62 protein-coding genes and 1 tRNA gene (1 of these 63 cut by a window edge) are annotated in these 55,411 nt (G+C 58.4%); 50 read left to right on the top strand and 13 right to left on the bottom strand.

Translation table 11 applies throughout. The annotated features are described in order from the left end of the window. Both ACR0BT_RS19740 and ACR0BT_RS19735 read left to right on the top strand, forming a co-directional pair. Positions 1-318, top strand: partial view of an FMN-dependent NADH-azoreductase gene (locus tag ACR0BT_RS19740; RefSeq protein WP_170392654.1) — the 3' portion only. Its footprint begins 264 nt before the window's first position; the window shows 318 of its 582 coding nt (coding positions 265-582); its start codon lies off the left edge, out of view; the stop codon is at positions 316-318. Positions 319-382: 64 nt separating this feature from the next. Further along, on the top strand, positions 383-1,123 hold the full coding sequence (locus ACR0BT_RS19735) for an aspartate/glutamate racemase family protein (protein ID WP_480763901.1): 741 nt from the start codon (positions 383-385) through the stop codon (positions 1,121-1,123). Here ACR0BT_RS19735 and ACR0BT_RS19730 read toward each other — a convergent pair whose 3' ends face one another. Continuing rightward, entirely contained in the window at positions 1,124-1,654 is a 531-nt protein-coding gene (locus ACR0BT_RS19730) for a prolyl-tRNA synthetase associated domain-containing protein (RefSeq protein ID WP_480752256.1), read from the bottom strand. It lies immediately after the preceding gene. A gap of 89 nt (positions 1,655-1,743) precedes the next feature. Here ACR0BT_RS19730 and ACR0BT_RS19725 point away from each other — a divergent pair, with 89 nt between their 5' ends. From ACR0BT_RS19725 to trmD, 12 genes are all read left to right on the top strand, one after another. Next, complete coding sequence (locus tag ACR0BT_RS19725; protein WP_170565122.1) at positions 1,744-2,262, top strand: hypothetical protein; 519 nt, start codon at positions 1,744-1,746, stop codon at positions 2,260-2,262. A gap of 160 nt (positions 2,263-2,422) precedes the next feature. Then, complete coding sequence (gene ffh / locus ACR0BT_RS19720; protein ID WP_170402391.1) at positions 2,423-3,931, top strand: signal recognition particle protein; 1,509 nt, start codon at positions 2,423-2,425, stop codon at positions 3,929-3,931. Positions 3,932-3,972: 41 nt separating this feature from the next. Beyond that, positions 3,973-4,485, top strand: a complete 513-nt coding sequence (locus ACR0BT_RS19715) for a GNAT family N-acetyltransferase (RefSeq protein WP_170818882.1) — start codon at positions 3,973-3,975, stop codon at positions 4,483-4,485. Next, entirely contained in the window at positions 4,482-5,033 is a 552-nt protein-coding gene (locus ACR0BT_RS19710; protein ID WP_170402397.1) for a GNAT family N-acetyltransferase, read from the top strand. The genes ACR0BT_RS19715 and ACR0BT_RS19710 overlap by 4 nt, the downstream gene beginning before the upstream one ends. Then, entirely contained in the window at positions 5,030-5,569 is a 540-nt protein-coding gene (locus ACR0BT_RS19705) for a GNAT family N-acetyltransferase (protein WP_480763900.1), read from the top strand. The genes ACR0BT_RS19710 and ACR0BT_RS19705 overlap by 4 nt, the downstream gene beginning before the upstream one ends. Next, positions 5,566-5,862, top strand: coding sequence for a chorismate mutase (locus tag ACR0BT_RS19700; RefSeq protein WP_170392662.1), 297 nt, complete (start codon positions 5,566-5,568; stop codon positions 5,860-5,862). The genes ACR0BT_RS19705 and ACR0BT_RS19700 overlap by 4 nt, the downstream gene beginning before the upstream one ends. Positions 5,863-5,904: 42 nt before the next feature. Further along, positions 5,905-6,294, top strand: a complete 390-nt coding sequence (gene rpsP / locus ACR0BT_RS19695) for a 30S ribosomal protein S16 (RefSeq protein ID WP_010437590.1) — start codon at positions 5,905-5,907, stop codon at positions 6,292-6,294. Between the two features lie 12 nt (positions 6,295-6,306). Further along, complete coding sequence (bluB, locus tag ACR0BT_RS19690) at positions 6,307-6,942, top strand: 5,6-dimethylbenzimidazole synthase (RefSeq protein ID WP_480707373.1); 636 nt, start codon at positions 6,307-6,309, stop codon at positions 6,940-6,942. Positions 6,943-6,944: 2 nt separating this feature from the next. Continuing rightward, entirely contained in the window at positions 6,945-7,091 is a 147-nt protein-coding gene (locus ACR0BT_RS19685) for a hypothetical protein (RefSeq protein ID WP_170392664.1), read from the top strand. Beyond that, complete coding sequence (gene rimM, locus ACR0BT_RS19680) at positions 7,084-7,587, top strand: ribosome maturation factor RimM (protein ID WP_480763899.1); 504 nt, start codon at positions 7,084-7,086, stop codon at positions 7,585-7,587. The genes ACR0BT_RS19685 and rimM overlap by 8 nt, the downstream gene beginning before the upstream one ends. Further along, complete coding sequence (locus ACR0BT_RS19675) at positions 7,587-8,402, top strand: hypothetical protein (RefSeq protein WP_170425117.1); 816 nt, start codon at positions 7,587-7,589, stop codon at positions 8,400-8,402. The genes rimM and ACR0BT_RS19675 overlap by 1 nt, the downstream gene beginning before the upstream one ends. After that, positions 8,399-9,202: a tRNA (guanosine(37)-N1)-methyltransferase TrmD gene (gene trmD, locus ACR0BT_RS19670; protein ID WP_170392667.1), complete on the top strand. Its 804-nt coding sequence runs from the start codon at positions 8,399-8,401 to the stop codon at positions 9,200-9,202. The genes ACR0BT_RS19675 and trmD overlap by 4 nt, the downstream gene beginning before the upstream one ends. A gap of 2 nt (positions 9,203-9,204) precedes the next feature. Here the strand turns inward: trmD and ACR0BT_RS19665 are convergent, their stop codons facing one another. Further along, positions 9,205-10,005: a glycoside hydrolase family 25 protein gene (locus ACR0BT_RS19665; protein WP_480763898.1), complete on the bottom strand. Its 801-nt coding sequence runs from the start codon at positions 10,003-10,005 to the stop codon at positions 9,205-9,207. A 370-nt stretch (positions 10,006-10,375) separates the two neighbouring features. On the opposite strand from ACR0BT_RS19665, the gene rplS reads away from it, so the two are divergent. Further along, positions 10,376-10,759 carry a 50S ribosomal protein L19 gene (gene rplS, locus ACR0BT_RS19660; RefSeq protein WP_170328369.1) on the top strand — a complete coding sequence of 128 codons (384 nt, stop codon included), beginning with the start codon at positions 10,376-10,378 and terminating at the stop codon, positions 10,757-10,759. An 11-nt stretch (positions 10,760-10,770) separates the two neighbouring features. After that, on the top strand, positions 10,771-10,992 hold the full coding sequence (rpmE, locus tag ACR0BT_RS19655; RefSeq protein ID WP_170392669.1) for a 50S ribosomal protein L31: 222 nt from the start codon (positions 10,771-10,773) through the stop codon (positions 10,990-10,992). Between the two features lie 76 nt (positions 10,993-11,068). Here rpmE and ACR0BT_RS19650 read toward each other — a convergent pair whose 3' ends face one another. The 3 genes from ACR0BT_RS19650 to ACR0BT_RS19640 all read right to left on the bottom strand — a co-directional run bounded on the left by ACR0BT_RS19650 (position 11,069) and on the right by ACR0BT_RS19640 (position 14,393). Then, positions 11,069-11,746 (bottom strand): SOS response-associated peptidase, encoded by a 678-nt coding sequence (locus ACR0BT_RS19650; protein ID WP_480763897.1) that lies wholly within the window; start codon positions 11,744-11,746, stop codon positions 11,069-11,071. A 51-nt stretch (positions 11,747-11,797) separates the two neighbouring features. Further along, positions 11,798-13,387, bottom strand: coding sequence for an MFS transporter (locus ACR0BT_RS19645; protein WP_480567469.1), 1,590 nt, complete (start codon positions 13,385-13,387; stop codon positions 11,798-11,800). 118 nt (positions 13,388-13,505) lie between these two features. Further along, on the bottom strand, positions 13,506-14,393 hold the full coding sequence (locus tag ACR0BT_RS19640; RefSeq protein WP_480763896.1) for an AEC family transporter: 888 nt from the start codon (positions 14,391-14,393) through the stop codon (positions 13,506-13,508). Between the two features lie 218 nt (positions 14,394-14,611). Here ACR0BT_RS19640 and ACR0BT_RS19635 point away from each other — a divergent pair, with 218 nt between their 5' ends. Beyond that, positions 14,612-15,421 (top strand): division plane positioning ATPase MipZ, encoded by an 810-nt coding sequence (locus ACR0BT_RS19635; protein ID WP_170402416.1) that lies wholly within the window; start codon positions 14,612-14,614, stop codon positions 15,419-15,421. A gap of 46 nt (positions 15,422-15,467) precedes the next feature. Here the strand turns inward: ACR0BT_RS19635 and ACR0BT_RS19630 are convergent, their stop codons facing one another. After that, on the bottom strand, positions 15,468-16,154 hold the full coding sequence (locus ACR0BT_RS19630) for a GNAT family N-acetyltransferase (RefSeq protein ID WP_480763895.1): 687 nt from the start codon (positions 16,152-16,154) through the stop codon (positions 15,468-15,470). Positions 16,155-16,276: 122 nt separating this feature from the next. On the opposite strand from ACR0BT_RS19630, the gene ACR0BT_RS19625 reads away from it, so the two are divergent. Then, positions 16,277-17,215, top strand: a complete 939-nt coding sequence (locus ACR0BT_RS19625; RefSeq protein ID WP_480763894.1) for a hydrogen peroxide-inducible genes activator — start codon at positions 16,277-16,279, stop codon at positions 17,213-17,215. A gap of 56 nt (positions 17,216-17,271) precedes the next feature. Here ACR0BT_RS19625 and ACR0BT_RS19620 read toward each other — a convergent pair whose 3' ends face one another. Further along, positions 17,272-18,507 (bottom strand): adenylate/guanylate cyclase domain-containing protein, encoded by a 1,236-nt coding sequence (locus ACR0BT_RS19620; protein ID WP_170392675.1) that lies wholly within the window; start codon positions 18,505-18,507, stop codon positions 17,272-17,274. 62 nt (positions 18,508-18,569) lie between these two features. Further along, positions 18,570-19,022: a MarR family winged helix-turn-helix transcriptional regulator gene (locus ACR0BT_RS19615; protein WP_170392676.1), complete on the bottom strand. Its 453-nt coding sequence runs from the start codon at positions 19,020-19,022 to the stop codon at positions 18,570-18,572. 65 nt (positions 19,023-19,087) lie between these two features. Between ACR0BT_RS19615 and ACR0BT_RS19610 the strand changes: the two genes are divergently transcribed. Both ACR0BT_RS19610 and fahA read left to right on the top strand, forming a co-directional pair. Then, positions 19,088-19,711 carry a LysE family translocator gene (locus ACR0BT_RS19610; RefSeq protein WP_170597474.1) on the top strand — a complete coding sequence of 208 codons (624 nt, stop codon included), beginning with the start codon at positions 19,088-19,090 and terminating at the stop codon, positions 19,709-19,711. A gap of 22 nt (positions 19,712-19,733) precedes the next feature. Further along, positions 19,734-20,993: a fumarylacetoacetase gene (gene fahA / locus ACR0BT_RS19605; RefSeq protein WP_170662935.1), complete on the top strand. Its 1,260-nt coding sequence runs from the start codon at positions 19,734-19,736 to the stop codon at positions 20,991-20,993. Positions 20,994-21,013: 20 nt separating this feature from the next. On the opposite strand, the gene ACR0BT_RS19600 is transcribed toward fahA, so the two are convergent. Beyond that, positions 21,014-21,577, bottom strand: coding sequence for a DUF2585 domain-containing protein (locus ACR0BT_RS19600; protein ID WP_480763893.1), 564 nt, complete (start codon positions 21,575-21,577; stop codon positions 21,014-21,016). 52 nt (positions 21,578-21,629) lie between these two features. Here ACR0BT_RS19600 and ACR0BT_RS19595 point away from each other — a divergent pair, with 52 nt between their 5' ends. From ACR0BT_RS19595 to ACR0BT_RS19570, 6 genes are all read left to right on the top strand, one after another. Continuing rightward, positions 21,630-22,580: an MBL fold metallo-hydrolase gene (locus ACR0BT_RS19595; RefSeq protein WP_039541551.1), complete on the top strand. Its 951-nt coding sequence runs from the start codon at positions 21,630-21,632 to the stop codon at positions 22,578-22,580. 134 nt (positions 22,581-22,714) lie between these two features. After that, positions 22,715-24,325 (top strand): FAD-dependent oxidoreductase, encoded by a 1,611-nt coding sequence (locus ACR0BT_RS19590; RefSeq protein ID WP_170662939.1) that lies wholly within the window; start codon positions 22,715-22,717, stop codon positions 24,323-24,325. Between the two features lie 5 nt (positions 24,326-24,330). Beyond that, entirely contained in the window at positions 24,331-24,528 is a 198-nt protein-coding gene (locus ACR0BT_RS19585) for a DUF2783 domain-containing protein (protein WP_480763892.1), read from the top strand. A gap of 4 nt (positions 24,529-24,532) precedes the next feature. Continuing rightward, the gene (locus tag ACR0BT_RS19580; RefSeq protein ID WP_480562532.1) at positions 24,533-25,075 is read left to right on the top strand and encodes a VOC family protein; all 543 of its coding nucleotides are present in this window, start codon (positions 24,533-24,535) and stop codon (positions 25,073-25,075) included. A gap of 7 nt (positions 25,076-25,082) precedes the next feature. Further along, positions 25,083-25,721 carry a maleylacetoacetate isomerase gene (gene maiA / locus ACR0BT_RS19575; protein WP_170402426.1) on the top strand — a complete coding sequence of 213 codons (639 nt, stop codon included), beginning with the start codon at positions 25,083-25,085 and terminating at the stop codon, positions 25,719-25,721. A gap of 88 nt (positions 25,722-25,809) precedes the next feature. Beyond that, a complete protein-coding gene (locus ACR0BT_RS19570) occupies positions 25,810-26,142 on the top strand; it encodes a DOPA 4,5-dioxygenase family protein (protein WP_170508552.1) in 333 nt (110 codons plus the stop codon). On the opposite strand, the gene ACR0BT_RS19565 is transcribed toward ACR0BT_RS19570, so the two are convergent. Next, entirely contained in the window at positions 26,139-27,767 is a 1,629-nt protein-coding gene (locus tag ACR0BT_RS19565; RefSeq protein ID WP_480763891.1) for an acyl-CoA synthetase, read from the bottom strand. The two genes, ACR0BT_RS19570 and ACR0BT_RS19565, sit on opposite strands and share 4 nt — an antisense overlap. Before the next feature lie 221 nt (positions 27,768-27,988). Between ACR0BT_RS19565 and ACR0BT_RS19560 the strand changes: the two genes are divergently transcribed. Both ACR0BT_RS19560 and ACR0BT_RS19555 read left to right on the top strand, forming a co-directional pair. Then, positions 27,989-29,380, top strand: coding sequence for an aminotransferase family protein (locus ACR0BT_RS19560; RefSeq protein WP_480707365.1), 1,392 nt, complete (start codon positions 27,989-27,991; stop codon positions 29,378-29,380). 241 nt (positions 29,381-29,621) lie between these two features. After that, entirely contained in the window at positions 29,622-30,047 is a 426-nt protein-coding gene (locus ACR0BT_RS19555) for a GFA family protein (RefSeq protein WP_223116959.1), read from the top strand. Positions 30,048-30,217: 170 nt separating this feature from the next. On the opposite strand, the gene ACR0BT_RS19550 is transcribed toward ACR0BT_RS19555, so the two are convergent. Next, on the bottom strand, positions 30,218-30,778 hold the full coding sequence (locus tag ACR0BT_RS19550; protein ID WP_170392689.1) for a CHAP domain-containing protein: 561 nt from the start codon (positions 30,776-30,778) through the stop codon (positions 30,218-30,220). Between the two features lie 322 nt (positions 30,779-31,100). Between ACR0BT_RS19550 and ACR0BT_RS19545 the strand changes: the two genes are divergently transcribed. From ACR0BT_RS19545 to ACR0BT_RS19455, 19 genes are all read left to right on the top strand, one after another. Next, entirely contained in the window at positions 31,101-31,916 is an 816-nt protein-coding gene (locus tag ACR0BT_RS19545; protein ID WP_170402438.1) for an ABC transporter substrate-binding protein, read from the top strand. Position 31,917: 1 nt separating this feature from the next. Next, entirely contained in the window at positions 31,918-32,751 is an 834-nt protein-coding gene (locus ACR0BT_RS19540) for an amino acid ABC transporter permease (RefSeq protein ID WP_010437538.1), read from the top strand. Then, positions 32,751-33,482 carry an amino acid ABC transporter ATP-binding protein gene (locus tag ACR0BT_RS19535; RefSeq protein WP_170662949.1) on the top strand — a complete coding sequence of 244 codons (732 nt, stop codon included), beginning with the start codon at positions 32,751-32,753 and terminating at the stop codon, positions 33,480-33,482. Before ACR0BT_RS19540 ends, ACR0BT_RS19535 begins: the two co-directional genes overlap by 1 nt. Positions 33,483-33,583: 101 nt before the next feature. After that, complete coding sequence (locus tag ACR0BT_RS19530) at positions 33,584-35,059, top strand: Y-family DNA polymerase (protein ID WP_480763889.1); 1,476 nt, start codon at positions 33,584-33,586, stop codon at positions 35,057-35,059. Then, positions 35,056-38,403: an error-prone DNA polymerase gene (locus tag ACR0BT_RS19525; protein WP_480763888.1), complete on the top strand. Its 3,348-nt coding sequence runs from the start codon at positions 35,056-35,058 to the stop codon at positions 38,401-38,403. The genes ACR0BT_RS19530 and ACR0BT_RS19525 overlap by 4 nt, the downstream gene beginning before the upstream one ends. A 145-nt stretch (positions 38,404-38,548) precedes the next feature. Beyond that, the gene (gene cobS, locus ACR0BT_RS19520; RefSeq protein WP_010437533.1) at positions 38,549-39,535 is read left to right on the top strand and encodes a cobaltochelatase subunit CobS; all 987 of its coding nucleotides are present in this window, start codon (positions 38,549-38,551) and stop codon (positions 39,533-39,535) included. Between the two features lie 121 nt (positions 39,536-39,656). Further along, complete coding sequence (gene cobT / locus ACR0BT_RS19515; RefSeq protein ID WP_170513326.1) at positions 39,657-41,534, top strand: cobaltochelatase subunit CobT; 1,878 nt, start codon at positions 39,657-39,659, stop codon at positions 41,532-41,534. 265 nt (positions 41,535-41,799) lie between these two features. Then, a complete protein-coding gene (locus ACR0BT_RS19510; protein ID WP_170733710.1) occupies positions 41,800-42,966 on the top strand; it encodes an alpha/beta hydrolase in 1,167 nt (388 codons plus the stop codon). A 77-nt stretch (positions 42,967-43,043) separates the two neighbouring features. Further along, positions 43,044-44,834, top strand: a complete 1,791-nt coding sequence (locus ACR0BT_RS19505) for an aminopeptidase P family protein (RefSeq protein ID WP_480763887.1) — start codon at positions 43,044-43,046, stop codon at positions 44,832-44,834. A 63-nt stretch (positions 44,835-44,897) separates the two neighbouring features. Next, positions 44,898-45,242 (top strand): DUF427 domain-containing protein, encoded by a 345-nt coding sequence (locus ACR0BT_RS19500; protein WP_480763886.1) that lies wholly within the window; start codon positions 44,898-44,900, stop codon positions 45,240-45,242. Positions 45,243-45,328: 86 nt separating this feature from the next. Continuing rightward, positions 45,329-45,883, top strand: coding sequence for a DUF333 domain-containing protein (locus ACR0BT_RS19495; RefSeq protein WP_480763885.1), 555 nt, complete (start codon positions 45,329-45,331; stop codon positions 45,881-45,883). Positions 45,884-46,017: 134 nt separating this feature from the next. Next, a complete protein-coding gene (locus ACR0BT_RS19490; protein ID WP_170648561.1) occupies positions 46,018-46,254 on the top strand; it encodes a hypothetical protein in 237 nt (78 codons plus the stop codon). Positions 46,255-46,587: 333 nt separating this feature from the next. Further along, positions 46,588-47,463 (top strand): carbon-nitrogen hydrolase family protein, encoded by an 876-nt coding sequence (locus tag ACR0BT_RS19485; protein ID WP_480763884.1) that lies wholly within the window; start codon positions 46,588-46,590, stop codon positions 47,461-47,463. Between the two features lie 90 nt (positions 47,464-47,553). After that, a complete protein-coding gene (infA, locus tag ACR0BT_RS19480; RefSeq protein WP_005978431.1) occupies positions 47,554-47,772 on the top strand; it encodes a translation initiation factor IF-1 in 219 nt (72 codons plus the stop codon). A gap of 10 nt (positions 47,773-47,782) precedes the next feature. Then, a complete protein-coding gene (locus ACR0BT_RS19475) occupies positions 47,783-48,361 on the top strand; it encodes a Maf family protein (RefSeq protein WP_170513311.1) in 579 nt (192 codons plus the stop codon). After that, entirely contained in the window at positions 48,358-49,380 is a 1,023-nt protein-coding gene (locus ACR0BT_RS19470; RefSeq protein ID WP_480763883.1) for a ribonuclease E/G, read from the top strand. Before ACR0BT_RS19475 ends, ACR0BT_RS19470 begins: the two co-directional genes overlap by 4 nt. After that, positions 49,377-49,559 carry a DNA gyrase inhibitor YacG gene (locus ACR0BT_RS19465; RefSeq protein WP_170402469.1) on the top strand — a complete coding sequence of 61 codons (183 nt, stop codon included), beginning with the start codon at positions 49,377-49,379 and terminating at the stop codon, positions 49,557-49,559. The genes ACR0BT_RS19470 and ACR0BT_RS19465 overlap by 4 nt, the downstream gene beginning before the upstream one ends. 79 nt (positions 49,560-49,638) lie before the next feature. After that, positions 49,639-49,713 (top strand) — tRNA-Phe (locus tag ACR0BT_RS19460). Positions 49,714-49,916: 203 nt separating this feature from the next. Next, positions 49,917-50,051, top strand: coding sequence for a hypothetical protein (locus tag ACR0BT_RS19455; protein ID WP_480537039.1), 135 nt, complete (start codon positions 49,917-49,919; stop codon positions 50,049-50,051). A 489-nt stretch (positions 50,052-50,540) separates the two neighbouring features. On the opposite strand, the gene ACR0BT_RS19450 is transcribed toward ACR0BT_RS19455, so the two are convergent. Together ACR0BT_RS19450 and ACR0BT_RS19445 are read right to left on the bottom strand one after the other, a co-directional pair. Further along, entirely contained in the window at positions 50,541-51,197 is a 657-nt protein-coding gene (locus ACR0BT_RS19450) for a xylulokinase (protein ID WP_480763882.1), read from the bottom strand. Between the two features lie 6 nt (positions 51,198-51,203). Continuing rightward, positions 51,204-51,977 (bottom strand): FGGY family carbohydrate kinase, encoded by a 774-nt coding sequence (locus tag ACR0BT_RS19445; protein ID WP_480763881.1) that lies wholly within the window; start codon positions 51,975-51,977, stop codon positions 51,204-51,206. Between the two features lie 121 nt (positions 51,978-52,098). Between ACR0BT_RS19445 and ACR0BT_RS19440 the strand changes: the two genes are divergently transcribed. The 3 genes from ACR0BT_RS19440 to ACR0BT_RS19430 form a co-directional block, all read left to right on the top strand. Continuing rightward, positions 52,099-53,124 (top strand): LacI family DNA-binding transcriptional regulator, encoded by a 1,026-nt coding sequence (locus ACR0BT_RS19440; protein WP_170565216.1) that lies wholly within the window; start codon positions 52,099-52,101, stop codon positions 53,122-53,124. Between the two features lie 95 nt (positions 53,125-53,219). Next, positions 53,220-54,524 (top strand): ABC transporter substrate-binding protein, encoded by a 1,305-nt coding sequence (locus ACR0BT_RS19435; RefSeq protein ID WP_170392705.1) that lies wholly within the window; start codon positions 53,220-53,222, stop codon positions 54,522-54,524. 109 nt (positions 54,525-54,633) lie between these two features. After that, a partial coding sequence (locus ACR0BT_RS19430; RefSeq protein ID WP_480763880.1) for a carbohydrate ABC transporter permease occupies positions 54,634-55,411 on the top strand: 778 nt, incomplete at its 3' end.

Here is a 55,411-nt window from a genome sequence, read left to right as displayed (position 1 = left end):
GGCCTGCCAATCTACAACTTCTCAGTTCCCGCCGCGTTCAAGGCCTGGATTGATCTGGTCGCCCGTGCCGGTCTGACATTCTCCTATTCCGAAGAAGGACCGAAAGGTCTGCTGGAAGGCAAACGCGCCATCCTTGCTGTTGCATCGGGCGGTACGGCGGTGGGCTCCGAGATCGACTTTGCCACCACCTATGCGCGGCATGTTCTGGGCTTCATCGGCATCCATGATGTCGAGGTCATCGCCGCAGATCGCATGGCACTGGACCCCGAAACAACCCTGTCCAATGCGCAGAAAGCTGTCACCAAGCTGGCAGCCTGATTGACCTGACCCCCTTGAACCGTCCAGTCTGCGCCAAGGCAAATCGGCAGACTGGGCGTTTCACATGAAGAAGATTGGAATATTGGGCGGTGTTGGCTGGGCCTCAACTGTCGACTACTACCGGGCGATCGCTGAAGGCGCGGGTCGGTATTTTGCTGAACGCGGCCACGGATCGCCGCTGCCCATCCCACCCATGACCATCGAATCCGTCACCCAAGCCAAAACCCGCGCCTTGCGCGGCGTGGCCGGTGACGAAGACAGCTGGGCCGCTTTCGACGCGGTGTTCCGCGAAGCACTGCTGACTTTGGAACACGCAGGCTGCGATTTCGGCATCATCGCCTCCAATACGCCACACGCGCGGCTTCACGCGATCCGCGAAGGCGTCTCCATGCCTATTCTCAGCATTTTTGACGCAACCGCCGACGCGACCGCCTCGACCGGCGCCACCAATGCTTTGGTCCTTGGAACCGCAGTCACCATGCAGGCCACAAACTATGCCGACCGGCTGGCCGCCGAGGGTATCACGGCAAACACACGCCTGCCCGAGCCTGAGATCGCCGAGATGCAGGCGATGATCGACAGTGATTTCTACGGCGGCGCATCCGACACCGCACTTGCGCGCCTGCTGGCCTTCTGCAACAAACACGCCGCACCCGGAACCGCGATCTTGCTGGCCTGTACCGAGTTGCCTCTGGCCTTCCCCGATCATCTGGATGACCCGGTGTTCGAGGCGGATGGTCACATGTTCATCAACCCCTCTGCCGCCCATGTCGCTGCCGCATTGAACGAAGCGCTTGAGGGGTGATCACGGCAGCCAGTTTATCTCGCACCCGATCTTATCAAAGAACACCATCAGGTCTTCGCGCGACAAAACGACGGTTCGGTCGTTGACCAAAGGGTGCATGTTGATGACATCGGCCTGTTGCGCGGCGGCGTCCATGAAGAACTTAACGTTGTTCTCAACGCCGTTGATCATCGCCAGCGGACTGACCGCGCCAGGGCGGATGCCGAGGTTCTGGAACAGCCGATCCGCCGAGCCGAAGGACAGGTTGCCAACCCCCAACTCCGCGCCCAGCGCCTTGAGGTCGATCTCGCGGCTCTGTTCCAGCGTCACCAGATAATTCCGCTTTTTCTTGTCGCGCAGATACAGGTTCTTGAGCCGCAGTGTGTTTTCACCCGGCACCATGAACTGGCCCTCGACCCCTTTGGCATCCTCAACGGTGCGCAGCGGGATATGAGTATGCAACCGATAGGGCAGCCCCCATTCATCCAACTGCGCCAAAAGCGCATCCGAGCTGAGCGGCAACGTATCCTGAAAGACAGATGATGCGTCCATGGGAACCTCCTCGTATGGCGCGCTCATCGCCCAACCGACAGGTAAATTCAAGCCACGACAGGCGCGGCATTCGGTGCTAGCGTGCCGCCATGAAAGTCACGCGCAACACTCCGAGCCAACTGATCCTGTCCAATACGCCATGGTTCATCGGCATCACGCTGGTTTTCTTCATTCTTGCATTTGTCGGCGCGGGCGTCTTCTTGGCCAGTGAAGGTGGCGAGGGTATCTTGTTCGGCATTTTCTTCGCACTATTCGGCGGAGGCATGGGTTTTGGTGCATTTTGCGCCTTTGTCCGCCGCGTGCAGGTCATACTGGATCGCAATAAAAACAGCATCCTGATCCGCAGACAGTCAGTCTTTGGATATGATGCGGTGGAACATGAGCTCTCGCACCTCTCGCACGCGGAAACTGAAAGCACGACCTCACGTAGCGACAATGGCACATCGACCCTCTATCGCCCTGTCCTGATACTGGATGAAGGCATGAGCGCCGGGCGGCATCCCATTGTCGAGGCTTATTCCAGCGGGCGCGGTGCGCATCGGCTGGTGGATGCGGTCAACGATTGGCTTCCGGCACGCAAGGTTGACTCTGCCAGCCAATCGGCCTAAATCGCCGCCAACATCCGGAAGCGTTTGATCTTCCGGTCCCTTGAGTCGTTCAGGGATCGCCCCCCACCAGCGAGTTTCGCCCGTGGGGGCGTTTGTGCATTTAACCGACGCGTCCTATCTAGGGCACGCCACCAGATAACCGGCTAAGGAGGCCGAAGGCATGTTTGAAAATCTATCCGAACGCCTTTCCGGCGTCTTTGACCGGCTGACCAAACAGGGTGCCCTGTCTGAAGAAGACGTGAAAACTGCCCTGCGCGAAGTCCGCGTTGCCCTGCTTGAGGCCGACGTCTCGCTGCCGGTGGCGCGCGAGTTCGTCAAGAAAGTACAGGAACAAGCGACCGGTCAAGCTGTCACCAAATCGATCACGCCCGGCCAGCAGGTCGTTAAGATCGTGCACGACGCGTTGGTCGATACACTGCGCGGCGAAGAAGACCCCGGTGCGCTGAAGATCGACAACCCGCCTGCCCCGATCCTGATGGTCGGCCTGCAGGGTTCCGGTAAGACAACCACCACCGGTAAGCTGGCGAAACGCCTGAAAGAGAAAGAGGGCAAGAAGGTCCTGATGGCCTCGCTCGACGTCTATCGCCCAGCGGCGATGGATCAGCTTGCGGTTCTGGGCACGCAGGTTGGTGTAGATACGCTGCCGATCGTACCCGGTCAGACGCCGGTTGATATCGCCAAGCGCGCCAAGCAACAGGCAACGCTGGGCGGCTATGACGTCTATATGCTCGACACCGCGGGCCGTCTGCATATCGACGAAGTCCTGATGGACGAGGTCGAGCAGGTTCGTAACGTGGTCGACCCGCGCGAGACGCTGCTAGTGGTCGACGGCCTGACCGGTCAGGTCGCTGTTGAAGTGGCCGAAGAGTTTGATGCCAAGGTCGGCATCTCGGGCGTGGTCCTGACCCGTATGGACGGTGACGGGCGCGGCGGTGCGGCGCTGTCGATGCGCGCGGTCACCGGCAAGCCGATCCGCTTTGTTGGTCTGGGCGAGAAGATGGACGCGCTCGAAACCTTCGAGCCGGACCGGATAGCCGGTCGTATTCTGGGCATGGGCGACATCGTTGCTCTGGTCGAAAAGGCCCAGGAAACGATGGAGATGGAACAGACCGAGCGCATGATGAAGCGCATGGTCAAAGGTCAGTTCAACATGAACGACCTGAAAATGCAGCTGGAGCAGATGATCCAGATGGGCGGCATGCAGGGCATGATGGGCATGATGCCGGGCATGAACAAGATGGCCAAGCAGATGGATCAGGCCGGTCTGGACGATAAAATCCTGCGCCAGCAAATCGCGCTGATCCAGTCGATGACCAAACGCGAACGCGCCAACCCGCAACTGCTTCAAGCCAGCCGCAAGAAACGCATCGCCGCCGGTTCGGGTATGGAGGTCAGCGACCTCAACAAGCTGCTCAAGATGCACCGGCAGATGTCCGACATGATGAAAAAGATGGGCAAGATGGGCAAAGGCAAGATGCTGAAACAGGCCATGAAAGGCATGTTCGGCAAAGGTGGCCCAAGCCCCGAGGAAATGGCTGCGGGCATGGACCCCAAGGCGCTGGAACAAGCCGCCAAAGCGATGGGCGGTAAGATGCCCGGCGGTCTGCCCGGACTGGGTGGCGGCATGGGCCTGCCCCCGGGGTTGAGCGGTTTTGGAAAGAAAAAGTGACGTCAGCACGCTGCACCCAGCCCCCGTCCGGAAAGGCGGCGATGGCAGCAGCGCAGTATCGCGCGGCCCTGCCGGTCATTGAGACCCGGCGGCTGGTTCTGCGTGCACCCACTCTGGACGACCTGCCGGTGTGGACATCGATCTGCAAGGACAGCTTTGGCGATACCGAGCAAGACGCCTGGACTGAGTTTTCCTACTACACATCAGGCTGGCTTTTGCATGGTCACGGCTTGTTCACCGTCACGTTTAAAGACGATGATCAGGTCATTGGCTTCGTCATTCTGGGCCTCGAATGGGACGATCACGAGCCCGAGCTTGGTTATATGTTCGATAGCAAGTTCCGCATGCAAGGTTACGCGACCGAAGCGTGCAGCGCCGTTCGCGATTTTGGCTTCGATCTGCTCGGGTCCGGCCAGTTCGTAAGCTACGTTTCGCAGTCCAACGCTCGTTCGAACGCTTTGGCTCAGCGTCTGGGTGCAACGCGCGACGCCGTTGCCGAAAGCGCCTTTGGTCCAACCCAGCATGTCTGGCGATACGGCGAGGTGCAGGCATGACACTTGCCATGGCCATACCAACGCTGGAAACCGAACGCCTGATCATGCGGGCCCCCTGCGAGGCCGATTTTGAGGCTGAGGCAGAGTTTTTTGCCAGCGACGCCTCGAAATTCGTCGGCGGCCCGAAACGCCCGGATGAGACATGGCGCGCTGTTGCGATGCTGTTAGGCCACTGGGCGATGCGTGGTTATGGCTTCTGGGGTGTCGAGGAAAAAGACACCGGCACCTATGTAGGCCATGTTGGCTTGTGGAACCCTCACGGCTGGCCCGAGCCCGAAATTGGCTGGACGCTTATGAACCACGCCACCGGCAAGGGTTATGCGACCGAAGCGGCACTGGCTGCACGTGCACATGCCTATGACGTGCTGGGCTGGGAAACCGCAATCTCGCTGATCGATCCGGATAATCTGGGCAGCAAGGCTGTCGCGGAACGGCTGGGCGCGCAGTTCGAATATATGTTCGAACACCCGGCTTTCGGGGCGATGCAGGTCTGGCGTCATTCTGCGCCTGCCGATCTGGTAAACGGTGGCGTGGAGGCATACGCATGACCTCGTTCACTATACCCACCGTCGAAACCGATCGCCTGATCCTTCGCGCGCCGCATCTGAACGATCTGCCTGCGATGACCGCGTTCTACGCGACCGAGCGCAGCCATATGGTTGGTGGTCCCAAGGACGCTCTTGGAAGCTGGAGCTCTCTTTCGAACAGATTGGGTCATTGGGCGCTGCGCGGTTATGGTCTGTGGCATCTGACTGAAAAGGCCAGCGGCGCATTCGTGGGATGGGCAGGCATGATCTACGTACCCGGCTGGGCCGAGCCCGAGCTGGGCTGGACGCTGATGGCCGAGGCCGAAGGCAAAGGTCTGGGCTTTGAGGCCGCCGCGGCTGCACGCGACTATGCAGCGCGGCATCAGGGGCTTAACGGTGTGATTTCTTACATCGCCCATGCCAATGATCGCTCGCGCGCGCTGGCCGAACGGCTGGGCGCAACGCTGGAGATTGAGAGAGCCGAGCTTTTGGGCAAGCACGCTCAGATCTGGCGTCATCCGCAGATTGATTTGACCACCGAAAGGACCGGCCAATGAACAACCCCGTGACACAGGCTGCTGCGCTGTTGAAAGACCATCGAGAAAGCATCGACCGACTGGATGCGATCCTAGTCTATACGCTGGGCGAGCGGTTCAAGCACACGCAGGCCGTTGGCAAGCTCAAGGCCGCACACGACCTTCCCCCGTCCGATCCGTCGCGCGAGGCTGCGCAGATCGCACGGTTAGAAGACCTGGCGAAAGAGGCCGATCTGGACCCCGATTTCGCCAAGGCTTTTCTGAATTTCATTATTCAGGAAGTCATCCGACACCACAAGAAACACCAGAACTAAGCCGGTCTAGCACCGGATACGCCATTCAAAGGAGATACCACCATGGCAATGAAAATTCGTCTCGCCCGCGGCGGCTCGAAAAAGCGTCCCTTCTATCGCATTGTTGCGGCTGACAGCCGTATGCCGCGCGATGGCCGTTTCATCGAAAAACTGGGCACCTACAACCCGCTGCTGCCGAAAGACAGCGAAGAGCGCGTGAAAATGAACATGGAGCGCATCCAGTACTGGCTGGATCAGGGCGCACAGCCCACCGACCGGATCGCACGTATGCTGGAAGCTGCCGGCGCCCGTGACAAGGCCGAGCGCAACAACCCCAACAAGGGTACTCCGGGCAAGAAAGCTCAGGAACGCGCGGAAGAGAAAGCTGCCAAGGCTGCTGAAGCTGCCGAAGCGGCTGCAGCACCGGCTGAAGAAGCTGCTGCAGAAGAATAAGCAGTCAGGCGCGTGCAGGATCAAGCCTTTTCCGACGATTTTCGCACGCAGTTCGATCTGTTGATGCGGCTCCGGCGTGATGTGCGCCGGTTTCGCACCGATGCAATTGACGAGGCAGTGCTTACGCGCTGCCTCGACGCGTTTCGACTGGCCCCTTCTGTTGGGCTCAGCGAACCCTGGCGCGTGATCCGCATCGAAAGTCAGGCCGCGCGCGACGCGGCGCTGAAGAATTTCCAAGCGGCCAACGAGCGGGCGCTGAGCGGGTATTCCGGCGAAAAGGCGCAGCTGTACAGCCAGCTGAAACTGTCCGGGATGAAAGAAGCTCCGGTGCAGCTGGCCGTGTTTTGCGACGATGCCACCGACAAAGGTCAAGGTCTCGGCGCAGGCACTATGCCCGAAATGCGGCGTTATTCCGTCGTCTCAGCCATCACGCTCTTCTGGCTTGCCTTGCGGGCAGAAGGCTTGGGCCTGGGCTGGGTCTCGATCCTCGACCCGGACCAGATGGTGCGCGATCTGGATGTCCCCGAGGACTGGCGGTTGATCGGATATTTCTGCTTGGGCTGGCCCGAGGCCCAATCCGATACGCCGGAACTGGAGCAGGTCGGCTGGGAATGCAGAGACACCTCTCTGCCCATCGGGGTGCGCTAGACATGTTCGGATTGTTACGTCTTCCCATCCTGCTGGCGATCGCATTTATTGTGGGCGTATTCTTCGAACGCTCGAACCAGCGCGAGGCGTGCGAGGTGATCGGACAATGGCGGGACGGGCTATGTGTGACGGATGGTCGAAATGAGTGATCTGATCTGTGTAGGCAGCATCGCGGGCTCGTATGGGGTGCGCGGCGAGGTGCGGCTGAAAAGCTTTTGCGCCATCCCCGAGGATATCGAATGCTATTCGCCCTTGACCGACGAAGCCGGAAAGGAGCGCTATCCGGTGGTGCTGACCCGCGCGATCAAGAACGGCTTTGCCGCCCGGCTGGGTGGCATTGAGACGAAGGAAGCGGCGGATGCGCTGAATGGCCTGCGCCTGTATGCGCGGCGCGATCAATTGCCGTCGCTGCCGGATGATGAGTTTTACCACACCGACCTTATCGGGCTTGAGGTTTATGACACCGGCGGCACCCTGCTGGGTCGGGTGAAATCGGTTCAAAATCACGGCGCGGCGGATCTGTTGGAACTGCACGGTCCGGGCTTAAAGGCCACCGTGCTGCTGCCGTTTACACTCGAATCCGTTCCGACCGTTGATCTCGACAAGGGCCGCATCATCGCTGATCCGCCCGAGGGCCTGCTGTAATGCGCCGCGTGTTGCTGCATCTGGGTCTGCACAAGACCGGGACAACGGCGGCACAGTCCTTTCTGTTCGAAAACCGCTCACTGATCTGGCCGCACCATGCGTTGGTCCTGCCCTATCGGACCCGGAAAACCGGCTTGTCCGAAGCAGCCACACGCTATTCCGTCTACGGCACCCCCGGCGCGATGAGCGATTTCAAGGATCAGATGCGTCACTTCCTGAATTCACTGGAATTCGGCCAGAAGCGCGGGCTGGTTCTGAGCGAAGAGAATTTCTCGGGCCTGCGCCCCAGCCGCAATGTCGCGGTGGGCTATGAGGCTGCACCCGAGCTTGCCTCTTGCCTTGTCGGCCTGATCCGCGACCGGTTTGCCGGGGAAGAGGTGCATATCACGATCTACTACTCGCTGCGCCAACGCGGAAGCTGGCTGCGCAGCCTGTGGGCACATGATCTTCAACGCTCGCGCCTGATTCAGGATTTTGAGACCTTTCGCGCCCGGCTTGAACCGGTGCCGTCGCCTCAGATTGCTGCTGCGGCTGTGCGCGACCGTTTGCCCTCGGTCTCGGTCCGCACCGAATGGCTGGAAGACCTGCAGGGCCAGCGACATGGGCTTGGAAGCACTTTTGCTGAATTCCTTGACCTGCCTGCGGACAAAGCCGCCGAATTGGTAGGCCCGACCCGATCAAACCCACGCCTGCCCGAGGATGTCTTGCAGCAGATGCTGGAAATGAACCGATCCGATCTGGACGATGCTGCGCTGATCGATCAAAAGACGGCTTTGGTTCAAAGCACCCAGAATGATCTGATCGGCTCGAGATGACAGATAAACCCGGAAAGTCCCATGGCCGCAAAGCCATCCGTCCAACGTTGAAGCCGCGCGAGTTGATGACGCCGACGCCCGATCTGCACGGGGTGTGGAAGGCCAAGATTATCACGTTGTTCCCATCTGCCTTCCCGGGTGTTCTGGGCGAAAGCCTGACCGGCAAGGCCCTGCAAGAAGGGCTATGGCAGTTGGAAACTGTGGATTTGCGCCAATTCGGGATCGGCAAGCACCGCAATGTGGATGACACCCCGGCGGGCGGCGGTGCAGGCATGGTCCTACGTGCCGATGTGCTGGGTGAGGCCATTGAGCATACGATGGCGGGCATCCGGGGCAACTGGCCGTTGATCTACCTCAGCCCGCGTGGGCGTCGGATGGATCAGAAAATGATGCAAAACCTGGCTCGCTGCGATGGCATGACCCTGTTATGTGGTCGTTTCGAAGGCGTCGATGAGCGCGTGCTGGAACATTACGGCGTGCAAGAGATCAGCTTGGGTGATTTTGTCATGACCGGGGGTGAAATCGCCGCGCAGGCCCTGATAGACGCCACCGTGCGGCTGATCCCGGGCGTTCTGGGCAATCAGGCCTCAGCCGAGGAGGAGAGCTTTTCCTCTGGCTTATTGGAGCATCCGCAATACACCCGCCCCGCCGACTGGAAAGGCCGCCCGATCCCCGAGATCCTGATGTCAGGCCACCATGGACGCATTGCGGATTGGCGTCATGAAATGTCGGAACAGATCACCCGCGAACGGCGGCCGGATCTGTGGGACGCCTATCGAAAATCAGAAGATAAGGGCTAAGACTAACGGGTTGCCTTCCACAACGCCCAGGTTTCCGGTGTGCCGTTGAAGGTGTTGATGTCCACCTTACCCTGAACCCCCGGCACCAGCCCGGTGCCGGTGTATTGCCAGAACCGCCAGACCGAGCCTGGATAAACGTTGCGTGGATGGCCCGCGACCGAACGCAGCCAGAACTCGGTTTTGGGAAGTCGTCCGATATCGGTGTCGCCGTAGAAATCTACCGTCGTGTAGACAATCGGACGTCGGCCATAGTGGCGCTCGAGAATATCAAGGAACCGCTGCGCCTCGGCCCGAACGGTTCGGCCATCAGGGCGCAGGGTGCAGGTTTTGGAATGGGGCGTCCATTCCATATCCAGCACATGCGGCAGGTCGGCCCCTTTGGGCACGTTCTGGATGAACCAACGCGCCTGTTCATGGGCCGGACGGCAGAAATAATAATAGTGATAGGCCCCCCACGGCACTCCGGCAGCTTGTGCGCCGCGTCGGTGCTCGTCGAACATCGGGTCGGTAAAATCTCCGCCCTCGGTGGCTTTGATGAAGGCAAAGCTGACACCATTCTTCTGCGCGGTGCGCCAATCAATCGGCCCCTGCCAACGCGAGACATCCAGCCCATGCACCGGGTAATGGCCGGGATGACGTCCCTCCCACGGGTGCGGGTCGGCGTCGCCAAAAGCGGGGTAGATGATCGAAGGCGGGGTCGTGTCCGCAAAGGCCTGCGGCTCAACCGCCTGTGGCTGCGGGCCGCGGCGGCCACATGAGACGAGTGCAAGTGCCAGAACGGCCAGCAGGATTGCTTTGCGCATCTTATGATCCTGTATCAAATATCTGCTCTTATAATTGATCCCAGAATGCCTGATCTGGCGGACAAGGCAACGGCGGATTTGACGGGCGGCAAAAACTCACCTGTTTCACCACGAATAAGTCTTGATCCCTGCCCGCAAAGCCCGTAAAGCAGCCCAATCCGGTGTGGCGTTACGCGACTCCGGTGTTTTGGTTTGCATCCTGACGTGACGCCCGGCTTTCTTCGGCCACGGCGCGACAGGGCGGACCGGACCAAAAGGAACATTCGATCTGACCTCTGGCGGGCTGTACGCAGGACCCGGTGAAGACCAAGAGCTCTCAGGCCGTGCCCAAACTTCGTGGACCAACCACGAGCAGATAGGAGTAACTGCGATGGACCTGATCGCACAGCTTGAGGCGGAACAGATTGCCGCCCTGGGGAAAGACATCCCCGATTTCAAAGCCGGTGACACCATCCGTGTCGGCTTTAAAGTGACCGAAGGGTCGCGTACCCGTGTGCAGAACTATGAAGGCGTCTGCATCGCGCGCAAAGGTGGCAGCGGCATCGCCGGTTCGTTCACCGTTCGCAAGATTTCGTTTGGCGAAGGCGTGGAGCGTGTGTTCCCGCTGCATTCGACCAATATCGACAGCATCACCGTTGTCCGCCGTGGCCGCGTTCGTCGCGCCAAACTTTACTACCTGCGCTCGCGCCGTGGTAAATCCGCGCGTATCGCAGAAGTCACCAACTACAAGCCCAAGGCTGGCGCCGAGGCGTAAGGAGCGGAAAGATGAAAAAAGACATCCATCCCGATTATCACGTCATCAACGTCAAAATGACCGATGGCTCTGTGGTTCAGATGAAATCCACCTGGGGCAGCGAAGGCGACCAGCTGGCTCTGGAAATCGACCCTTCCGTGCACCCCGCATGGACCGGTGGTTCGTCGCGCCTGATGGACGCAGGCGGCCGCGTGTCGAAGTTCAAGAAGAAATACGAAGGTCTGGGCTTCTAATCCCGACCTGGTTGAAATGCGAAAGGCCGTCCATTTGGGCGGCCTTTTTTGTTCTCCTGCCGTGATTACTGCAGGCTCAGAAATCAAACCCGGTCTGGACGGGGGGCGTGTAAGGCTCGATCATGTCCTCACCCTCGGCCCCGCGCTTGATGGGTTTGACGGTGTGATATTCAAACCGGCCTTCGTATTGCGCACCCAACGACTGCTGCGCCTCTTGCGCGGTCGTGACGCCTGATAGCCAGTTTTCGATCTCATCCGGGGTCAGGATCACTGGCATGCGGTTGTGAATATGCGCGATCTGCGGGCTGGGTGTCCGGGTCAGGATCGTACAGCTATGGCTGCCGTCATCAGTCCTGTAAAACCCCGCAAAAAACATCACCGGGGCATTGCGCTGAACCGTGATGTAGACCGGGCAATCATGGCCCTGGCCCTTGGGCCACTCGTAATATCCCAGCGCCGGAATAAGACAGCGCCCATTGTTCCAGTATTGCTGCCAGAAGCTGACATTTTCGATCTTCGAATTGATCATCGGCTTCTTGCTGCGCGGATCCTTGATTTGCCAGCGCGCAGTAGCCAATTCGGCCTGATCGCCGTCCCAACGGACCATGCCAACCCGATTGGTGGGGGACACATTATAACCACCCGAAGGCAGCTGTTCGGGCAGATCAGGCGAGACCTTGCCGTAGAGAAAATACTCGGTAATCGCCAGCATTTCCCGCTGCGTCAGGTGACCGGCTGCAAACTTTCCACACATGACAAAAGCCTAGGCCGATTGGGTGCCGGTCACAAGTGGCCCCACCGACGATCAGTCCCTTGTCAGATCAACCGCGCTGTGCGGTGGAGGCACGGGGCCTCGCAGCATTACGGCAGCCAGGATCATCCCCAAAAGCGCAGCGATAGCGGCGACAAGCATGGCACTGTTAAATGCATCATCCTGCAGATCTCGCAAGGCGCGCGCCAACGCTTCACCCGTGGTCGGATCAAGCGCCGCTATAAGCTGCTGCACCTGACTGGCGGTGCCATGTGTCAGTGCATGGGCCAGGTCGGCCCGTTGCTCGGACCCGGTGGGCAAGGCGTTGATCACTTCGGACAGGCCGCGTCGGGTAGTGATTGCTTCGGCCAGACCTCCAACCACGGCACCAAGGGTGGCACCAAAATAAAGGAACGCATTCACTACGCCCGAGCCCTGCCCCATATGTTCTTCCGGCAACAAGCGCAGCCCGAGACGCGGCAATAACGAAAAACCGATGCCAAGCCCGATCCCGATAATCACCAGCTTCCACCAAATCGCACCCATGCCTGTTGTGTTCGTCGTTGTCGTCAACAGCATGAACCCACAGGTCATGAACCCCATGCCCAGGATCACCGGCCATCGAAAACTGTAAGGTGCAAGAAAACGCGGAGCCACCACAGACACGACGAACATACTGAGGCTCAACGGCAGGATCGCCACCCCCGCCCCAACAGCGGACAGGCCAAACGCATCTGGCGATTGCACGAAGACGTTGAAATAGACGAAAAAGCTGAACAGCGCGAAGCCGGTAATGAACATCCCTGCCGCCGCCATGAAATAACGGGGGTGGCGGAAGTAGCGCAGCTCGATCAGAGGGTCCGCGCTGCGGCGCGAGGTGATGATCAGTGCAATCACCGCTACAGCCGACACGGCAAGCGGGATCAGGGTCGATCTTGTGGCCCATCCGTGGCTTTCCCCGTTGCTGAGCGCAAAGGATAGCGGGCCAAGCAGCAGGACCAGTGCGACTGCACCCGCAAGATCGAACTTTGCGCCTGCAAGACGCGTGTCGGGCACGTAATGCTCTTTGCTGACCCGCAACCCGACCGCAAAGGCCACGATCAGCAGCGCCAGATCGGTGGCGAACACGCCCCGCCAGCTGAGGTAATGCGCAAACGCGCCGCCAACGATCGGACCAACACCAATTGCCAGCCCGACGATCGCGCCCCAGGCACCGGTGACGCTGGCCCGTTGTTCCTCGGGCGTGGCGGCAGTCAGCAGCGAAAGCGAGGTGCCAAACAGCGCTGCCGCCCCGGCACCTTGGGCCCCGCGGCCTGCCAGCAACATGGCTGCATCCTGCGAAAACAACACAAGGGCCGAGCCAAGACCGAACACGATCATTCCAGCAAAGAAGACGCCCATCTTGCCGGTGATATCGCCAAGTCGGCTGACGATGGTGACGAGGGTCGCGCTAACCACCGTATAGATCGCCATCACCCATTGCAGGCTGGAAGGTGACAGATCGAACTCGGCCTTCAGATTTGGCAGGATCGTCGCAACGGCGGTTGTGTTGAAGCCAACAACCATCATGCACAGCGCGGTCATCACCAGAACCAGACGTGCCCCTCCCGCGCCGGATATGTCCTCAGTGACGTCTTTTGGCATCTGCCTGTCCCCCGTTCAGGAATAGCGCGCTGGCCCTTCGGGCACCGTGTTGTGCCTATTATTAAACGGTTTTTTGCTGATAGATACTGTTTTTAGCGCGCTGCGCGCCCAGCGCCTATTAGATCCAGTAGGACAGCGCCACTGGCAGCACCAGGATCGTGGACAGAGTCGAAACCAGAATGAACCCGGCCACATCGGGTCCGTATTCCGGCACATGCTGATCGATAAACAAATAGGTCGCGACAGAGGAGGGCATCAAACAGCACAGGATCAACGCGCCCCGCTCAGCCCCGGTGAAGCCGAAGCTCCAGACCAACGCACTGGCAATCACCGCAGCCATCAGCAGGTGCAGCGCTGTCAGCAAAACGGCTCGGCCAAGGCTTTTGATCCGCAGGGTCGCCAGCGTGTGGCCCAGCGTCAGCAACATCAGCGGGATTGAAAGACCGCCCAGAATATCAAAGGATTTGGCCACCGGTTGCGGCAGGCTGGTGCCCGTCGCCATCAACACCAGCGACAGTGCGACCGCGTAAATAATCGGCGAAGTCGCCAGTTTCTTGGGTGAGAACTCTCCGGCCGGAATCCACATGCCGATCGTGAAGATACTGATCAGCACAACCACCACAAATGCCATCGTATAGGCCATTCCCGCATCGCCCAGCGCCAAAAGGGTAATGGGCAGGCCGATATTGCCGACATTGCCATGCATCAGTGGCGTCAGAAATGCCCGCACCGGCAGCCGCATCAGTTTGAGCGCGACAAGCCCCAACAGCCCAAAACCTGCAATCGCCAAAGCGGCGGCCATCATGACATCAAGAAAGGTGCCGACCGCAATCTGGGTGGTTGAAAGGTGCGAGATAATCAGCGTCGGATACCCGACCCGCGAGACGATCCCGCCAATAACTTTGTTGTCATAGGGGGCCTTGATCAAAGCCAGAGCGTAACCGATTCCAGCGCAAATCAGGACAGGCAGAACCACGTTCAAAACGTTCAGAAACAGATGATCCAATGGCTGCCCTCGATCACAAATCCATAGGATGGACAGTGAAACAGGGGTGTGTGTTTGGCAAGGATTTACCCTAACCCCCAAGTACCAAGCACTTTTCCAATTTGAGGCTTGATAATAGCGCTCAAGACGGCCCGAGGTTCTTCCCTTCTCAGCTCACACAACATATAGTGGCCGCCAACAACGTGTAGGCAAACACGGCGGGACTTGGGAATACAGGCATGGCACATATCATTGTGGTCGGGAACGAAAAGGGCGGCGCAGGCAAATCAACCGTGTCGATGCATGTGGCCACTGCATTGGCACGGCTGGGGCACAAGGTCAGCACACTCGATCTTGACCTGCGGCAGCGCAGTCTGGGTCGTTATTTCGAGAACCGCTTGAACTTCCTGAACGGCTCGGACCTGTCTCTGCCCAGCCCACGCCACCACGACCTGCCCGAGATTGATGCCAGCGCTCTGCAACCCGGTGAAAACATCTATGACCACCGCCTTTCGGCCGCCGTGGCCGAACTGGAAAGCGATAGCGATTTCATCCTGATCGACTGCCCCGGTTCGCACACTCGACTCAGCCAGGTTGCACATTCGCTGGCCGATACGCTGATTACACCGCTGAACGACAGTTTCATCGATTTTGACCTGCTGGCGCGGATCGATTCCAAAGGTGAGAGAATCCTTGGCCCCTCAGTCTATTCCGAGATGGTCTGGAATGCCCGCCAACTGCGCGCCCAAGCTGGGCTGAAACCAATCGACTGGGTCGTCGTCCGCAACCGGGTCGGCACCCAGCGCATGGTCAACAAGGAAAAGATGCAACGCGCGATCGAAATGCTGTCACAGCGCATCGGCTTCCGCGTCGCCTCGGGCTTTTCCGAGCGAGTGATTTTCCGCGAGTTGTTCCCGCGCGGACTGACTTTGCTGGACCTCAAGGATATCGGGGTCAAGCAGCTCAATATCTCTAACATCGCAGCACGTCAGGAGTTGCGCGACATGATGAAGGAACTGAGCTTGCCGGGTGTTGAGATCGACTTCTAGCCGCGTGGCAGCGCCTGCACAGCTAACCAAAGTAAATCCAAGTGCCTTAAGATGCTCTACGTAGCCGCTCAAGTGTAAGCCACTCTCCGTCGCGCGCAGAGTCAGTAAACGCACATTTCCGGAGAACAGCTTGAGATGCCAAATTGTCTGCGTGCACAACCGCGATCACCCGGTAAACATTGGGGCGTTGGCGCAAATATTCGTCACAGTACTGTGCGACTATCGAACTGGCGTACCCCTTGCCCCAATGCTTCTCACCCAACCAATAGCTGACTTCGGCGCTGCCCGATCCCTTTTCTAGCATACGAACCTGTCCGATTGCGTGCCCATCTTTCTCGATGGCCAACACCTGATGATGATCTTCGTAACCCAGTTCGATCAATTGGGCGGCATCGTCCGCACTGATTGGGCCTGGATAGACCTCCGGCAGATAGCGCCACAGGCGCTCAGAGGAAAGCATCGCCGCATACTCTGCCGAGTCCTTCAGATCCCATGCACGGAAGTGGAATGGCCGGGGATTCGGACGCCCAAATGTGCCCAGGATGTCATCCTCACATTCCAGTGGGACCCAGCCTATTTGAATCGGGTCGTAAGCGACCTCGACACCGTTCGACTGACACCATTTGACTTCACGTTCGGAAAGAACGCCCTGCGACCTCAATCTACGCAGATCAACTGATCTCGAATGCCCGCAGGAGTGTTCAGATCGAATAGATTTGTTTTGAATGTTCATGACGTCCTCCGAGCGAACACACCAACACCAAGTGCTCTGAAACAAGAGACTGCGCCAATTGTTGGATATTCCAACAAAATAGGATAGCCTATTATTCAACAATATTTGATTGGAAAAACCTATTGATCGACATCCAGCTGACATTGAAACAACTGTCCTATTTCCGTACGCTGGCCGACACTGGCCACTACAGGAAAGCCGCCGAGCGTATCGGCATTAGCCAGCCTTCCCTTAGCCTGCAGATTGCCAATTTGGAATCTGTGCTTTGTCTGAACCTCGTCGAACGAGGCCGCGCCGGAGCGATGCTGACGCCTGAAGGACGAGAAATTCTTGAGCAAACCCGAAGCATACTATCTGATGTGATGGCCCTACAAGAAACACACAATCGGATGAAATCCGAACTTTCAGGAAGTTTTCGCCTTGGCTCATCCCCAACGCTGGGGCCCTATCTGTTGCCGCGCGTTTTTCTGCATTTGCATCAGAACCATCCGGATCTGAGATTGATCGTGCGTGACGGCCCCCCCTCAGAACTGCTGCAAGAACTGCTGAGCGGAATGCACGACGTTATTCTGACGCAACTGCCGGTGAAATCGGCCGATGTTTTTGTTCAGCGATTACTGCGAGAACCTCTTCATCTGGCTGTGGCCCTCAGCCATCCCCTGGCGAAAAAGGAAACCGTAGAAGATGAAGATCTAAAGGGGGAAAATGTTTTGGTCCTGTCGCGGCGCTTCACCCTCCACAGCCAGATCGAAAATCTGACCAAGGAGGTCGGCGCAAATCTGCTATATGACTATGAAGGCACCAGTTTGGATGCCATTCGTCAGATGACCGCTATGAATATCGGAATCTCATTCCTTCCGTCACTTTATGCGGCGTCCGAAGTGCCCAAATTTGGCGGGGACGTGGCACTCGTGCCCTATCGGCCCGGCCGCCTGAATAGGTCGATTGGCCTTGTCTGGCGCGCCTCCAGTGGCCACCATCGCGCATTCAGCTTTATCTCAGACGCCATTCGCAGCGTTGCCAAGACAGATTATTCTGGATTGGTCAGCGTTGAAAAATAGTGGTGTTGACCTCTGGCCTCAAGCTACCGCATTAAGCAGCTGTACAATGGCCAGATCTAGCCAGCTGTTCTGTAGATGGTAAACAACTCTTTTGGTTCAGCCACACCCCGCAACATATAGCGCCCGACCGAAATCAGGTCCTGATCACAAGGATGCGCCGCGCGGGCTACATCGTCGGAAATCAGGATCCGCTGCCCCAGTGACCGATGCATCCCCGCAATTCTGGACGTCTGGTTGACCGCCGGACCAATTACCGTGAAATCCAGCCGACTTTCGGAGCCGATGTTTCCATAGAGGATCTCACCAGAGTGCAATGCCAGCGTATAGTTCGAAACCGGTTGTCCCCGTGAACTCCGCTGAGTGTTCAATTCGGCCATACGCTCTTGCAGCATGGTCGCCGCAGCCAGCGCAGCGCGGGCATCGGCATCGATCTCGCCGACATCAAACATCGCCATGACACCGTCGCCCATGAACTTCAGGATGTTGCCTTCGCATTGATGAACAACATCGACCACCACACCCAGGTAGTCATTCAGCATATCTATAACTTCGATCCCTGGCATCTCTTCTGACAGGCTGGTGAACCCTTCTAGATCGAAGTTCCAGATCACCGCATCAATCTGCTGCAGTGACCCGCGACGGATTTCACCGGACAAGACCCGACGACCGGCATCGCGCCCCAGATAAACCCGCATCAAATCTTTCGACACCCGCGCGTTCGAGGCTGACTTCAGAGCCAGCCCCAGATGCGGTAGCGCCGTATTGATCACATCCAGATCATCGTCGCAGAATCCTTCCGGCGCATTGCTAGACCAGGACATCAAGACGCCGTCGATTGCCTCTTTCGCATCATAGGGATTGCGTTGAGCCGGCACATCAAAGCTGATGCCAGTCGCGTAATAGTCCGTGGCTCCGTTTTCCCGCAACTCGTTTAGCAGAGGAAAGCGGCTGGGTTCGTTCTGGTCGACCAGCCGTTCACGGATAGCATCGATATCTTCGTGCAAAACGGCATATAGCGGACTTTGTGTCCAAACTTCACTGGGCTCTTCGGAATACTCGAAGGTTTCCAGATTACTTCCTTTGCTGCGGTACCAGCTATAGCCCGTTCCGCCATAGACGGGATGCAAGGCCGGTTGCGCCGCATGAAAGCGCATCAAGGGAACACCAAGATCAACCAAACGGGTGCAATACCCGTCCAAAAGTTCTTGTTTGTCGGCCCCTTCCAGGCCTCGGGTCACCAACCAATCTATCAGATCATGGGATTTTGCCGTTGGGGAATCCGGCGCTGTCATGTGTCGTTCCTGTGTCCGTTATGACGTTGATCTGGGGGCAGCTGTACCGGATTACCAGTACCCTAATCCATTCCGGCCAGACGTCGCAGCATCATGCGCAGCAAAGCGGCCTCACCCGTGGTGAAACGCGATGCCAGTTTCTGATCATAATCCTGCGCGATACCGCTTAACTCGCGATAAACCTTCTGGCCAGCCGAGGTCAGCGATAGCCGCTCAACCCGCCGGTCATTTTCATCCCGCAACCTTTGCAAATATCGGCGCTGTTGCAATCGGCTGACCGCACGGCTGACCTTGGTTTTGTGGATTTTGGCACGCTCAACAATGTCGCGTGCGGTCATCTCACCATGATTGCCAAGATGAAACAGCACCCGCCATTCAGTTCGCAGCATTCCGTAGCGATCCTTGTAAACGCGCTGAAACTCAAGCGAACTTTCCTCGGCCGCCTGATTCAACAGGAACGGCAGGAAATTTCGCAAATCAAACTCATCTTTTTGGTCATTTTTAGGCTGGGTCATCCTTGTTAGTTACAAAATCAACTATTATTCGACAAGTGACAAGTTGAAGGATCACCGGAGACGAGATGAGTTTTGATATCTGGATCACCTATGTGGCGACGGTGTTGCTGCTGATGAGCACACCGGGGCCAAGCCAGTTGCTGATGCTGTCGAACTCGGCAACCAATGGGCTGCGGCGAGGTTTTTTTACCGCTGCGGGGGATTTGACGGCCAATTTCTTTCAAATGTTGGCCGCCGGTCTGGGTCTGGCTGCCCTGATCGCTACGTCCGGGACCGCCTTTACCGTGATCAAGTGGTTGGGCGTGACCTATCTGATCTATCTCGGCGTCAAGCAAATCGTGAAGGCACGCGTTGCCGAAACCAACGATGCGCCACGTGCCAGCCGCAAGGCGCTCTGGATGCAGGGCTTCATCACCTCTGCCGCGAATCCCAAGGCAGTGGTGTTCTTCGCCGCTCTGTTTCCGCTGTTCATCGATGGCGCGCTGCCTTTCTGGCCGCAATTCGCCATCCTCTCGGCCACATATCTGATCATAGACGGGTTGTTTCTGATGGCCTATGGCTCCACTGCCAGTTGGCTGGCCCGGCGCCTGCAGGGGCCGGCAAGGCTTTGGCTCGACCGGATCGGTGGCAGCTTCATGATATTGGCGGCAGCCCTGCTGGGCTTCAAATCCCTGCGCGCCGCCTCGTAACCGAAAGACATAAGGACGCAATATGCCTTTGAAGAAATCCTGGGTCGCATCAGCCAATTCCGCCGACCACCCCTTCCCGCTGAACAACCTGCCTTATGGCGTGTTCTCGACCGAAACCACCGAGCCCCGCTGCGGCGTTGCCATCGGCGACATGATCTTCGACATGACTGCTGCCGAAGCTGATGGATTAATCGCGCTTTCGGATGAGCCGCTGTTCGATCTGCCCTTCTGGAATCCGCTGATGGAAGAAGGCCCTGCCGTATGGGCTGCATTGCGCGACCGCCTATCTACGCTATTGGCTGAAGATTCGGACGAACAGCACAAGATTGAAGGTCTGCTGATCCCGCAGGACGAGGCCGAGATGCACATGCCCTTTGCCGTCAGCGAGTACACCGATTTCTACGCGGGCCGCCACCATGCCCAGAACGTGGGCACCATGTTCCGCGGCCCGGAAAACGCGTTGCCGCCGAACTGGCTGCACATCCCCATCGGCTATAACGGCCGCGCTTCGTCTGTTGTCGTTTCAGGCACGGATATCCGTCGCCCCTGGGGTCAGTTGAAATCGCCCGATCAGGACCTGCCTGCTTTCCTGCCCAGCCGTCGATTTGATATCGAACTAGAGATGGGTGCAATCGTGGGCACACCGTCTGACGGCCCAATTTCAGTGCAGGAAGCCGATGACAACATCTTTGGCTATGTCCTGCTAAACGACTGGTCCGCACGCGATATTCAGGCCTGGGAATACCAGCCGCTGGGGCCATTTCAGGCCAAGGCGACCGCGACCTCGATCAGCCCCTGGATCGTGACCAAAGCGGCGCTGGAACCGTTCCGCTGCGATACGCCCGACCGTGAGTTTGCCCTGCTGGACCACCTGAAGGATTGCGGCCCGATGCTCTATGACATCGATTTGGCCGTGACGATGGCGCCCGAGAATAAAGACGCCACGACCATCGCACGGACCAATTATCGCGAGATGTACTACTCGGCGGCGCAGCAGTTGGCGCATCACTCGACGTCTGGGTGTCCGATGAACACGGGCGACCTGTTGGGGTCCGGCACCATTTCGGGACCAAACAAGCCAGAGCGCGGATCACTTCTGGAACTCAGCTGGGGCGGGAAAGAGCCGCTGACGCTGGACACAGGCGAGACCCGCACCTTCATCGAGAACGGCGACACGCTGACCCTGACCGGCGCAGCCAAGGGCGACGGCTATACCATCGGGTTCGGCGATTGCACCGGCACCGTGCTGCCCGCACTCGAAAATCCATTCGCCAGAGATTGATGCAGGTCCAGTCCGCATATTCAGAGCGCGCTCTGCCAGTCCTTAACGGCCTCGACGGGATAAAGCAGCATCAGCACGTTCAGCGTCAGACCATCGCGGATCAGCGTGGTGGTCAGGATCTCGAATCCCAGCGCAATGGTGACCGTCATCCAGATCGGCAGGCGACGCGCCAACCAGAACCCCAGCATCATAGCGCCAATATCGGCGATCGAGTTGACGACACTGTCGCCGTAGTAATCCAGCGAGATCGTGACCGCGCGGTAATGTTCGATCACGGCATTGGTGTTCTCGGAAATCTCCCACGCGACTTCTATCAAGGTGGCGATGAACAACCGCCAGCCAACGGCAAGGCGGCGCGCCACCAGCCACAGAAGACCGTAAAACAGAAAGCCATGAATGATGTGGCTGGGCGTGTACCAATCGGTCAGATGCTGCGAGCTTTCGGAACTGAAGGTTTCACCATGCCACAGCTTGACAAACCCGCATTTGCAAATCGGTTCGCGGCCCATCCACAGCAGGATGATGGCGCAGGCAATGACAACACAAGCGGTTGCCCAATAAGGCAAAAATCGACGTTCAAACATATGGCGACAACATCATCAAAGCCAGTCGCTGTCCAGAAGGGAAATCACTGATATGGCCAAGGCATTTGCGTCCCAGGGGGACATGTCGGAAAAGAAAATCAGCTTCACCGAGGTGGGCGAAGGGCTCTATGCCTTCACCGCCGAAGGCGACCCGAACTCGGGCGTGATCATCGGCGATGACAGCGTGATGATTGTCGAGGCACAGGCGACCCCGCGTCTCGCCAACAAGGTGATCGAATGCGTGCGGTCGGTGACTGACAAGCCGATCACCCATGTGGCGCTGACCCATTACCACGCAGTACGCGTGCTGGGCGCGAGCGCGTTTGGTGCGCAACAGATCCTGATGTCGGATATGGCGCGCGCAATGGTGGTTGAACGTGGTCAGGAAGACTGGGACAGCGAATTCCAACGCTTCCCGCGTCTCTTTGAAGGACACGAAAGCATCCCCGGCCTCACATGGCCCACCACCACCTTCAGCGACACTATGACGGTTTATCTGGGCAACCGCCGGATCGACCTGATGCATCTGGGCCGTGCGCATACCGCTGGCGATATCGTCATCCACGTGCCCGATCAGAATGTCATGTTCACCGGTGACATCGTCGAATACCACTCGGCCTGCTATTGCGGCGACGGGCATTTCAGCGACTGGGGCGATACGCTGGATGAGATCAAGTGGTTCGACGTAGACGCTATCGCGCCGGGGCGCGGCGACGCTCTGGTCGGTAAAGACATGGTCAACGCGGCCATCGAAAACACCCGCGATTTCGTCGAAAGCACCTATCGCCCGGCAGCAAAGGTCGCGGCGCGTGGCGGTTCGCTGAAAGAAGCCTGGGACGCCGTGCGCGCAGAATGCGACCCAAAATTCGCTGACTATGCGATCTACGAACACTGCCTGCCCTTCAATGTTGCCCGCGCCTATGACGAGGCCCGCGGCATCGACACGCCCCGTATCTGGACCGCCCAGCGCGATCTGGAGATGTGGGAGGCCCTGCAGGGCTAAGAATTCCGGGCCGGATTTGATCCAGATCGTGGCGGCCCGGATTTGACAGTGAAACGCTAAGACCAACCCTCCGGCGCTATCCCGCCGGAGAACAGATGAGTTGTGCCCGCTGCACCAGAACTGGGAGAGAGACCGTGAACAAGATTTTCGAAGTTCCACTTTACGCCTATGAGGCCAGCCCGGATCAATCCGCGCCAGCGCCCGTGCGTCACAAGGTCATCGTTGTTGGGGCCGGTCCGGTGGGTCTGGCCGCCGCCATCGATCTGGCCCAACAAGGGGTCGAGGTGCTGGTGCTGGACGACAACGACAAGGTCAGCTTCGGCAGCCGCGCCATCTGTTTTGCCAAACGCCCGCTGGAAATCCTCGACCGACTTGGTTGCGGGCAGCCGATGGTCGACAAAGGCGTTCTTTGGAACAAGGGCAAAGTGTTCTTCGACGAACGTCAGGTTTACGAGTTCGACCTGCAGCCCGACAGCGGCGATCAGCGCCCGGCCTTCATCAACCTTCAGCAATACTATTTCGAGCAGTTTCTGGTCGACCGCGTCCGCGAATTGCAAGCGCAGGGTGCACCGATCGAAATCCGCGGCCGCAACAAGGTCGAAGCCGTTGGAACCCACCCCGATCACGTCAAGCTTGAGGTCGAAACGCCTGAGGGTTCGTACACCATCGAAGCGGATTGGGTCATCGCCTGCGACGGCGCGGGCTCACCCATGCGCGCCATGATGGGTAAGGATTTTGTGGGCCGCGTGTTCGAAGACAACTTCCTGATCGCTGATGTGATTATGGAGGCCGATTTCCCCTCGGAACGCTGGTTCTGGTTCGATCCGCCGTTCAACAAAGGCCAATCTGCGTTGCTGCATAAACAACCCGATGGCGTCTGGCGCATCGATCTGCAACTGGGATGGGATATCGACAAGGAACGCGAAAAGCGCCCGGAAAACGTGATCCCACGCCTCAAGGCCATGCTGGGCGAGGAGGTAAATTTCGAGCTGGAATGGGTCAGCATCTACACCTTCCAGTGCCGCCGGATGGAGCAATTCCGCCATGGCCGCGTGATCTTTGCCGGTGACAGTGCCCATCAGGTCAGCCCGTTTGGCGCACGGGGCGCAAACTCGGGCGTGCAGGATACCGACAACCTGTGCTGGAAACTGAAACTGGTGATTGAGGGCAGCGCACCTGAATCTTTGCTGGACAGCTACGATCAGGAACGCATTCACGGCGCGGACGAGAACATCCTCAACTCGACCCGCTCGACCGATTTCATCACCCCGAAATCGCAGATGTCCCGCATCCTGCGCGACGCGGTGCTGGACTTGAGCGAACATTATGACTTCGCCCGCCCGATGGTGAATTCTGGCCGCCTGAGCGTACCTTGCGTCTATGACGGCTCGTCGCTGAATTCGGCGGATGCGTTGAATGGGCCGACGCTGACGCGCCCCGGAGCGTCCTGTCCCGATGCGCCTTTGGGTGATGGCTTTCTACTGCCTAAACTGGCTGGACAGTTCACGCTGCTGACCATCGACGCCGATGCACCAGATGAGATCGAGGTCGATGGCATCATCGTCAAACGCCTGGCACTCTCGGTCAAAGACGACCCGACCCTAACGCTGAAGCGCCGCTATCTGGGCGATGCCAGCGGAGCGGTCTATCTGATCCGTCCCGATCAGCACGTGGCCGCCCGCCGCGACACCTACGAAGAAAATGCATTCCGGCACGCGGTGCGCCGCGCCACAGGCAAGGAGTAAGCGACATGGCTGATCTGATCCTCTCATCCAATCTGACCCAGGCAGACGATTTCTATGCCGATCTGGTGGCCGCCCATGAAGGGCTTGAGAAAGCCGAAAGCGATGCGTTCAACGCGCGCCTTGTGCTGGTTCTGGCAAACCACATCGGCGACAACGCGGTGCTGACGCAGGCGTTGGACGCCGCAGCCCTGAAACAGGAGTAAGCCCATGAAAATCGAACAGATTCACCACGTCGCCTATCGCTGCAAGGACGCGAAAGAGACCGTAGAATGGTATGGCAAGATGCTGAACATGGATTTCATTCTGGCGATTGCCGAAGACCATGTGCCTTCCACCCATGAACCTGATCCCTACATGCACCTGTTTCTGGATGCCGGAAATGGCAATGTGCTGGCGTTTTTTGAGCTGCCTACCAAGCCGGAAATGGGGCGCGATCCCAATACGCCGGTTTGGGTGCAGCACATCGCATTCAAGGTGAAGGACCGTGATGAGCTGATCGCATTCAAGGACCATCTCGAAGCCAACGGCGTCGAGGTTCTGGGTGTCACGGATCATTCGATCTTTCATTCGATCTATTTCTTCGATCCGAACGGTCACCGGGTGGAACTGGCTTGCCCCGACCCCGAGGAAGAGGCCATGCTGGCCCGGCTGGATTCGGTCAAATGGGATATGCTCGAAGAATGGTCGCGCACAAAACGAGCCCCTCAGCATGCCGACTGGCTGCATGCCAAGGAACTAAGCAAAGGCTAACCATCGTATGTCCGAAGTGGTTCTGTTTGATTACTGGCGTTCGTCCGCCAGTTACCGGGTGCGGATTGCACTGAATCTGGCTGGGATCACCTACCGCCCGGTCGTCGTGGATCTGGTGAACGGGGCGCATCGCGCCCCGGATCATTTGGACCGCAACCCGCAAGGTCTGGTCCCGGTGCTGGATATCGATGGGGTTCGGTTGACCCAATCGCTGGCGATCATCGACTATCTGGATGAGACCCGCGAACTGGGTCTGCTGCCAACCGATCCGGCCAAGCGAGCCGCGGCGCGGGCATTGGCGCACAGCATCGCGGTGGATATCCATCCGGTCTGCAATCTGTCGGTTGCCAAACATGCCACCGCGCTCACCCAAGGTGCAGGCGACATGCCCGGCGACTGGATGCGTCACTTCATCCGGCCGGGTCTGCTCGCGTTTGAATCGCTGCTGGGCGGCTTTGATCAATCCCCGTTCTGCACCGGTGAAACGCCGGGTCTGGCCGATATCTGCCTGATCCCACAGCTTTATAATGCGCGCCGGTGGGAAGTTGATCTATCCGATATGCCACGCCTGACAGCAGTCGAGGCCGTCTGCGCCGAGCATTCGGCCTTTGCCGCAGCCCATCCTGACCTGCACGCTCCGCTCTGAACCGGCGCACAGAGTCTGTGTGGCGGTGCGGGTGCACAAATCCTCGCGCCGTCCTTAGGTTTCTATGCAACGACAGATGGAGAACCCCATGCCCAAGATCACCGGCTACCACGCCCATGTCTATTTCGACGCCGACACTCAGGACACGGCGCAGCAGGTCTGTGAAGAGGCCGCGCGTCTGTTTCCCACTGTGCAGATGGGCCGCATGCATGCGCGCAATGTTGGCCCGCATCCGCGATGGAGTTGCCAGCTGGGCTTTCCAGCCGAAGCCTTTGATCAGGTCTTTCCCTGGCTGATCCTGAACCGGCAAGGGCTGACCATCTTTACCCATCCAGAAACCGGCGATCACTTGGCTGATCACCGGGATCGCGCTATCTGGATGGGCGAGATGCTGCCGCTTGATTTGTCGATCTTCGATTAACCCAATTCACGCGCCCGGTCGCGCAGGATGAACTTCTGAATCTTCCCCGTCGACGTCTTGGGCAACGCCCCAAACACAACCGTCTTGGGTGCTTTGAAATGGGCCATATGATCCCGGCAGAAGGCAATAATTTCAGCTTCATTCACCTCTGCCTGCGGTTTCAATTCAACAAATGCACACGGCGTTTCACCCCATTTCTCATCCGGGCGGGCCACCACGGCCGCCTCCATCACGGCCGGGTGTTTATAAAGCGTATCCTCAACCTCGACCGATGAGATATTCTCGCCGCCCGAGATGATGATGTCCTTGGACCGATCCTTCAGCGCGATATAGCCATCCGGATGCATCACCCCCAGATCACCTGAAGCAAACCACCCGCCTTTGAAGGCTTTGTCTGTCGCCTCAGCGTTCTTGAGATAGCCCTTCATGACAATGTTGCCCTGCATGAATATCTCACCCATGGTTTCGCCATCCGAGGGCACAGGCTCCATGGTTTCCGGGTCTGCGACCATCAAGCCAGACAATGCCACGTATTTCACACCCTGACGCACCTTGAGCGCGGCGCGGTCCTCTGCACCCTTGTCGTTCCATTCGTCCTTCCAGGCGCAGACGACGGATGGACCATAAGTCTCGGTCAACCCATAGACATGGGTAACCTCGACACCCATCCCTTCCATCGCTTCGATCACCTTGGCCGGCGGTGGAGCGCCAGCGGTCATCGCCTTAATCTGCTGCGTGAAATCCTTGAGGTGATCCGGTGCATTGGCCAGCATGTTCAGCACGATCGGCGCGCCGCAGAAATGAGTTACGCCCTCTTCTCGGAAGGCGCGATAGATCGGTTCGTCCCGTACGGCGCGCAGGCAGACGGAGGTGCCCGCATTGGCCGCCATCGTCCACGGGAAACACCAGCCGTTGCAGTGGAACATCGGCAAGGTCCACAGATAGACCGAATGCTGCGGCATCCCCCAGGTCAGAATGTTCGACGTTGCATTCAGCGCCGCGCCGCGGTGGTGATAGACTACACCTTTGGGGTTGCCGGTGGTGCCCGAAGTATAGTTCAGCGTGATCGCATCCCATTCATCTGCGGGCAAAGACCAGTCGAACTCTGGATCACCCTCGGCCAGCAGACCCTCATAGGTCAGATCTCCCAATCGCTCGCCACCGTCAAAACTGGCGTCTTCGATGTCGATCACCAGAATGTTGTGATCCACCTGCGCTAACGCCTGTTTCACGACGCCTGAAAACTCGGGATCGACCAGCAGAACCTTGGCTTCGGCATGGTTCAGAATGAAGGCGATGATCGGCGCATCCAACCGCGTGTTGATCGCGTTCAGCACCGCCCCTGCCATGGGCACGCCAAAATGCGCCTCATACAGCTCGGGGATATTGGCCGCGATGATCGAGACTGTATCGCCCACGCCTACGCCACGCGTAGTCAGCGCGCTGGCCAGACGTCGGCTCCGCGCATAGGTTTCTGCCCAGCTATACCGGCGCTCGCCATACACAACGGATGGGTAATCCGGATACACTGCCGCCGTCCGCTCAAGATAGCTCAGCGGAGACAACGGCGTGAAATTCGCCGGGGTTTTATCCAGATGTTGCTGGTAGATAGGTGTGGCTGTCATCCGGCGATCCTCCCAAACTCGTCAGATTGTCGTATTGAGCACAAAGTTTACGTCATAACAAACCCGTATTAATACGCGTTTGAGCTACACTGGAGATATCCTATGGGCTAATCTGGCCCTACTTCACGCGCACCATTCGCGTTGATCTGCAGTATCACGTCACTTTGCGCCCGCCGGGACCTACTGATTCCCCGCGCGCCCCACTTTTGAAAGGACATGTCATGGACGGCACGTTCAACGAAAACGATCTTTCCCGCGTCGTCGAAGCCGACCGCGCCCACCTCTGGCATCACCTGATCCAGCACAAGCCGTTTGAGACCAACGATCCCCGTATCATTGTCGAAGGCAAAGGCATGCGCGTGTGGGACCAAAAGGGCAAAGAGCACCTGGATGCCGTATCAGGCGGTGTCTGGACCGTGAACGTGGGCTATGGCCGCGAATCTATCTGTAAGGCGGTTTATGACCAGCTGATGAAGCTGTGCTACTTCGCCAACACCGCAGGCTCGATCCCCGGTTCGAATTTCGCGGAAATGCTGATCGACAAGATGCCGGGCATGAGCCGCGTGTACTACACCAACTCAGGTTCTGAGGCGAACGAGAAGGCGTTCAAGATGATCCGCCAGATCGCGCACAAGAAATATGGCGGCAAGAAAACCAAGATCCTGTATCGCGACCGCGACTATCACGGCTCCACCCTGGCGACCATGTCGGCAGGTGGTCAGGACGAGCGCACCGCGCAATACGGTCCCTTTGCACCCGATTTCGTGCGCGTGCCTCACTGCATGGAGTACCGCAAGCACGAGCTGGACGGCGCACCGGAAGAGAACTTTGGCGAATGGGCTGCAGATCAGATCGAAGAGGTCATCCTGCGCGAAGGCCCCGACACCGTTGGCGCCCTGTGCCTTGAGCCCGTGACCGCAGGCGGTGGCGTCATCGAAGCGCCTGAAGGCTATTGGCCCCGCGTGCAGGAGATCTGTATGAAATACGACATCCTGCTGCACATTGACGAGGTTGTCTGCGGCGTAGGTCGGACCGGCACGTGGTTCGGCTATCAGCAGTACGGCATCAAGCCGGACTTCGTGACCATGGCCAAGGGCGTTGCCTCGGGTTATGCCGCGATCGCCTGCATGGTCACCACCGAGGAAGTCTTTGACATGTTCAAGGACGACGCGGCAGACCCGATGAACTATTTCCGTGATATCTCGACCTTTGGCGGCTGCACTGCCGGTCCGGCGGCAGCGGTTGAAAACATGCGCATCATTCAGGATGAAAACCTGCTGCAGAACTGCGTCGACATGGGTGATCGCATGATGGGCAACCTGCAGGCGCTGATGGAAAAGCACAAAGTCATCGGCGACGTGCGCGGCAAGGGTCTGTTCCTCGGCGCCGAGCTGGTAACCGATCGGACCACCAAGGATCCGATGGACGAAAAGCGCGTTCAGGCCGTTGTCGCAGATTGTATGGCGCAGGGCGTCATCATCGGTGCCACCAACCGCTCGATCCCCAGCCGCAACAACACGCTGTGCTTCTCACCGGCGCTGATCGCGACAGCGGACGACATCGATCAGATCACCGACGCCGTAGACGGCGCGCTGGGGCGTGTGTTCGGCTGATCTAGGCAACGAACTACCATTGAACCACATGAAACCCGCCAAATTTCGGCGGGTTTCTTTTCATGAGGACATCAGCCAAGCGTATGAGCTGATGCCAAGGATACTCAATTTTCATTCAAATGGCGGGAAAGAGTCCAAATTGGCCCTGAGCGCCGACGTTTTCTGCTGATGAAACGTCCCAAAATATCCATCTCAAAACTTACCTGCGTCCTATGTTTCAGGAGTTTGGGAGGGAAATCGAATGGCGACGCACGGGTATTGTCTGTGTAAAAGAACGAGCTGGGCCTACCAGGGCAGTCAAACATGGGCATGCTATTGCCACTGCGATGATTGCCGTCGGAATTGTGCCGCGCCGGTGGTTGCCTGGTTAGGCGTGCCGATAGAGAACTTTGAGTGGACCGGCGATAAACCCGGCACTTATGAAAGTTCCAAAGGCGTTTTCAGGCACTTTTGCGGGACGTGCGGATCACCTATTGGATTTGAAGCCGATCATTATCCGGGTGGTATGCACCTTTACGCAGCGTCGCTCGAAAACCCGGAAGATTTCAAACCGACTTTTCACGTCAACAAGCAAAGCAAATTGCCTTGGCTGCAAATGACTGATGATCTCGACGCGTTTGAAGGCACATTGCTACACACCCCTAACGACCCAGACGGATATCGTTAGATGAGGAAGCCACCTGGTTTTCAAGTGGCTGCTTTGCGCTGCCCTGCAGTCATTGATCATGTGTCAATGTAAACATACCCGCCACCGAACACACGCGCACGGATGACAGCGGCAGGTCGGACGCTCGGCTTCACCGTACCAGCTACCGGCCGGGGCGCGGAGAGCTCAGATTACTCACCAAAATTCGGATAGATAAACCCGTTCACCGGGTACGAACTGCCGTAACTGCCCGGCCGGCTTTCAACCCGGACAAGCGTCCAATCATTGTTTTTGGACACGTCCCTCACGCCCATCTGCAACGACACCTTATTCCGGAGCCAGTTTGCGTGGTTCACAATGACTTCCCGCTCGGTGACAATATCGGACACGACAGCCACATGTCCCAGGGGCATCCCTCTGGTGGCCCGAAACGACATCACCGCACCGACCTCCGGTTCATTACCCCGGTCAAATCCATTGCGGGCCTTGCCCCACCAATCCTTGGCATTGCCACGAATTTCGATGCCGCTGAGGTTGCGTGCGTAGGGCACGCACCACACCCTTTGTCCCAGCGCATGTTTTCTTGAGACCTCTTGCAACGCCATGGCCTGACGTTCGGGATCCAAGTCCACCTCATTCGGATTCTTAGCACAGGCCGAGATCAGACTGAAAAGTCCCAAAACAACGGCAATTCGCGCGACGCCGGGCAGGCGCGACCAGATCGTATCGGTATTGCGTGCGTTGTACTGCAAGAAGGTTCTTTGCCGGTTTGAGTGGTGAAGCAGTTTTAATAATATCTTTAGGAAAAAGAAAAGAGCCCAACTGTTCTCCGGCAGAATATTGCCAGTTCCTGCGCCGCATTCCGGCCGTTGGCCGAGCGTGCGGTCACTTATTCAACAGGTTTCCTCACTGTGCCGTCCCTGGGATTCCTGGTTGGCCAAGAGACCGGCACAATGTCATCTGACACATGAACGCCAACCCCTCATGAAGGTCGACGATCAAGCATCCGCTGGACAGTCGGGTTAGGCAGAATTACTTTGACCGCAACCCAATCCAACAGGAGGTTTGTATCGGATGTCCAAGACACTCTCGATCGCGGCAACTTCAATTCTGTTTTTGTCAACAGCGGCCTATGCGCAAGAACAATGCGCTGCTGGCAAAACGCTGACAGACGGCAAATTCACCATCGCAACGGGCAACCCGGCCTACTATCCGTGGGTGATCGATGACGCGCCAGAAAGCGGCGAAGGGTTCGAGGCTGCTGTGGCTTACGCCGTCGCCGAAGAAATGGGGTTCGCGGCCGATGATGTGGTCTGGGTCCGATCCTCGTTCGATGAGGCGATCCAACCCGGCGCCAAGGAATTTGACGTCAACATGCAGCAATACTCGATCACGCCCGAACGGGATCAGGTGGTCGATTTCTCTACCCCTTACTACACCGCCCCGATGGCAGTTCTGGTCAGCCCCAATTCGACCGACACTGCCCCGACGCTTGAAGCGCTGAAAGGCCTGCAATGGGGGGCCGTCGGCTCGACCACGGCGGTGCCGAAACTGGCCAGCATCATCCAACCCGACAGCGACCCGTTGCTGTATGGCGACAATGCTGACGTTAACGCCGCCATGTCGGCCAACCAGATTGATGCGGCCCTGTTCGATCTGCCCACCGCCCTGTTCCTCAGCGCGGTGATGATCGAAGGCTCAAAGGTCATCGGTCAGTTCCCGGCGGATGAAAATGACAATCCGGATCATTTCGGCATGCTGATGGAAGAAGGCAACCCGCTGAAAGCCTGCGTGGACGAGGCGCTGGCGGCACTGGCAGCTAACGGCAAACTGGCCGAAATCGAAGCCGTATGGCTGCAGGACACCACTGGTGTCCCTCTGATCAAGTAACATGGCAGATCATAAGGCGGCGGGGATGACCCGCCGCGAACGGTACGAGGCGCACCAACGACGCAGGTCGTTGGTGATCGCCACGATAAGCACGGTCACAGTTGTGGCCGCGATTTACTTTCTGGTGCCGCTGGCTCCGGGCTGGTCGAAGGTTCAGCAGAGCTTTTTTAACGGCGAGACGCTTGTCAAAACCTTCCCGAAACTGCTTGAAGCGTTTCGGATCAACGTGATGATCTTTTTGTGGTCCGCACCGGCGATCGCCGTGCTTGGCCTGTTGATTGCCTTGGCGCGGGATGCCAAATCGCCCGCCCTGTTTCCGCTGCGCATCTTTGGCGCGGCGTTCACTGACATTTTTCGCGGCGTGCCTGTGATCCTGACGGTCTATCTGATCGGCTTCGGCATTCCGGGGCTGGGCCTGCCGCGCCCGTGGAATTCGCCTTACATATGGGGCTCGCTGGCGCTGATCCTGACCTATTCGGCCTATGTGGCCGAGATCTTCCGTTCCGGCATCGATAGTGTTCACCACAGCCAACGCGCCGCCGCATTGTCGCTGGGTCTGTCGGAACGGCAAGTGATGCGCGACGTGGTGTTGCCGCAGGCGATCCGCAACGTGGTGCCCTCACAGATGAACATGCTGATTGCGCTGCAAAAGGATGTCTCGCTGCTCAGCTTTATCGGCCCGGTCGAAATCTTCCGTCAGGCCGGAGTGTTCAAGTCGCTGCTGGCGAATTTCACCCCCTATGTGGGCGCGGCGATCATCTTCCTGATAGTCACCATCCCCGCCACACGCTACGCCGATCACCTGATGGCCCGCCAAATGCGAGAGAGGCGCTGATGCCCAAACTGGAACTTCAGGGCGTGGTGAAACGCTTTGGCGACCGCACGGTCTGTGACGGGATTAATCTCACCGTTGATGAGGGCCAAATGGTTTGCTTGATCGGCGCATCCGGGTCGGGCAAGTCGACTCTGCTGCGTTGTATCAACCTGCTGGAACCCATCGAAGACGGTGCGATCTTTCTGGATGGCGAGGATATCTCGATCCCCGGTCTCAACCCGCAATCGGTGCGCGCCCGGATCGGGATCGTGTTCCAGAGCTTCAACCTGTTTCCGCATATGACCGCACTTGAGAATGTCATGCTCGCACCTCGCCGGGTGCGCGGACTGACGCGCGCCGAATTGCAGCCCGAGGTCGAAGCGCTGTTTGCCCGGTTCGGACTGGCCGACCGGATGCACAACTATCCCGACCAATTGTCGGGCGGGCAGCAGCAGCGCGTCGCCATCGTGCGCGCCTTGGCCATGCAGCCTGAGGTCATGCTGTTTGATGAGATCACCTCGGCCCTCGATCCCCAACTTGTGGGCGAGGTGCTGGATGTTCTGCTGATGCTCAAGAAACAGGGCATGACGATGATGATGGCCACGCATGAAATGGGCTTTGCCCGCGAGGCCGCCGACAAGATCTGCTTCCTAGACAGCGGTCGGATCATCGAAGAAGGCCCGCCCGAAGCGGTGTTTGACCACCCGACACACCAGACCACACAAGCCTTTTTGGCGCGGGCGTTGAAGTAAGCGCCTGGGCTCTGAATCCCTGACAATCTGACCCTCAAGGACTCGACTCTTTGAGGGTCAAGAACATATAAGAACAAATATAGAACATTTGGGGGTTTTATATGTTCGGCGGGATGCAGCGCCGTATCGTTTCACTCTGGTTTCCCCGGCTGGCAAGTGACCGGGCTTTGCGCCTGCGCCCGGTCGATGGGCCGTTTGTTCTGACGCTGAAACAGAATAATGCAAACCGGGTGTATTGCCTGAATGTACAGGCCCAGCGGCAGGGCCTGCACAGCGGCATGCCCTATTCCGATGCCCGCGCCTTTTGCCCCGATCTGCAAAGCCATCCCGCCGACCCGCAAGGGGATCAACGGTTTCTGCACGCCCTGCGCCGCTGGGCCACGCGCTATTGCCCCTGGGTCGGGCTGGAAGGTGAGGATGGGCTGGTTCTGGACATCACCGGATCGGCTCATCTGGCTGGCGGGGAAGAGATGATGCTGACCGACATGCGCAGGCGTCTGGCCCGGGCCGGGCTGACGGTGCAGATCGGTCTGGCCCCGACACGCGGCGCGGCCTGGGCCTTGGCACATTATGGCGAGGGGGTCGCAACCCAAGATACGCTGAAGGCCATCCGCGCCCTGCCGGTGGCCGCGCTGCGGCTGGATGAGGATACCTCGGTCGCGCTGCAACGGCTGGGCCTGCGCCGGATTGGCGAGCTGGCGCAAACCCCGCGCGCGCCGCTGACACGCCGCTTTGGCCCCGAGGTACTGATGCGTCTGGATCAGGCGCTGGGGGATCAACCTGAACAGATTACCCCGCTGGCCGATCCGCCCCATTACGGCGTGCGCATGACCCTGCCCGAGCCCATTGGGCTGCTGTCCGACATGATGGCCGGGGCGGAACGGCTGCTGGAACGGCTCTGCGACAAGCTGAAAGCGCAGGAAATGGGCGCGCGCAAGCTGTGCATCACCTTGCGCCGGGTGGATCAGGACCACCAACAGGTCGAGCTGCGGCTGGCCCGCCCTCTGCGTGATCCGTATCGCATCCTGCCCCTGTTCGAGCGTGGATTGACCGAGGTGGATGCAGGCTTTGGCGTCGATCAACTGCGGCTCGAGGCCACGCTGGTGGAACCCTTGCCGGTGCGCCAGATCAGCCGCGCCGCAAGCCGGGGCAAAGATCAACTGGATGACCTGATCACCCGCATCGGCACCCGCATCGGGTTGGAACAGGTCCACCGCCTGCTGCCCGCGCAAAGCCATATCCCCGAGCGCAGCTTCATCATCTCGCCCGCCGCCTATTCCGACCCTGCAGGGGGTTGGTGCGCCCTGCGCCCGCGCCCCCTGCAGCTGTTTCCGCCGGAACCCATCGCCGGATCGGGCCCGCACCCGCCGCGCCGCTTTCGCTGGCGGCGGATGTCGCTGACCACAGGCCGCTCAACCGGTCCCGAACGCATCTGCCCCGAATGGTGGCTGGAGGATGAGAACTGGCGCACAGGCTTGCGCGATTACTGGCAGGTTGAAACCCGGCAGGGGCGGCGGTTGTGGCTGTATTACACGCCGCAAAATCCGGGATGGTTTGTGCATGGGGAATTCGCATGAGCAAACCGAACCCGCCCAGCTCGCACGCGCAGGACCCCGGCTATGCCGAGTTGGGCGTAACCACCAACTTCACCTTCCTGACCGGAGCCTCACACCCAGAAGAGCTGGTAACCCGCGCGGCAGAGCTGGGCCTGAAGGCCATCGCGATCACCGACCGGAACTCTCTGGCCGGGGTGGTCCGGGGCTGGAGCGCATTGAAAGAGCTGCGGCGCGAGGCGGAAGGCGCGGTTCAGATCCGCTCGCAACACCGGGTTGATTCCTCATCCCGGCAAGAGGTCGGGCATGTGCAGCCGATCGACAAACCGGATGTGCCCGCTCTGCCCAAGCTGATCGTTGGCTGCCGTCTGGTTCTGCGCGACAGCGCGGTGCACTGGCTGGCCCTGCCCCGCGACCGCGCCGCCTATCAGCGACTGACCCGCCTGCTGACGCTGGGCAAGCGACGGGCCGAGAAAGGCGACTGTCATCTGGATTTGAAAGACATGCTGGCGGCCTGTCAGGGGATGATCCTAATCGCGCTGCCTCAGGCAGGGTTGAAACAGGCCATCCCCGACATTCAGACCGTCCGGCGGCAGTTCCCCAATGCGGTGTTTCTGGGGGCCGTGCCGCGTTATGACGGCAGTGACCGGGCCTATCTGGCGGCCTGTGCGCAGGCGGCGCTGCGGGCCTCGGCCCCCATGGTGGCGGTAGGCGATGTGCTGATGCACCGTGGCAACCGCCGCCAACTGGCCGATGTGCTGACCTGCATGCGCGAACACATCACGATTGACCAGATCGGCACCCGCGCCCTGCCCAATGCGGAACGGCGGCTAAAAAGCTATGCGGATATGGCCCGGCTGTTTCAGGACCACCCCGGCGCGCTGCGCCGCACGCTGGAAATCGCCGACCGCTGCAGCTTTGACTTAAATGAGTTGTCTTATGAATACCCCGACGAGATCGCCAGTTCTGAGACCCCGCTGGCGCGACTGGAACGTCTGGCGCGCGAGGGGTTGAAACGGCGCTATCCCGATGGCCCGACCGAGAAGGCCATCAACCTGATGAAAAAGGAACTGGCCCTGGTCGCCGATCTGGATTTCCCGGCCTATTTCCTGACCGTGCATGACATTGTGCAATTCGCCCGCTCGCAGGGCATTCTGTGTCAGGGGCGGGGCTCGGCCGCCAATTCGATCCTGTGCTATCTGCTGGGCATCACCGATGTCAGCCCCGACATGATCGCCATGGTGTTCGAGCGTTTTGTCTCGAAATACCGAGGCGAGCCGCCGGATATCGATGTGGATTTCGAACACGAGCGGCGCGAAGAGGTGATCCAGTGGATTTACGAGCAATATGGCCGCCACCGCGCGGGCCTCTGTGCCACGGTCATCCATTTCCGATCCCGCGCGGCAATCCGCGAGGTGGGCAAGGTGATGGGCCTGTCTCAGGACGTGACCGCGGGCCTGTCCGGCCAGATCTGGGGGATGAGCAATGGCGGCGTTGATGCCGAGAGGTTGCAGGAACTGGGCCTCGACCTCAAAGACCGGCGCCTGATGCAGACGGTTCGCCTGATTGGCGAGATCATCGGCTTCCCGCGCTATCTGTCGCAGCATGTGGGCGGGTTCGTCATCACCAAAGGGCGGCTGGATGAGCTATGCCCGATCGAAAACGCCGCGATGGAAGACCGCACCGTGATCGAATGGGACAAGGATGACATCGACGCGCTTGGCATTCTGAAGGTGGATATATTGGGGCTGGGGATGCTCAGTTGCATCCGCAAGGCGTTTGACTTGATGCAACAGCACAACAGCGAAACCCTCAGCATCGCGACCGTCCCGCAAGAGGACACGGCGACCTATGACATGCTGTGTGCCGCTGATGCGGTGGGCGTGTTTCAGGTCGAAAGCCGGGCACAAATGAATTTCCTGCCCCGGATGCGACCGCGCGAATTCTACGATCTGGTGATCGAGGTTGCCATCGTCCGCCCCGGCCCTATCCAGGGCGATATGGTGCAGCCCTATATCCGACGGCGCAACGGGCTGGAAAAATCCGAACCCTTCGGCCCTGCCTTGGAAGAGGTGACGCGGCGCACGCTGGGCGTGCCGCTGTTTCAGGAACAGGCCCTGCAAATCGCCGTGGTTGGTGCAGGGTTTTCGGCGGAAGAGGCGGATCACCTGCGCCGCTCGCTGGCCTCGTTCCGGCGCATGGGGACGATTGGCACATATCGTGACAAGTTCATCGCGGGGATGCTGAACAACGGCTATACGCCCGAGGTCGCCGACCGCTGCTTTGGCCAGATCGAAGGCTTTGCCGATTACGGCTTTCCCGAAAGCCACGCAGCGGCTTTTGCGATGCTGGCCTATGTCTCGGCCTGGATGAAATGCCACCACCCGGCGATCTTTGCCTGCGCGCTACTGAACTCGCAGCCCATGGGGTTTTATGCCCCCGCCCAGATCGTGCGCGACGCGCGCGAGCATGGGGTCGAGATCCGCCCGGTCTGCGTAAACGCCTCGACCTGGGACAATCTGCTGGAACGCCGCGCCGATGGGGCTCTGGCCCTGCGGCTGGGTTTTCGCCAGATCAAGGGGTTCAAGCAGGAGGACGCGGATTGGATCGTGGCCGCGCGGGGTAATGGGTATCCGGACCCCGAAACGCTGTGGCTGCGGGCCGGATTGCGCCCGGATGTGCTGACCCGTCTGGCCGAGGCGGATGCGTACTCCGGCATGGACCTGACCCGGCGCGACGCCCTGTGGCATGTCAAAGCCATCCGCAGCCGGACCGCCCTGCCGCTGTTCAATGACCCCATCGATGGCGAAAGCATCAATGAGCCGCAGGTCAACCTGCCGGTGATGCATCTGGGCGAGGAGGTTGTCGAAGACTACGTCTCGACCCGTCTGACCCTACGCTCGCACCCGATGGAGCTGTTGCGCCCGTCCCTGCCCGGCCTTGTGCCGCATGCCACGCTGCAGGACATCCCGCTGGGCCGCTACAGCGTCTGCGGGCTGGTGATCACACGCCAACGGCCGGGAACCGCCTCGGGCGTGATCTTTCTGACGCTCGAGGATGAAACCGGTGTCAGCAATGTGGTTGTCTGGCCCAAGGTCTATGAACGGTTTCGTCGGATCGTGATGGGCGGACGGTTGCTGCAGGTCCGCGGGTATCTGCAGCGCGAGGGGATCGTCGTGCATCTGATCGCGCAGGAAATCACCGATATGTCGCATAAACTGTCCGAGCTTGGGCATCCGCTGGATGAGGCCATCGGCATCACCCAACCGCAAGCGGATGACACCCCGCGCCCCCGGCAGAACGGCCCAAGCGCCCGCCATCCGCGCGAACAGGCCAAGCGTCTGTTCCCAAGCCGGGATTTTCACTAGAACCCGCGCCAGCATAAGGCCAGTTTCAAAGAAACATCTGGCTAACGTGATCCGGTCACCTCTTTCCCTTGCCCTTGCCCGCAATATGTTGCACCACACACGGGTTCAAACCCGGTGAACGGGCCAAAGGATAAGGACAAGGCGCATGGCTGACGGATCGATCGACATCAACGCAAAACCCACCGAGGACATTTCGGTTCGCGAGGTGTTTGGCATTGACAGCGATATGGCAGTCAAAGGCTTTGCCGAACGCAGCGACCGCGTGCCGGTGATCGACCCGACCTACAAGTTCGATCCCGAAACCACGTTGGCGATTCTTGCGGGCTTTACCCATAACCGCCGGGTGATGATTCAGGGCTATCACGGCACCGGGAAATCGACCCATATCGAACAGGTTGCCGCCCGTCTGAACTGGCCTGCCGTGCGCGTGAACCTCGACAGCCATATCAGCCGGATCGACCTGATCGGTAAGGACGCGATCAAACTGCGCGACGGCAAGCAGGTCACTGAATTCCACGAAGGCATCCTGCCCTGGGCGCTGCGCAACCCCGTTGCCATCGTCTTCGACGAATACGACGCAGGCCGTGCGGATGTGATGTTCGTGATCCAGCGCGTGCTGGAGCATGACGGCAAACTGACCTTGCTGGACCAGAACGAGATCATCACACCGAACCCGAACTTCCGCCTGTTTGCGACCGCCAACACCGTCGGTCTGGGCGACACCACTGGCCTCTATCACGGTACACAGCAGATCAACCAGGCGCAGATGGACCGCTGGTCTCTGGTCTCGACGCTGAACTACCTCAGCCACGATGCGGAAACGATGATCGTGCTGTCGAAAGCCCCGCATTACAACACCGCCGAAGGCCGCAAGACCGTCAGCCAGATGGTCACTGTCGCCGACCTGACCCGGACCGCCTTCATGAACGGTGATCTGTCCACCGTCATGAGCCCCCGGACCGTGATCAACTGGGCCCAAAACGCAGAAATCTTCCGCAACATCGGCTATGCCTTCCGCCTGTCGTTCCTGAACAAATGTGACGAGCTAGAGCGCCAGACGGTTGCCGAGTTCTATCAGCGCTGCTTTGATGAGGAACTGCCGGAAAGCGCGGCGAGCGCGAGCTTGGGCTAAGCAATATGAATTGCGCCCTGCGGGGCGCAATGCCTCCGGCGGAGGTATTTTTGGCCAGATGAAGGGGGATCCGGTTTCGCATTGATGCGGCGGGTCACTGCAACACAAAGGGCGATTGAACATGGTGCAGAAGAACGACAATCCTGCTGATCCGTTCAAGAAGGCTCTGGCCGAGGCTACTAAAGTTATGGCCGACGACCCCGAATTGTCGGTGAGCTACACTGTTGATCCATCGGGCCTGTCGGGCGAGTCGATGCGTTTGCCGCAGGTCTCACGCCGGATGACGCGCGAAGAGGTTCTGTTGGCGCGCGGGACGGCAGACGCATTAGCTTTACAACGCAAATATCATGATGACGCGACCCATGCGCGATATGCCCCTCCGGGTGATATGGCACGGGATCTTTATGAGGCGATGGAGACCGCCCGGTGCGAGGCGATGGGTGCGCGGGATATGCCCGGCACCGCGTCGAATATCGACGTCAAGATCGGGCATGAGGCGATCCGGCGCGGCTATGATCAGTGCAAACAGCCTGCGGATGCGCCATTGGCTGTGGCGGCGGGCTATCTGATCCGGCATCTGGCCACGGGCCGCGACATGCCGCCTGCCGCCGAGAATGTCATGAACCTGTGGCGCGGATTTATCGAGGAACAGGCCGGCGGGACGCTGGAAAATCTTGACGAAATCCTTTCGGACCAGGCCGAATTTGCCAAATTCGCCCGACAGATGATCAAAGATCTGGGTTACGGCGATCAGCTGGGTGATGACCCGGATGAACTGGACGACGAGCAGGAAGATCAGGCCGAGGATGACGCTGAAGAACAGCCCGATCCCGACAGCACCGGGCAGGATGATCAGGACGAACAAGACGCCGACGCGACGCCTGAGCAAACTCAGGAAGAACAGCAGGACCAGTCTCAAGCCCAGGTCTCGATGGACGAGATGGCCGAGGATGAGATGGGCGATGAGGCTGAAATGCCCGAGGGCGAGGCTCCGCTAGAACCGCCTGCCCCGCCACCTGCGTCCGAGGCGGACCCGGATTACAAGGTCTATCTGAACACCCACGACGAAGAGATCGCAGCTGAAGATTTGGCGGAACCGGCAGAGCTGGAGCGCCTACGTGCGTATCTGGATCAGCAGTTGGAGCCGCTGAAAGGTGCGGTCAGCCGTCTCGCCAACAAGCTGCAACGCCGCTTGCAGGCACAGCAGAACCGGTCTTGGGAATTCGACCGCGAGGAAGGCATTCTGGATGCCGGACGTCTGGCGCGCGTCGTGGCCAACCCGACCACGCCGCTAAGCTTCAAGGTCGAAAAAGATACCGAATTCCGCGATACAGTGGTGACGCTGCTTCTGGACAATTCCGGCTCGATGCGGGGCCGTCCGATCTCGATTGCCGCGATCTGTGCAGATGTCCTGGCGCGGACGCTGGAACGTTGCAACGTCAAGGTCGAGATTCTGGGCTTTACCACCCGGGCCTGGAAAGGCGGTCAGGCGCGCGAGGCGTGGCTGAACGATGGCCGCCCGCAACAACCGGGGCGACTGAACGATCTGCGCCACATCATCTACAAAGGCGCCGATGCCCCATGGCGTCGCGCGCGACCCAATCTGGGTCTGATGATGAAAGAGGGCCTGCTGAAGGAAAACATCGACGGTGAGGCGTTGGAATGGGCGCATCGCCGGATGCTCGCGCGGCGTGAGGCCCGCAAGATCCTGATGGTGATCTCGGACGGCGCGCCGGTGGATGATTCCACGCTTAGCGTGAACCCGGCAAACTATCTGGAAAAGCACCTGCGCGACGTGATCGCCATGGTCGAAAAACGCAAGATGGTAGAACTACTGGCCATCGGCATCGGCCACGACGTGACGCGCTATTATGACCGCGCCGTCACGATCACCGATGTCGAGCAGCTTGCAGGTGCTATGACCGAGCAGTTGGCCGCACTGTTCGACAGCGACCCGCGCGCCCGCGCGCGCGTGATGGGGATGAAGCGGGCCAGTTGACGGCCCTGCTTCGACAGTGCAGACTTAGTGCCATCCAAGCCAGTTTTTGCACCGCTGAAGGCGACTTTGCTTATGGTGGCGCAACGGATAGCGCATAAGCGCTATATCGAAGGGCAGGAACATCATTCGTTCTCCTGTTTATCTGCTTGGATAGTGTCCCAACCCTGCCCGGCCTGCTTGTAGCTGGTCCTGAGATACGCCCTAGAAACCCTTGAGATTGTTGTTGAACCTTGTCGTTCCGCGAGAAACGGAGTGTATTTGCCCCATGCGCTATGAGTTTGCAGACTGTATTCTGGATGTGGATCGACACGTCCTGACCCGCCGGGGTGAGCCCGTCGCAATCGAACCTCAGGTATTCGATCTGTTGGTCCTCTTGGCCCAGCACCCAGGTAAGCTGGTGCCCCGGGACGAGATCATCGCGCGGGTATGGAGTGGCCGCTTTGTCTCGGATTCTACCATCAGCGCACGTATCGCAGCGGCGCGTAAAGCAGTCGGCGATGATGGCAAAGCGCAACGGATCATTCGGACAGTCGTACGGCGCGGGTTGCAAATGGCGGCGGATGTGACCTGTGACGCCGACACCGATTCAGGCGTAGAAAACCATACGCAACGGCTGCGTTACGCGCGCGGTGCGAAGGGCCGCGCTGTTCCATACACGCTTTCCGGTGATGGGTTGCCGGTGCTGCGCATCGGTTCGGTCGTGCACGATCTGGAGGCGGAATGGCGCATCCCGTCCGAGCGTACCCGGTTGCAGGACATGGCAAACCGTTTCCGCCTGTTACGCTACAACAAGGACAATGACGTCAGCTCAAACATCGATCATCAGGCGGTGTATGACCGCAGAATAGAAGAAATCCTGACCGTCGTGAATGCAGCGGGGTTTGACCGCTTTTCCATTCTCGGTGAAATGGGCGGCACCTTCCCTGCCCTACACTTCGCCGCAAGGCACCCCGAGCGGATTGACAAGCTGATTATCTCCGGCGGATGGGCAGAAGGGCGAGATTACCGGGAAGATACCAAACAACCCGACTCGATCCGGTCACTGATCGCGGAAGGCTGGAACACGCCGGGCAGCGGCTATGCTATGGGCGCTGAATTCAGCTATTTTCCAGAAGGTCCGCTGGATAGCGTTCGGCACATGGTCAATGAATTGCAGACACTTTATTCAAGCGAGGAAAGACTTCACTACCGTGACATCGCCAATAGCACCTCGGTGCTGCAACTTCTTCCGATGGTGCAATGCCCCACTCTGGTTCTGCACGGGCGGCACACAGCCGTTCACCCCCTGTCCGAGGCGCGCAAACTGGCGGCTGGAATCCCCAATGCCTCGCTTGTGATCCTTGAGACCGGCAACCAGATACCATTGCCTGGAAATGAGGCCTACAACCCGTATATCCAGGCCATTCAACGCTTTCTTGAGACAGAAGAATAGTGTGCGCCGAGGCGCTGGACATTTCCTACCGCAGGCCGCAGGTTTGCGCGCAGCAAGACCGACGAATGAGGCCGCCCATGTTCCAGAGTTTCGAAGTGACCGCACGCCCCGAGCAAGGCCCACCACGACTGGACGCTTTGCGGGACGAGCTGGCGCGCGAAGGCCTGCAGGGCTTCCTGATCCCGCGTGCGGATGCGCATCAGGGTGAATATGTGGCCCCTCGGGATGAAAGGCTGGCCTGGCTTACCGGGTTCACCGGTTCTGCGGGGTTTTGCGCGGCGCTCACGGACATTGCCGGGGTTTTCATCGACGGGCGCTATCGCACTCAGGTAAAGGCCCAGGTCGCACAGGATTACACGCCGGTCCCATGGCCAGATGTCAGCCTGAGCGCGTGGTTGAAAGAGCAATTGCCAAATGGCGGCAAAGTCGGGTTTGATCCGTGGCTCCACGCTGCAGGACAGATTTCGTCTGCACAGAAAGAGCTTGAAGGCAGCGGCGTCGAACTGGTGCGCTGTGATAACCTTGTAGACCGAATTTGGGCGGATCAACCCGACCCTCCGATGAATCCTGTCAGGGCACATCCGATTGAATTTGCAGGTGAAAGCGCCGAGCGCAAAATCAAGCGCCTCGCGAGTGACCTGCAGAGCGCAGATCGCGCGGCAGCGGTGATCACCTTGCCGGATTCGATCATGTGGCTGTTGAATATCCGCGGCGCGGATATCGCATACAACCCTGTGGCCCATGGCTTTGCCATCCTGCACGGTGATGGGCGGGTGGATCTGTTCATGGCCGCTGCCAAACTGAACGGGCTGAAGGATCATCTGGGCCCGCAGGTCACCCAACACCAACCCGACGCGTTCCTGACAGCGGTTGAGGCACTTGAAGGCAAGGTACAGGTCGATCCGGGAACGGTTCCGCAGATCGTAGCGGATGCGTTGGGGGACCGTATGGTCGATGGCGGCGATCCCTGCGCCCTGCCCAAAGCCCGCAAGAACCCGGCCGAAATCGCAGGCACGGCCGAGGCACATCTGCGAGATGCCGCAGCGGTGATCGAACTGCTGTGTTGGTTGGACGCGCAGAAGCCCGGCACCCTGACCGAGACACAGGTAGTAACGCGGCTGGAAGAAAGCCGCCGCCGGGACAACGCGCTGCAGGATATCTCATTCGACACCATCGCGGGCACCGGGCCGAACGGGGCCATCATGCATTATCGCGTGACCGAGGAAACCGACAGCAGGCTGGAAAACGGTCACCTGCTGGTGCTGGACAGCGGTGGGCAATATCTGGACGGCACCACCGATATCACCCGCACAATTGCAATCGGCGATGTTGGGGATGAGGAGAAGGCCTGCTTTACACGCGTCCTCAAAGGCATGATCGCCATGTCGATGCTACGCTGGCCTGTTGGCTTGGCAGGACGCGATATCGAATGCGTAGCGCGGCTGCCGCTGTGGCTGGCCGGGCAGGATTTCAACCATGGGGTTGGTCATGGGGTCGGTACCTATCTCAGCGTGCATGAGGGCCCTCAGCGCCTGTCTCGGGTCAGCCATGTCCCGCTTGAGCCGGGTATGATCCTGTCGAACGAGCCGGGATATTACCGCGAGGGTGCTTTTGGCATCCGGCTTGAGAACCTTGTCGTAGTGGAAGAGGCCCCAAACCTGCCCAGCGGTGACGATGAACGCGCCATGCTGAACTGGCGTACGCTGACTTATGTCCCAATCGACAGGCGTTTGATTGTAGTCGATATGCTGACACGAGAGGAACGTGCTTGGCTGAACGCCTATCACCGCGACGTCGCGGAAAAAGTCCGGCCAAGGCTGGGCGACGCCGCTCAACTGTGGTTGGATGCCGCAACCGCACCGGTCTGACACCGGATTGTTACATAGTTTGGGCAGAGGAGAAGCCCTGACACGACGAGGGAAGGAACAGGAATGACAGACACCATCACGATCAGCAAAGCACCGGGCAAATGGAGCGTCCGTTCAGGCGGCGCGATTTTGGGTGAAACCAACAACGCGCTGGAACTTCTGGAAGGCGACAAAGACCCGGTTATCTACTTCCCGCGTGCGGACATTGCGATGGCCTTTCTGGATCGGACCAACAAAGTCACCCAATGCGCAGGCAAGGGAGACGCCACGCATTTCTCGATCGTAAACAAATCCTCAGTCACCGAAAACGCCGCTTGGAGTTATGAAAACCCGATCGACGCGGTGGCCGAAATCAAGGATCACCTGGCCTTTTATCCCGCAGACTCGATCAAGGTGGAACAACTCTGATCCAAGTATCCGCGCAGGACCGGATCGATCTGCAAAACGGCGAAAATCCTCAGAACCTGCCCTGTCCACAATGTTGCGAGGTGACCATGACAAAGCATCTATTGAATTCCGCAGGCCCGATTGCGGCCCTGACGATGGCCTTTTCAATGGCCCTGCCCGCCGCAAGCTCTGCTAACACCGGTCTGGCCAATCCCGCGGCAACATATTGCATCGCGCAAGGCGGGCTCTACGGTATACATGACGGCCCGGACGGTCAGAGCGGTATCTGCCAATTGCCCGACGGCACCCGGATCGATGCCTGGACCTATTTTCGCGAACACCATGCGGGCGCGGATGGCAGCAAGCCGGTCGGCCTTGCAAATCCCGCCGCCGTGTACTGTGGCTCAATTGGAGGCGAATATGACCTGACCACGTCTCGCTGCGCACTGAGCGACGGTACGTCCGCCGATGCATGGGAGCTGTACCGCAAGGCACATGGAAAAACGCATCAGGTGGTGAACCCAGCAGCAGCCTACTGCCTTGAGATCGGCGGCAGCTACAAGATCAAAGACACTGGTTCGGGTCAGGTGGGTATATGCACCAAGCCGGACGGCACCTCGCAGGACGCATGGGCCCTGTTCCGTACGGAAAATCCCGAGTGATCCGATCCGGTAATCAAGCCCGACATCCACACCCAAAATGAACTTGAAGCCCCGATTGAGCCGCAGTTTACCGAAGATCAGAGCGCGTGTTAGTGACCGTTTTGCGACAGCCTGATCGCGTCCATTAAGTCGCCTTGGCTAATTTTCAGGTTTTCCTGCAACGCAAGCATATTATCTGGCTGCTGATTACACTGGGGTTCGCCTTCCTCGCTTTCGATGAAGGGTTCGAGATTCACGAAGGTCTGGACAAGGCGTTTCACCGCTTTTTCGGGATTTCGCAAACCAGCCTGACCGACCGGATCGACGACATACCTGATCCCCGGATTTGCCCTTCTGGCCGCATCCTTGGTGCACGATGCCGTTACAAATGACAACGCCTTGTTTCTGTGAGTCGATATCCCCGGGGCCAATGTTCTTGATGTAAAACTGCCCCTTCGCGCGCTTGAAGAAGTTGCAAAGTTGATGCCCGAGGTGGAGTTCCTTGCCTGTTTCGTTCAGGTTCTTCGATAGGTCAAATCGACCTCTGATCAGCCATTCGATGCAATCTCTGCACCGGCGGCCGAGAAAACCTGCCAATAAACCCACACCCGCCTCGAAACAGTAAGTCGCAACATAGGTTTCAGAATCACCCGTGCCGCGATTGCAGTAGCCCTGGACGATCTGCTGTTCTAGTGTCGCGCAGCGACCAGACATAGGACTTGGGAATGAAAATCGCCACCGCCGCCTATGACCTCGATTGGCTCGATAGTTGGGCTCAATATGAAGACAAGCTTGAGGCATGGGTTTCCGAGGCCGCAGGACAAGGTGCCGACCTTCTGGTCTTTCCCGAATACGGCGCAATGGAGTTGTCGACGCTCGACGGCCCTAAGGTGGCCGGCGATCTCGAACGCTCAATCCGGGCGGTTTCCGACCGGATGGAAGATGTACAAGTTGTGCATTCGCGCCTTGCAAAGATGTATAACACATACATTCTGGGGGCTTCCGCCCCGGTCATCGACGGACCAGGGCGCCCGGTGAACCGCGCAGTGTTCTACGCTCCTGACGGTCGTCTCGATCATCAGGACAAGCAGATCATGACACGGTTTGAACGCGAGGCCTGGGACATCGCCCCGGGCGGTTCGTTGAAACTGTTTGATACCGCATTGGGTAAAATCGGCGTTCTGATCTGCTATGACAGTGAGTTCCCTCTCTTGGGTCGGGCCCTGAGCGAGGCCGACTTGATCCTCGTACCATCCTGCACCGAAGCCCTGTCCGGGTATTGGCGTGTGCGGATCGGCGCCATGTCTCGTGCCCTTGAAAATCAATGCGTTACGGTAATGTCATCGTTAGTTGGCGGCAATGAATGGTCCGAAGCAGTCGACATGAATACCGGCATGGGTGGCGTGTTTGGCCCGCCCGATATCGGGTTCCCACCGACGGGAGTGCTTGCCGAGGGCACGCTGAATACCGCCGGCTGGACCTATGCCGAGACCGACCTGTCCACAATTGCAAACGTCCGCGCAGACGGGTGGGTGTTGAACCGCACGCACTGGACCGAGCAAGACGCTCGGGTCGATTCAGTCACAATATCACCCCTTTAGGTGACTTCGCCCTTGAAATAAGGCCGAAATAGGCTCATTTAAGCGCACGATCTGCAGATTCTGCAGGTGCAACCTAATGATGGAGACAACATGGCCAAGGAAGATACGCTCGAATTTCCCGGTGTCGTGAAGGAACTCCTGCCTAATGCGACGTTTCGGGTCGAGCTGGAAAACGGCCATGAGATCATCGCACATACGGCAGGCAAGATGCGCAAGAACCGCATCCGTGTTCTGGCCGGCGACAAAGTTCAGGTCGAAATGACCCCATATGATCTGACCAAGGGTCGGATCAACTATCGCTTCAAGTAACGCTTCGTACATGGCGTTTATCCTCGGATCGGGCAGCCCGCGGCGGCTGGACCTGCTGGCGCAGCTTGGCGTTCGGCCCGATGCGATCCGTCCGCCGGATATCGATGAAACCCCGCTGAATGGCGAACTGCCGACCCCCTATTGCAGCCGCATTACCCGGCAAAAAGTTCAGGCTGTTCAAGCTGATAGCGATGATATCACCTTATGTGCTGACACTACGGTCGCACTGGGTCGCCGCATTCTTGGCAAACCCGAAGACGCGGGACAAGCTGCTGAGTTTCTGCACGCCCTGTCCGGCCGACGCCATCGGGTGATCACTTCGGTCGCTGTGCGGCGCGGGGATAAAATCCTCCAGCGTGACGTGGTTTCTCAGGTAAAGATGAAACGTCTGTCTGACAGCGAAATCAATGCCTATCTTGCGACGGATGACTGGCAGGGCAAGGCCGGAGCCTATGCAATACAAGGCCCTGCCGGTGCGTTCATCCCGTGGATTTCAGGCTCGTTCACCGGTATCGTCGGCCTGCCCTTATCCGAAACGGCTGCACTGCTGCAAGGCATCGGCTATCCCTTATATCGCGAGGTATCATGAAGGGTCGTACCATCATTCTGGATCATATTCAGGGACGCGAAGCTGCAGCTCTGATGGTGGATGGTATTCTCGACGATTTCCTGATCGCCACAGATGCCCCTGCGCCAGGTACGATCTACCGCGCCCGCGCCGATCGCCCGGTCAAAGGTCAGGGCGGCATGTTTCTCACCACACCCGACGGCCCGGCTTTTCTGAGGCAAGTCAAAGGGTTGGCACCCGGTGCTTTGCTACTGGTGCAGGTGACCGGATATGCCGAGCCCGGCAAAGCCATACCCGTCTCGAACCGTATTCTGTTCAAAAGCCGCTTTGCGATCGTGACACCTGACGCGCCCGGCCTGAACATCTCTCGCCGTATCCGTGATGAAGATATGCGCGACCAACTTCTCGAAATCGCGCATGAGCAAATGGGAAACAGCACGCACGGCCTGATCCTGCGCTCGTGCTGTCAGACGGCGGATGCAGATGAAATCGCTGAAGATATCTCTGCCATGTTGGCACTTGCCGAGCAGGTATTGGCTGATACGGGCAGTGAACCAGAATTGCTGAGCGAGGGCGATGGTCCGCATATCCTGGCCTGGCGTGATTGGACGGACCCGGCCGAGGTCGTGACCACATCCGGCGGATTTGAGGACCACGGTGTCGTTGATGCGCTCGATACAGCAAAGGGGGTTTCCGAAACGCTTCCCGGTGGAGGACACCTCTATATCCAACCGACCCGCGCGCTGGTTGCGGTGGATGTGAACACCGGCGCCGACACATCTCTCGCGGCGGGAACCAAAGCTAACTTCGCCTGCGCCAAAGCCCTGCCGCGCGCCCTGCGCGTGCGCGGGTTGGGGGGGCAGATCACTCTGGACCTTGCACCGATGCCCAAGAAAGACCGGAGGGGTTTCGAATCGGCCTTGCGGTCGGCATTCAAGTCCGATCCTGACGAGACGATCCTGGCCGGTTGGACCCCGCTTGGCCATTTCGAACTACAGCGCAAACGTGGTCGTATCCCATTGACGGAGATCCTGAAATGAGCTGCCCGATCTGCGGAGAAGATACCCAGCAGGCTTTTCGACCATTCTGCTCCAAACGCTGCGCGGATATCGATCTGGCAAAATGGCTAAACGGTTCTTATGCGGTGCCATCGCAACGTGAAGAAGACGCCGAGACGACCTCGGAACCAACCGAAAGCCCCACGTCCCTCCCGCATTGAAAAAATGTCAAAAAGCCTCTGGACACCGCCTGTGGCAAGTCATAGAAGGCCTCCACCCAATGGCAAACGCCATTCCCGTGCCCGGGTAGCTCAGGGGTAGAGCAGTGGATTGAAAATCCTCGTGTCGGTGGTTCGATTCCGCCCCCGGGCACCATTCCCAACAGGTAAACTTCTGTTTCCCTTCAGCTTTAACCGGAGCTGATCAAGGGCGTAGTACATGCTGGAGAACAAAACCGTTCCCTTCTCATTTGTGAATGCAGAGGTCTTCTACTTCACACGACGGGTCCCGAAGGACCTCGATCACCACTAGCTGCAGAGAAGTGTTGCTTTCCGGCGGTCTCCGAGCGACTCAATGCGATGGCTGAACTCGTAAGGCTGGGGATTCCCGTCTCGGCGAGGCTGCAGCCGCTTGTACCGGACAACGAAGAAGACGCGGCAAAACTAATTCGCGGATTCGCTGATTGTGGTGCGAAACACGTTTCGGTCGAGTAATTGAAACTGCCTATCGAAAAAAATGCTTCGCAGTCAAAAGTGTTGGAAAGAGTTCTTCCGAGCGCCCGAAAAGACTACCAATCACGGCAAGCGGATCGCGCAGGTAGGGAGTATGTGCTACCGCCTGAGCACAAGATTGAAGGCCACGAGTATCTATCAACAACCGCCAAGAAACATGGATTAATCTATGCTATGCCGATAACGAGTTTTTGCTTCGCAACCCCTTTCGCTCTTGCTTTAATGGTGCAGATTTGTTCCTGAGGGGCTCTGGGTCTCTAACATCACGCATTTCATTGTGATCAAGATAGCCATAGCCCAGCCCAAAACTCAGATCCGCAACACCTATTCCTACCGAAAATTGAAGGCATGATCTGCACCTCTCAGACCTAGTTATCACCCATACGTCGATCCATGTCATGCCTATTGCTTTACCAACGCAGGTCCATCTAGCGCGGGGGACGATCTAAATACTGAAGATTATTAGTGCGATCAATTTACACCTTTAACCGCAGAATAAAGTCGGCGGAATTTCATCAACCGCTCGGAAAGTGCAGCCATTTCAGCGGGTTCAAACCTTTCGGTTGTGGGCGGGTGATATGCCAAATCGGCTTTCGTCAACGCGCCGAGACCACACGCCGCGAGCCGGGCTGCGCCATATGCCGGACCGGAAGCCGCCCCATCAGATCGTACAATGGGTTTTCCAATCACCGTTGCGATCAAACCAAGCAACAATTCTGATCGGCTGCCGCCTCCTATGGCGGCCAATTCGGGCAGGTCGTCAATTGTGTCACCAAAACTGAGCGCTGCATCGGCAAAGCTAAACGCAATTGCCTCAACTACAGAGCGGCAGATGTCAGCACGTGTTGTTGAATCCTCCAGTCCAAAGAAACTGGCCCGAATACGTGGGTCTCCGTGCGGGCTGCGTTCACCCGTCAGATAGGGCAGAAAAATCGGAACGCGATCACCGTTGACCGTTTCAGCAAGCGCGACAACTTTGGTAGAAGTCAGCCCCAACTGATCCCCAATCCATGAAATGGGCCTTGCCCCGTTCAGCATCGCAGCCATTTGATACCAACGATCGGGCAGCGTGTGTGCAAAAGCATGAACATAGCTTTCAGGGTTAGGCTTATAACTTCGATTAGCCACAAATAGCTAACCGGATGTCCCAAGTGAGATGAACCCACGCCCTGGCTCGGTAGCACCCAATGACACCGCCCCTGTTGCCGCGTCCCCTCCTCCGGTCACGACGGGAATACCGGGTTTCAGCCTTGTCTCTGCCGCAGCTCGCGCGGTCACTTTCCCAACAACTGTTTGACCGTCGAATACTGGCGGTAACCAGTCGGGCTTTACAAATGTGGCTTCGGCGACAGCGGCATTCCATTTGCGCGACGCCTGATCAAGCCACATTGTTCCGGCCGCATCGGACGTATCGGTTGCCAATTCTCCATGCAGACATAAGCCGATATAGTCTTTGGGCAGCAGGATATGGGCAAGTCGACCGTAATGTTCGGGCTCATGTTGTCTAAGCCATGCAATCTTAGGTGCGGTAATGCCTGGCAAGGGCAGGACACCCGCAATCTGTCCAATCTTTGGTTCGGCCGCACGCAGTTCATCACACTCGCGTGCTGATCTGCTGTCATTCCAAAGGATCGCCGGGCGGATCGGACGCAGATCGCGGTCCAGCAAAACGGCTCCATGCATTTGACCGGACAATCCGACGGCCTTGATTTCGGACAACTCAATTCGGCCCACAAGTTGGTTCAAAGCGTCTACTGTCGCCTTCCACCAAAGGTCCGGGTGCTGCTCAGACCAGCCGGGCTGGGGTGAAGATGTCTGTATCCCCACCGAAGATGTCGCGAGAATCCGGTCCCTATCCGCGTAGGCAAGCTTGACAGCCGAAGTTCCGATATCGATCCCGAGATACACTCAAACCCCTCGCCCCGTTCAACTACTCGGAGACCGTGTGGCTATTGATTTTTTAGCGCGCGCAAAGAATATGTAAAGATACGATAAAATCAAGGCGGCTATGATCCGCAGGCAGACTAGCATGACCAAGATTAAGAATATGGAAGAGTTCGCGGCCCTCAGCGGCATTTCGCGGCCCACAGTATCCAAATATTTCCATGATCCCGAAAGTGTTCGCCCGACGACAAGGGCGCGCATCGAAGAAGCGCTCGAACGGTTTGATTACCGCCCTAACATTTATGCGGTGAACCAGAACCGAAAGCTGACCAAGAATATCGGCATCGTCGTACCCTATTTGTCTGACCCTTTCTTTGCAGAAATCGCACGGTATCTGGAACAATCCTGCATCGCGGCGGGCTATCGACCGTCTCTCTTCAGCTCACATGGCGAGCAAAAGCTCGAGAACGAAATTCTGGACGGCCTGCAATCCCTGAAACCCGCCGGGGTTTTGCTAGCCCCTTTGGGGCGTATCTCGGACCGATCCGCGATCGAGAAATTCTGTGCCAACGTGCCAACGGTCTTATTTGACAGTAACCTGGATGGTTTGGGGGCTGCCTTTGTTGGATCGGACAATTTCAGTTTTGTGTCACAAACGGTCGAATACATGACCCGCACGGGCGAACCGCCATCTTTCTTTGAAATGCGTACGCCTGCGAATCCGAACGCCAACAAACGTCGAAAAGCCTATGTTGAGGTGATGGAGCGTCTCGGGTTCGAGCCTCATATCATCAAAGTCGACGGCATAGGCTGGGCATTTGAAGAAATCGGTCACCGGGGCGCGTTGAAAGTTCTGGACGAGCGTCAATTGAGGACGAATTCAGTTCTATGCAGCAATGACCGACTGGCAATTGGCTTTCTCGCGGCCTGTTACGAACAGGGGATTCGGGTCGGACGCAAGAACGATTGTACGCTGCGCGTGGCCTCAAATGACGATCATCCGTTCGCAAAATTCACCTGCCCTTCTCTGACCACAGCTGCGCATGACTACGACAACGTAGCCGGAAGAAGTGTCGAAACGCTGTTCGAACTCATTGAAAACGGGGGAGAATTTGAGACGCGAACAGAAACCCTTTTCCCTGCGCGGCTCGTATTAAGGAATTCGGCATAACTCGATAATTTTAACGCGCGTAAAGTTTTTATTGACGGCGCGACAATTTACGCTCTACGCTCTCTGCACGACATCCAAGCTCAGGGAGGACAGGGATGTATCTGAAGCACGCACTTCGCGCGGCGACTGCATTGACATTCGTCGCTACGGCCGCAGCCCACGCGCAATCTATCACGATCGCCACCGTGAATAATGGCGACATGATCCGGATGCAGGGCTATACTGACAAATTCACCGAAGCGACCGGTATCGACGTCGAATGGGTAACGCTGGAAGAGAACGTGCTGCGTCAGCGCGTCACCACCGACATCACGACCAAGGGCGGTCAGTTCGACATCATGACCATCGGCATGTACGAGACGCCCATCTGGGGCGCGAATGGCTGGTTGGTTCCGCTGGATGGTTTGTCCGAAGACTACGATGTCGGGGACATTCTGCCCGCAATGGCGGGGGGCCTAAGCCATGAAGGGACGCTGTACGCAGCGCCATTCTATGGTGAAAGCTCGATGATCATGTACCGCACTGACCTGATGGAACAGGCCGGCCTTGAAATGCCCGACGCGCCGACCTGGCAATTCATCCGCGAAGCTGCCGCTGCGATGACGGATCGGGACAATGACATCAACGGCATCTGCCTACGTGGCAAGGCTGGTTGGGGTGAAGGCGGCGCCTTTATCACCGTGACAGGCAATTCCTTCGGCGCGCGCTGGTTTGACGAGGATTGGAAGCCCCAGTTCGATCAGCCGGAATGGAAAGAAGCGCTCACTTTCTTCGTCGACATGATGAATGAATCTGGCCCGGCAGGCTTCGCCACCAATGGGTTCAATGAAAACCTGTCGTTGTTCCAGCAGGGCAAGTGTGGCATGTGGATCGACGCAACCGTCGCGGCGTCCTTCGTGACCAACCCTGACGACTCGACAGTGGCAGACAAGGTTGGTTTTGCACTGGCACCGAACTCGGAAGGCGTAGATAAACGCGCCAATTGGTTGTGGGCCTGGGCGCTAGCGATCCCAGCGGGCACGCAGCAAGAGGACGCGGCAAAGCAATTCATCGAATGGGCGACCTCGAAAGACTACATTGAGTTGGTGGCCGAAAATGAAGGCTGGGCCAATGTGCCGCCGGGCGCGCGAACCTCGCTCTATGAGAACCCGAACTACAAGGAAGTTCCCTTTGCGAACATGACCTTAGAGTCGATCCTGATGGCCGATCCACAGAATTGCTGCGCACAGCCGACGCCATACACGGGTATCCAGTTCGTCGCGATCCCCGAGTTTGCCGGCATCGCTACGCAAGTAAGTCAGGAGTTCTCGGCAGTTTATGCCGGACAGCAGTCAGTGGACGAAGCACTCGCCAAAGCGCAGGCCTTCACCACCGAAGAAATGGAAGCCGCAGGCTACTGAGGCATCCCTCCCCGGCGGGCGGGCAGAAGTCTGCCCCCCGCTCTACCCTTCCACAACTCGCGTTTTTCTCGCAGGCTTTGGTTATGCCTGAACAGAGAGGGTTTGCGTCATGGCAACTCAACATTCCCGATCCGTCGCGCGCCTGATGATGGCACCCGCAGTGGTCCTGCTACTTGGCTGGATGCTCGTGCCCCTGACGATGACGCTGTATTTTTCCTTCAAGAAATATCTGCCCCTTCGCGGTGGCGACTTGGGCTGGGTCGGGTTCGACAACTATGTCCGGTTTGTCTCGTCCAGCTCCTTCTGGCCCGCTGTGCAGGCGACGCTGATGATCGTAGGCGGCGTCTTGGTGATCACCGTAATTCTGGGCATTCTACTAGCGATGCTGCTGGATCAACCCATGTGGGGTCAGGGCGTTGTCCGTATCCTCGTGATCGCTCCCTTCTTTGTCATGCCCACCGTGTCTGCGTTGGTGTGGAAGAACATGTTCATGGATCCTGTGAATGGCTTGCTGGCCCATCTATGGCGCTTTTTCGGGGCCGAGCCGATCTCATGGCTATCCGAGGCCTCAATGACTTCGATCATTATGATCGTCTCATGGCAGTGGCTACCCTTCGCGACACTGATCCTGCTGACCGCAATTCAGTCACTGGACAGTGAACAGCTGGAAGCAGCCGAAATGGATGGTGCGCCAGTCCTGAAACGCTTTTATCACATCGTCCTGCCACATCTGAGCCGCGCGATAACCATCGTGATCCTGATCCAGACGATCTTTCTTTTGTCGATCTTCGCCGAAATCTTCGTGACCACCGGCGGCGCCTTCGGCACCCGCACCCTCACCTACCTGATCTTCCAGCGTGTGCTGGAAAGCCAGAATGTCGGCCTCG

This window comes from Ruegeria sp. CJ6, assembly GCF_056536665.1.
Note: the sequence above shows the minus strand (reverse complement) of the source record. Positions and strands in the feature narration are given on the sequence as shown.

Bases quoted from the DNA above. Each gene is read 5' to 3' on its own strand.
- rpmE (WP_170392669.1), top strand. From the start codon at position 10,771: ATGAAAAAAGACATCCATCCCGATTATCACGTCATCAACGTCAAAATG.
- ACR0BT_RS19465 (WP_170402469.1), top strand. From the start codon at position 49,377: ATGAGCTGCCCGATCTGCGGAGAAGATACCCAGCAGGCTTTTCGACCA.
- ACR0BT_RS19560 (WP_480707365.1), top strand. From the start codon at position 27,989: ATGGACGGCACGTTCAACGAAAACGATCTTTCCCGCGTCGTCGAAGCC.
- rpsP (WP_010437590.1), top strand. From the start codon at position 5,905: ATGGCAATGAAAATTCGTCTCGCCCGCGGCGGCTCGAAAAAGCGTCCC.
- ACR0BT_RS19610 (WP_170597474.1), top strand. From the start codon at position 19,088: ATGAGTTTTGATATCTGGATCACCTATGTGGCGACGGTGTTGCTGCTG.
- ACR0BT_RS19615 (WP_170392676.1), bottom strand. From the start codon at position 19,022: ATGACCCAGCCTAAAAATGACCAAAAAGATGAGTTTGATTTGCGAAAT.
- ACR0BT_RS19645 (WP_480567469.1), bottom strand. From the start codon at position 13,387: ATGCCAAAAGACGTCACTGAGGACATATCCGGCGCGGGAGGGGCACGT.
- ACR0BT_RS19635 (WP_170402416.1), top strand. From the start codon at position 14,612: ATGGCACATATCATTGTGGTCGGGAACGAAAAGGGCGGCGCAGGCAAA.
- ACR0BT_RS19530 (WP_480763889.1), top strand. From the start codon at position 33,584: ATGTTCGGCGGGATGCAGCGCCGTATCGTTTCACTCTGGTTTCCCCGG.
- ACR0BT_RS19455 (WP_480537039.1), top strand. From the start codon at position 49,917: ATGGCTGAACTCGTAAGGCTGGGGATTCCCGTCTCGGCGAGGCTGCAG.
- ACR0BT_RS19495 (WP_480763885.1), top strand. From the start codon at position 45,329: ATGACAAAGCATCTATTGAATTCCGCAGGCCCGATTGCGGCCCTGACG.
- ACR0BT_RS19475 (WP_170513311.1), top strand. From the start codon at position 47,783: ATGGCGTTTATCCTCGGATCGGGCAGCCCGCGGCGGCTGGACCTGCTG.
- ACR0BT_RS19620 (WP_170392675.1), bottom strand. From the start codon at position 18,507: ATGACAGCGCCGGATTCCCCAACGGCAAAATCCCATGATCTGATAGAT.
- ACR0BT_RS19500 (WP_480763886.1), top strand. From the start codon at position 44,898: ATGACAGACACCATCACGATCAGCAAAGCACCGGGCAAATGGAGCGTC.
- infA (WP_005978431.1), top strand. From the start codon at position 47,554: ATGGCCAAGGAAGATACGCTCGAATTTCCCGGTGTCGTGAAGGAACTC.
- fahA (WP_170662935.1), top strand. From the start codon at position 19,734: ATGCCTTTGAAGAAATCCTGGGTCGCATCAGCCAATTCCGCCGACCAC.
- ACR0BT_RS19705 (WP_480763900.1), top strand. From the start codon at position 5,030: ATGACCTCGTTCACTATACCCACCGTCGAAACCGATCGCCTGATCCTT.
- rplS (WP_170328369.1), top strand. From the start codon at position 10,376: ATGGACCTGATCGCACAGCTTGAGGCGGAACAGATTGCCGCCCTGGGG.
- cobS (WP_010437533.1), top strand. From the start codon at position 38,549: ATGGCTGACGGATCGATCGACATCAACGCAAAACCCACCGAGGACATT.
- ACR0BT_RS19525 (WP_480763888.1), top strand. From the start codon at position 35,056: ATGAGCAAACCGAACCCGCCCAGCTCGCACGCGCAGGACCCCGGCTAT.
- ACR0BT_RS19555 (WP_223116959.1), top strand. From the start codon at position 29,622: ATGGCGACGCACGGGTATTGTCTGTGTAAAAGAACGAGCTGGGCCTAC.
- ACR0BT_RS19630 (WP_480763895.1), bottom strand. From the start codon at position 16,154: ATGAACATTCAAAACAAATCTATTCGATCTGAACACTCCTGCGGGCAT.
- ACR0BT_RS19540 (WP_010437538.1), top strand. From the start codon at position 31,918: ATGGCAGATCATAAGGCGGCGGGGATGACCCGCCGCGAACGGTACGAG.
- ACR0BT_RS19665 (WP_480763898.1), bottom strand. From the start codon at position 10,005: ATGCGCAAAGCAATCCTGCTGGCCGTTCTGGCACTTGCACTCGTCTCA.
- ACR0BT_RS19735 (WP_480763901.1), top strand. From the start codon at position 383: ATGAAGAAGATTGGAATATTGGGCGGTGTTGGCTGGGCCTCAACTGTC.
- trmD (WP_170392667.1), top strand. From the start codon at position 8,399: ATGACAGATAAACCCGGAAAGTCCCATGGCCGCAAAGCCATCCGTCCA.
- ACR0BT_RS19710 (WP_170402397.1), top strand. From the start codon at position 4,482: ATGACACTTGCCATGGCCATACCAACGCTGGAAACCGAACGCCTGATC.
- ACR0BT_RS19725 (WP_170565122.1), top strand. From the start codon at position 1,744: ATGAAAGTCACGCGCAACACTCCGAGCCAACTGATCCTGTCCAATACG.
- maiA (WP_170402426.1), top strand. From the start codon at position 25,083: ATGTCCGAAGTGGTTCTGTTTGATTACTGGCGTTCGTCCGCCAGTTAC.
- ACR0BT_RS19730 (WP_480752256.1), bottom strand. From the start codon at position 1,654: ATGGACGCATCATCTGTCTTTCAGGATACGTTGCCGCTCAGCTCGGAT.
- ACR0BT_RS19505 (WP_480763887.1), top strand. From the start codon at position 43,044: ATGTTCCAGAGTTTCGAAGTGACCGCACGCCCCGAGCAAGGCCCACCA.
- ACR0BT_RS19470 (WP_480763883.1), top strand. From the start codon at position 48,358: ATGAAGGGTCGTACCATCATTCTGGATCATATTCAGGGACGCGAAGCT.
- ACR0BT_RS19675 (WP_170425117.1), top strand. From the start codon at position 7,587: ATGCGCCGCGTGTTGCTGCATCTGGGTCTGCACAAGACCGGGACAACG.
- ACR0BT_RS19570 (WP_170508552.1), top strand. From the start codon at position 25,810: ATGCCCAAGATCACCGGCTACCACGCCCATGTCTATTTCGACGCCGAC.
- cobT (WP_170513326.1), top strand. From the start codon at position 39,657: ATGGTGCAGAAGAACGACAATCCTGCTGATCCGTTCAAGAAGGCTCTG.
- ACR0BT_RS19440 (WP_170565216.1), top strand. From the start codon at position 52,099: ATGACCAAGATTAAGAATATGGAAGAGTTCGCGGCCCTCAGCGGCATT.
- ACR0BT_RS19595 (WP_039541551.1), top strand. From the start codon at position 21,630: ATGGCCAAGGCATTTGCGTCCCAGGGGGACATGTCGGAAAAGAAAATC.
- ACR0BT_RS19585 (WP_480763892.1), top strand. From the start codon at position 24,331: ATGGCTGATCTGATCCTCTCATCCAATCTGACCCAGGCAGACGATTTC.
- ACR0BT_RS19650 (WP_480763897.1), bottom strand. From the start codon at position 11,746: ATGTGTGGAAAGTTTGCAGCCGGTCACCTGACGCAGCGGGAAATGCTG.
- ACR0BT_RS19510 (WP_170733710.1), top strand. From the start codon at position 41,800: ATGCGCTATGAGTTTGCAGACTGTATTCTGGATGTGGATCGACACGTC.
- rimM (WP_480763899.1), top strand. From the start codon at position 7,084: ATGAGTGATCTGATCTGTGTAGGCAGCATCGCGGGCTCGTATGGGGTG.
- ACR0BT_RS19485 (WP_480763884.1), top strand. From the start codon at position 46,588: ATGAAAATCGCCACCGCCGCCTATGACCTCGATTGGCTCGATAGTTGG.
- ACR0BT_RS19700 (WP_170392662.1), top strand. From the start codon at position 5,566: ATGAACAACCCCGTGACACAGGCTGCTGCGCTGTTGAAAGACCATCGA.
- ACR0BT_RS19715 (WP_170818882.1), top strand. From the start codon at position 3,973: ATGGCAGCAGCGCAGTATCGCGCGGCCCTGCCGGTCATTGAGACCCGG.
- ACR0BT_RS19600 (WP_480763893.1), bottom strand. From the start codon at position 21,577: ATGTTTGAACGTCGATTTTTGCCTTATTGGGCAACCGCTTGTGTTGTC.
- ACR0BT_RS19580 (WP_480562532.1), top strand. From the start codon at position 24,533: ATGAAAATCGAACAGATTCACCACGTCGCCTATCGCTGCAAGGACGCG.
- ACR0BT_RS19535 (WP_170662949.1), top strand. From the start codon at position 32,751: ATGCCCAAACTGGAACTTCAGGGCGTGGTGAAACGCTTTGGCGACCGC.
- ACR0BT_RS19565 (WP_480763891.1), bottom strand. From the start codon at position 27,767: ATGACAGCCACACCTATCTACCAGCAACATCTGGATAAAACCCCGGCG.
- ACR0BT_RS19685 (WP_170392664.1), top strand. From the start codon at position 6,945: ATGTTCGGATTGTTACGTCTTCCCATCCTGCTGGCGATCGCATTTATT.
- ACR0BT_RS19545 (WP_170402438.1), top strand. From the start codon at position 31,101: ATGTCCAAGACACTCTCGATCGCGGCAACTTCAATTCTGTTTTTGTCA.
- ffh (WP_170402391.1), top strand. From the start codon at position 2,423: ATGTTTGAAAATCTATCCGAACGCCTTTCCGGCGTCTTTGACCGGCTG.
- ACR0BT_RS19435 (WP_170392705.1), top strand. From the start codon at position 53,220: ATGTATCTGAAGCACGCACTTCGCGCGGCGACTGCATTGACATTCGTC.